Source organism: Streptomyces venetus (genome assembly GCF_039540295.1).
GTDB classification, from domain to species: domain Bacteria; phylum Actinomycetota; class Actinomycetes; order Streptomycetales; family Streptomycetaceae; genus Streptomyces; species Streptomyces venetus.
This window is the reverse complement of record NZ_BAABET010000003.1, coordinates 341,145-396,213: the sequence shown is the minus strand read 5'-3', so window position 1 is coordinate 396,213 and position 55,069 is coordinate 341,145. Positions and strand designations below refer to the sequence as shown.

General features: G+C 72.3%; 55 protein-coding genes and 2 pseudogenes (2 of these 57 only partly in view). 35 read left to right on the top strand and 22 right to left on the bottom strand.

Translation table 11 applies throughout. The features are described from left to right. From ABEA82_RS11640 to ABEA82_RS11625, 4 genes are all read left to right on the top strand, one after another. Window positions 1-1,120, top strand: the 3' portion of a protein-coding gene (locus ABEA82_RS11640; protein WP_345661325.1) for an Ig-like domain-containing protein. Its footprint begins 800 nt before the window's first position; the window shows 1,120 of its 1,920 coding nt (coding positions 801-1,920); the start codon falls outside the window, past its left edge; the stop codon is at window positions 1,118-1,120. Between the two features lie 188 nt (window positions 1,121-1,308). Next, complete coding sequence (locus ABEA82_RS11635) at window positions 1,309-1,866, top strand: tellurite resistance TerB family protein (RefSeq protein WP_345661324.1); 558 nt, start codon at window positions 1,309-1,311, stop codon at window positions 1,864-1,866. A 60-nt stretch (window positions 1,867-1,926) separates the two neighbouring features. Then, window positions 1,927-2,292 carry a DUF952 domain-containing protein gene (locus ABEA82_RS11630; protein ID WP_345661323.1) on the top strand — a complete coding sequence of 122 codons (366 nt, stop codon included), beginning with the start codon at window positions 1,927-1,929 and terminating at the stop codon, window positions 2,290-2,292. Window positions 2,293-2,388: 96 nt separating this feature from the next. Then, complete coding sequence (locus ABEA82_RS11625) at window positions 2,389-3,030, top strand: DUF4328 domain-containing protein (protein WP_345661322.1); 642 nt, start codon at window positions 2,389-2,391, stop codon at window positions 3,028-3,030. A 57-nt stretch (window positions 3,031-3,087) separates the two neighbouring features. On the opposite strand, the gene ABEA82_RS11620 is transcribed toward ABEA82_RS11625, so the two are convergent. From ABEA82_RS11620 to ABEA82_RS11600, 5 genes are all read right to left on the bottom strand, one after another. After that, window positions 3,088-3,963 (bottom strand): putative RNA methyltransferase, encoded by an 876-nt coding sequence (locus ABEA82_RS11620; RefSeq protein WP_345661321.1) that lies wholly within the window; start codon window positions 3,961-3,963, stop codon window positions 3,088-3,090. 369 nt (window positions 3,964-4,332) lie between these two features. Next, window positions 4,333-4,812, bottom strand: a complete 480-nt coding sequence (locus tag ABEA82_RS11615; RefSeq protein ID WP_345661320.1) for a hypothetical protein — start codon at window positions 4,810-4,812, stop codon at window positions 4,333-4,335. Beyond that, entirely contained in the window at window positions 4,796-5,287 is a 492-nt protein-coding gene (locus ABEA82_RS11610; RefSeq protein WP_003991661.1) for an RNA polymerase sigma factor, read from the bottom strand. Before ABEA82_RS11610 ends, ABEA82_RS11615 begins: the two co-directional genes overlap by 17 nt. After that, a complete protein-coding gene (locus ABEA82_RS11605; protein WP_345661319.1) occupies window positions 5,284-5,913 on the bottom strand; it encodes a class F sortase in 630 nt (209 codons plus the stop codon). The genes ABEA82_RS11610 and ABEA82_RS11605 overlap by 4 nt, the downstream gene beginning before the upstream one ends. Then, a complete protein-coding gene (locus ABEA82_RS11600; RefSeq protein WP_345661318.1) occupies window positions 5,910-6,344 on the bottom strand; it encodes a superantigen-like protein SSL4 in 435 nt (144 codons plus the stop codon). The genes ABEA82_RS11605 and ABEA82_RS11600 overlap by 4 nt, the downstream gene beginning before the upstream one ends. A 165-nt stretch (window positions 6,345-6,509) precedes the next feature. Between ABEA82_RS11600 and ABEA82_RS11595 the strand changes: the two genes are divergently transcribed. Continuing rightward, window positions 6,510-7,715: an NAD(P)/FAD-dependent oxidoreductase gene (locus tag ABEA82_RS11595; protein ID WP_345661701.1), complete on the top strand. Its 1,206-nt coding sequence runs from the start codon at window positions 6,510-6,512 to the stop codon at window positions 7,713-7,715. Between the two features lie 203 nt (window positions 7,716-7,918). Here ABEA82_RS11595 and ABEA82_RS11590 read toward each other — a convergent pair whose 3' ends face one another. Continuing rightward, complete coding sequence (locus ABEA82_RS11590; protein WP_345661317.1) at window positions 7,919-9,571, bottom strand: alpha/beta hydrolase; 1,653 nt, start codon at window positions 9,569-9,571, stop codon at window positions 7,919-7,921. Window positions 9,572-9,792: 221 nt separating this feature from the next. Between ABEA82_RS11590 and pip the strand changes: the two genes are divergently transcribed. Continuing rightward, window positions 9,793-10,761, top strand: coding sequence for a prolyl aminopeptidase (gene pip / locus ABEA82_RS11585; RefSeq protein ID WP_345661316.1), 969 nt, complete (start codon window positions 9,793-9,795; stop codon window positions 10,759-10,761). Here the strand turns inward: pip and ABEA82_RS11580 are convergent. Together ABEA82_RS11580 and ABEA82_RS11575 are read right to left on the bottom strand one after the other, a co-directional pair. Continuing rightward, window positions 10,754-13,846, bottom strand: a complete 3,093-nt coding sequence (locus ABEA82_RS11580) for a tetratricopeptide repeat protein (protein ID WP_345661315.1) — start codon at window positions 13,844-13,846, stop codon at window positions 10,754-10,756. The genes pip and ABEA82_RS11580 overlap by 8 nt on opposite strands. A 123-nt stretch (window positions 13,847-13,969) precedes the next feature. Beyond that, window positions 13,970-14,092, bottom strand: a complete 123-nt coding sequence (locus ABEA82_RS11575; RefSeq protein ID WP_276327084.1) for a hypothetical protein — start codon at window positions 14,090-14,092, stop codon at window positions 13,970-13,972. A gap of 409 nt (window positions 14,093-14,501) precedes the next feature. On the opposite strand from ABEA82_RS11575, the gene ABEA82_RS11570 reads away from it, so the two are divergent. Next, window positions 14,502-15,440 carry an amidohydrolase family protein gene (locus tag ABEA82_RS11570; RefSeq protein WP_345661314.1) on the top strand — a complete coding sequence of 313 codons (939 nt, stop codon included), beginning with the start codon at window positions 14,502-14,504 and terminating at the stop codon, window positions 15,438-15,440. Window positions 15,441-15,467: 27 nt separating this feature from the next. Here the strand turns inward: ABEA82_RS11570 and ABEA82_RS11565 are convergent, their stop codons facing one another. Beyond that, on the bottom strand, window positions 15,468-15,863 hold the full coding sequence (locus tag ABEA82_RS11565) for a VOC family protein (protein ID WP_423652695.1): 396 nt from the start codon (window positions 15,861-15,863) through the stop codon (window positions 15,468-15,470). 58 nt (window positions 15,864-15,921) lie between these two features. Between ABEA82_RS11565 and ABEA82_RS11560 the strand changes: the two genes are divergently transcribed. Further along, complete coding sequence (locus ABEA82_RS11560; RefSeq protein ID WP_345661312.1) at window positions 15,922-16,305, top strand: hypothetical protein; 384 nt, start codon at window positions 15,922-15,924, stop codon at window positions 16,303-16,305. Between the two features lie 143 nt (window positions 16,306-16,448). On the opposite strand, the gene ABEA82_RS11555 is transcribed toward ABEA82_RS11560, so the two are convergent. Beyond that, entirely contained in the window at window positions 16,449-18,503 is a 2,055-nt protein-coding gene (locus ABEA82_RS11555) for an RICIN domain-containing protein (RefSeq protein ID WP_345661311.1), read from the bottom strand. A 288-nt stretch (window positions 18,504-18,791) separates the two neighbouring features. On the opposite strand from ABEA82_RS11555, the gene ABEA82_RS11550 reads away from it, so the two are divergent. Beyond that, window positions 18,792-19,781, top strand: a complete 990-nt coding sequence (locus tag ABEA82_RS11550) for a LacI family DNA-binding transcriptional regulator (protein ID WP_345661310.1) — start codon at window positions 18,792-18,794, stop codon at window positions 19,779-19,781. 96 nt (window positions 19,782-19,877) lie between these two features. On the opposite strand, the gene ABEA82_RS11545 is transcribed toward ABEA82_RS11550, so the two are convergent. Genes ABEA82_RS11545 through ABEA82_RS11535 form a run of 3 tightly spaced genes read right to left on the bottom strand, consistent with a single transcriptional unit; the run spans window position 19,878 to window position 21,079 of the window. Further along, a complete protein-coding gene (locus ABEA82_RS11545; RefSeq protein WP_345661309.1) occupies window positions 19,878-20,228 on the bottom strand; it encodes a helix-turn-helix domain-containing protein in 351 nt (116 codons plus the stop codon). Between the two features lie 9 nt (window positions 20,229-20,237). Beyond that, a complete protein-coding gene (locus tag ABEA82_RS11540) occupies window positions 20,238-20,447 on the bottom strand; it encodes a type II toxin-antitoxin system RelE/ParE family toxin (protein WP_345661308.1) in 210 nt (69 codons plus the stop codon). 11 nt (window positions 20,448-20,458) lie between these two features. Continuing rightward, on the bottom strand, window positions 20,459-21,079 hold the full coding sequence (locus tag ABEA82_RS11535) for a TetR/AcrR family transcriptional regulator (protein WP_345661306.1): 621 nt from the start codon (window positions 21,077-21,079) through the stop codon (window positions 20,459-20,461). A 157-nt stretch (window positions 21,080-21,236) separates the two neighbouring features. On the opposite strand from ABEA82_RS11535, the gene ABEA82_RS11530 reads away from it, so the two are divergent. From ABEA82_RS11530 to ABEA82_RS11520, 3 genes are all read left to right on the top strand, one after another. Then, window positions 21,237-22,007, top strand: a complete 771-nt coding sequence (locus ABEA82_RS11530; protein ID WP_345661305.1) for an SDR family NAD(P)-dependent oxidoreductase — start codon at window positions 21,237-21,239, stop codon at window positions 22,005-22,007. 61 nt (window positions 22,008-22,068) lie between these two features. Further along, window positions 22,069-23,877, top strand: coding sequence for a flavin-containing monooxygenase (locus tag ABEA82_RS11525; protein WP_345661303.1), 1,809 nt, complete (start codon window positions 22,069-22,071; stop codon window positions 23,875-23,877). Next, a complete protein-coding gene (locus ABEA82_RS11520; RefSeq protein ID WP_345661302.1) occupies window positions 23,874-25,481 on the top strand; it encodes an SMP-30/gluconolactonase/LRE family protein in 1,608 nt (535 codons plus the stop codon). Before ABEA82_RS11525 ends, ABEA82_RS11520 begins: the two co-directional genes overlap by 4 nt. 206 nt (window positions 25,482-25,687) lie before the next feature. On the opposite strand, the gene ABEA82_RS11515 is transcribed toward ABEA82_RS11520, so the two are convergent. Together ABEA82_RS11515 and ABEA82_RS11510 are read right to left on the bottom strand one after the other, a co-directional pair. Then, window positions 25,688-27,136 carry a DEAD/DEAH box helicase gene (locus tag ABEA82_RS11515; RefSeq protein WP_345661301.1) on the bottom strand — a complete coding sequence of 483 codons (1,449 nt, stop codon included), beginning with the start codon at window positions 27,134-27,136 and terminating at the stop codon, window positions 25,688-25,690. Between the two features lie 150 nt (window positions 27,137-27,286). Next, window positions 27,287-27,490 carry a cold-shock protein gene (locus ABEA82_RS11510; RefSeq protein ID WP_003991681.1) on the bottom strand — a complete coding sequence of 68 codons (204 nt, stop codon included), beginning with the start codon at window positions 27,488-27,490 and terminating at the stop codon, window positions 27,287-27,289. 287 nt (window positions 27,491-27,777) lie between these two features. On the opposite strand from ABEA82_RS11510, the pseudogene ABEA82_RS11505 reads away from it, so the two are divergent. Next, window positions 27,778-28,437 (top strand): annotated as a pseudogene (locus ABEA82_RS11505) (MMPL family transporter); the annotation flags it as partial. A 24-nt stretch (window positions 28,438-28,461) separates the two neighbouring features. Here the strand turns inward: ABEA82_RS11505 and ABEA82_RS11500 are convergent. The 5 genes from ABEA82_RS11500 to ABEA82_RS11480 all read right to left on the bottom strand — a co-directional run bounded on the left by ABEA82_RS11500 (window position 28,462) and on the right by ABEA82_RS11480 (window position 32,523). Next, window positions 28,462-29,649, bottom strand: a complete 1,188-nt coding sequence (locus ABEA82_RS11500; protein WP_345661300.1) for a serine hydrolase domain-containing protein — start codon at window positions 29,647-29,649, stop codon at window positions 28,462-28,464. Between the two features lie 95 nt (window positions 29,650-29,744). After that, on the bottom strand, window positions 29,745-30,458 hold the full coding sequence (locus ABEA82_RS11495; RefSeq protein ID WP_345661299.1) for a response regulator transcription factor: 714 nt from the start codon (window positions 30,456-30,458) through the stop codon (window positions 29,745-29,747). Beyond that, on the bottom strand, window positions 30,455-31,630 hold the full coding sequence (locus ABEA82_RS11490) for a sensor histidine kinase (protein ID WP_345661298.1): 1,176 nt from the start codon (window positions 31,628-31,630) through the stop codon (window positions 30,455-30,457). The genes ABEA82_RS11495 and ABEA82_RS11490 overlap by 4 nt, the downstream gene beginning before the upstream one ends. Window positions 31,631-31,686: 56 nt before the next feature. Next, entirely contained in the window at window positions 31,687-32,007 is a 321-nt protein-coding gene (locus ABEA82_RS11485; protein WP_345661297.1) for a GYD domain-containing protein, read from the bottom strand. Window positions 32,008-32,118: 111 nt separating this feature from the next. After that, window positions 32,119-32,523 carry a hypothetical protein gene (locus tag ABEA82_RS11480; RefSeq protein ID WP_345661296.1) on the bottom strand — a complete coding sequence of 135 codons (405 nt, stop codon included), beginning with the start codon at window positions 32,521-32,523 and terminating at the stop codon, window positions 32,119-32,121. Window positions 32,524-33,016: 493 nt separating this feature from the next. Between ABEA82_RS11480 and ABEA82_RS11475 the strand changes: the two genes are divergently transcribed. From ABEA82_RS11475 to ABEA82_RS11465, 3 genes are read left to right on the top strand one after another with little or no spacing between them, the layout of a single operon-like run. Then, the gene (locus ABEA82_RS11475; protein WP_345661295.1) at window positions 33,017-33,202 is read left to right on the top strand and encodes a hypothetical protein; all 186 of its coding nucleotides are present in this window, start codon (window positions 33,017-33,019) and stop codon (window positions 33,200-33,202) included. Continuing rightward, window positions 33,199-35,046, top strand: coding sequence for a thiamine pyrophosphate-binding protein (locus ABEA82_RS11470; protein WP_345661294.1), 1,848 nt, complete (start codon window positions 33,199-33,201; stop codon window positions 35,044-35,046). Before ABEA82_RS11475 ends, ABEA82_RS11470 begins: the two co-directional genes overlap by 4 nt. Continuing rightward, the gene (locus ABEA82_RS11465) at window positions 35,039-35,548 is read left to right on the top strand and encodes an inclusion body family protein (protein WP_345661293.1); all 510 of its coding nucleotides are present in this window, start codon (window positions 35,039-35,041) and stop codon (window positions 35,546-35,548) included. The genes ABEA82_RS11470 and ABEA82_RS11465 overlap by 8 nt, the downstream gene beginning before the upstream one ends. Window positions 35,549-35,553: 5 nt before the next feature. On the opposite strand, the gene ABEA82_RS11460 is transcribed toward ABEA82_RS11465, so the two are convergent. After that, window positions 35,554-36,159, bottom strand: coding sequence for a TetR/AcrR family transcriptional regulator (locus tag ABEA82_RS11460; RefSeq protein WP_345661292.1), 606 nt, complete (start codon window positions 36,157-36,159; stop codon window positions 35,554-35,556). A 140-nt stretch (window positions 36,160-36,299) separates the two neighbouring features. Here ABEA82_RS11460 and ABEA82_RS11455 point away from each other — a divergent pair, with 140 nt between their 5' ends. From ABEA82_RS11455 to ABEA82_RS11375, 17 genes are all read left to right on the top strand, one after another. Further along, entirely contained in the window at window positions 36,300-37,319 is a 1,020-nt protein-coding gene (locus ABEA82_RS11455) for an aldo/keto reductase (protein WP_345661291.1), read from the top strand. 38 nt (window positions 37,320-37,357) lie between these two features. Next, window positions 37,358-38,269, top strand: coding sequence for a LysR family transcriptional regulator (locus ABEA82_RS11450; protein ID WP_345661290.1), 912 nt, complete (start codon window positions 37,358-37,360; stop codon window positions 38,267-38,269). Window positions 38,270-38,434: 165 nt separating this feature from the next. Continuing rightward, window positions 38,435-39,610: a CaiB/BaiF CoA transferase family protein gene (locus ABEA82_RS11445; protein ID WP_345661289.1), complete on the top strand. Its 1,176-nt coding sequence runs from the start codon at window positions 38,435-38,437 to the stop codon at window positions 39,608-39,610. Window positions 39,611-39,643: 33 nt separating this feature from the next. Further along, window positions 39,644-40,423 carry a crotonase/enoyl-CoA hydratase family protein gene (locus ABEA82_RS11440; protein WP_345661288.1) on the top strand — a complete coding sequence of 260 codons (780 nt, stop codon included), beginning with the start codon at window positions 39,644-39,646 and terminating at the stop codon, window positions 40,421-40,423. A 7-nt stretch (window positions 40,424-40,430) separates the two neighbouring features. Continuing rightward, on the top strand, window positions 40,431-41,177 hold the full coding sequence (locus ABEA82_RS11435; protein WP_345661287.1) for an acetoacetate decarboxylase: 747 nt from the start codon (window positions 40,431-40,433) through the stop codon (window positions 41,175-41,177). Then, window positions 41,174-42,124, top strand: coding sequence for a 3-hydroxyacyl-CoA dehydrogenase NAD-binding domain-containing protein (locus ABEA82_RS11430; protein WP_345661286.1), 951 nt, complete (start codon window positions 41,174-41,176; stop codon window positions 42,122-42,124). Before ABEA82_RS11435 ends, ABEA82_RS11430 begins: the two co-directional genes overlap by 4 nt. A 1-nt stretch (window position 42,125) precedes the next feature. Then, a complete protein-coding gene (locus ABEA82_RS11425) occupies window positions 42,126-43,328 on the top strand; it encodes an acyl-CoA dehydrogenase family protein (RefSeq protein WP_345661285.1) in 1,203 nt (400 codons plus the stop codon). Between the two features lie 111 nt (window positions 43,329-43,439). Next, window positions 43,440-44,114 carry an HAD family hydrolase gene (locus ABEA82_RS11420; RefSeq protein WP_345661284.1) on the top strand — a complete coding sequence of 225 codons (675 nt, stop codon included), beginning with the start codon at window positions 43,440-43,442 and terminating at the stop codon, window positions 44,112-44,114. A gap of 246 nt (window positions 44,115-44,360) precedes the next feature. Continuing rightward, window positions 44,361-44,774 (top strand): hypothetical protein, encoded by a 414-nt coding sequence (locus tag ABEA82_RS11415; RefSeq protein ID WP_345661283.1) that lies wholly within the window; start codon window positions 44,361-44,363, stop codon window positions 44,772-44,774. Window positions 44,775-44,878: 104 nt separating this feature from the next. Then, a complete protein-coding gene (locus ABEA82_RS11410) occupies window positions 44,879-46,246 on the top strand; it encodes an MFS transporter (RefSeq protein WP_345661282.1) in 1,368 nt (455 codons plus the stop codon). 22 nt (window positions 46,247-46,268) lie between these two features. Continuing rightward, the gene (locus ABEA82_RS11405; protein ID WP_345661281.1) at window positions 46,269-46,928 is read left to right on the top strand and encodes a response regulator transcription factor; all 660 of its coding nucleotides are present in this window, start codon (window positions 46,269-46,271) and stop codon (window positions 46,926-46,928) included. Window positions 46,929-46,956: 28 nt separating this feature from the next. Beyond that, window positions 46,957-48,348 (top strand): sensor histidine kinase, encoded by a 1,392-nt coding sequence (locus ABEA82_RS11400; protein WP_345661280.1) that lies wholly within the window; start codon window positions 46,957-46,959, stop codon window positions 48,346-48,348. Beyond that, window positions 48,345-49,379 carry a TAXI family TRAP transporter solute-binding subunit gene (locus ABEA82_RS11395; protein WP_345661279.1) on the top strand — a complete coding sequence of 345 codons (1,035 nt, stop codon included), beginning with the start codon at window positions 48,345-48,347 and terminating at the stop codon, window positions 49,377-49,379. Before ABEA82_RS11400 ends, ABEA82_RS11395 begins: the two co-directional genes overlap by 4 nt. Before the next feature lie 37 nt (window positions 49,380-49,416). Further along, the gene (locus ABEA82_RS11390; RefSeq protein WP_345661278.1) at window positions 49,417-50,361 is read left to right on the top strand and encodes an RNA polymerase sigma-70 factor; all 945 of its coding nucleotides are present in this window, start codon (window positions 49,417-49,419) and stop codon (window positions 50,359-50,361) included. A gap of 107 nt (window positions 50,362-50,468) precedes the next feature. Beyond that, window positions 50,469-51,665, top strand: a complete 1,197-nt coding sequence (locus tag ABEA82_RS11385) for an NAD(P)/FAD-dependent oxidoreductase (RefSeq protein ID WP_345661277.1) — start codon at window positions 50,469-50,471, stop codon at window positions 51,663-51,665. Window positions 51,666-51,848: 183 nt separating this feature from the next. Continuing rightward, window positions 51,849-52,697 carry a class I SAM-dependent methyltransferase gene (locus ABEA82_RS11380; protein ID WP_345661276.1) on the top strand — a complete coding sequence of 283 codons (849 nt, stop codon included), beginning with the start codon at window positions 51,849-51,851 and terminating at the stop codon, window positions 52,695-52,697. Between the two features lie 49 nt (window positions 52,698-52,746). Then, window positions 52,747-53,034 carry a DUF4190 domain-containing protein gene (locus ABEA82_RS11375; protein ID WP_345661275.1) on the top strand — a complete coding sequence of 96 codons (288 nt, stop codon included), beginning with the start codon at window positions 52,747-52,749 and terminating at the stop codon, window positions 53,032-53,034. A 15-nt stretch (window positions 53,035-53,049) separates the two neighbouring features. Here ABEA82_RS11375 and ABEA82_RS11370 read toward each other — a convergent pair whose 3' ends face one another. Further along, window positions 53,050-53,880 (bottom strand): alpha/beta fold hydrolase, encoded by an 831-nt coding sequence (locus ABEA82_RS11370; protein ID WP_345661274.1) that lies wholly within the window; start codon window positions 53,878-53,880, stop codon window positions 53,050-53,052. Between ABEA82_RS11370 and ABEA82_RS11365 the strand changes: the two are divergent. Together ABEA82_RS11365 and ABEA82_RS11360 are read left to right on the top strand one after the other, a co-directional pair. Beyond that, window positions 53,846-54,539 (top strand): annotated as a pseudogene (locus ABEA82_RS11365) (AraC family transcriptional regulator); the annotation flags it as partial. The gene ABEA82_RS11370 and the pseudogene ABEA82_RS11365 overlap by 35 nt on opposite strands. 95 nt (window positions 54,540-54,634) lie before the next feature. Next, window positions 54,635-55,069 carry the start of a protein-arginine deiminase domain-containing protein gene (locus ABEA82_RS11360; protein WP_345661273.1) on the top strand. 1,500 nt of this gene lie beyond the right edge of the window, so only the first 435 of its 1,935 coding nucleotides appear in the window; the start codon lies at window positions 54,635-54,637; the stop codon falls past the right edge of the window.

Genomic DNA, 55,069 nt, shown 5'->3' with positions numbered 1-55,069 from the left:
GGACCGGGTGGACGACGCCCGGCTCGTCGTCGGCAAGGGCAACAAGGCGCCGGAGAAGACCGACCCGTTCTGGGCTCCCTCCGGCGACCCGGTCAACTCGGGTGTGGCCGAGGGCGGCGCCAACGCCCCCGGCGGCCCCGGCCGGATCGTCCTGCAGTGGCGGAACGCCCCCGCGGTCGACCGGCTGGCCCAGGTCTCCGGCACCGACGTGACGACCCAGCCGGGCGTGGACGTCAGGCCGCTGGCCGTGATGGCCCGGGACAAGGACGGCAAGCCCGTCGCGGACACCTCGGTGACCTTCACGATCGACGACCCGAACGGTCTGAAGCCGCTCTTCTACCTCAAGGGCGGCCCGGACGACGACGAGACCGTCGTGTCGACCGACGCCCAGGGCCGGGCGCAGTCCCCGTGGATCGGGCTGGGCAGCAAGAAGGAGGGCGAGTTCACCGTCCGGGCGAAGACCCAGGGCGCGTCGACCGCCTTCACCGTGCGGGTCAAGGAGTCCCCGTACGTCGTGAGCGTCGCCGGCGGCAACGAGCAGCAGGCCGAGCAGGGTGAGGACTTCGCCGACGCGCTGCTCGCCCAGGTGGTCAAGTCGGGCCAGTCGGCGCCGGCCGGCACGGAGGTCGAGTTCCGGGTCGAGGACGACAGCGAGGACGCTCCCCGCTTCCAGGGTGAGGACCAGGTCGTCCGCGTGACGACCGACGCCTCGGGCCGGGCCACCGCCCCGGGCCTGACCGCCGGTGAGGGCACGGGCACCTACACCGTCGCCGCGAAGGTCGGTGACGCCATGACCCAGTTCGCGGTCGAGGTCGTCCCCGGCGACGGCACGCCCGAGCCGAGCCCCGGCGACGAGTCCGGCTCGCCGTCCCCGAGCCCCACGACCGACCCGAGCCCCTCGGCGGAGCCGAGCCCGTCGGCCGGCACCACCTCCGGGACGACCGGCGGCACCTCGACCACGGGCGGCACGTCGACGAACCTCGACGGCGGCAGCCTCGCCTCCACCGGCGCGGGCGGCATCGGCCTCGTCGCGGCGGCGGCAGCGGCCCTGGCCGCCGTGGGCTTCGCGGCGTTCCGCTTCGGCCCCCGCCTGAGGACCCGGTCGCGCGACGGCGCCTGACCTGACATCAGCACGGCTGCCCGCACCCGGCCTCCGGGTGCGGGCAGCCGTCGTTCCCGGCACCGGAATCGAGGGCTGTCCGTTCGTCTCGCGTTTTGCGGAACCTTTGCCCGAGGGCCGGGCGTTGGAAGGGTGTGCGCGCGTGAGCGGGTGCGCTAGTGATGCTGACGAATACCGAGGTGACGTCAATGGCAGTGTGGGACAAGCTCAAGGACCAGGCCAAGGCTCTCCAGCAGTCGCAGGGCGGACGCGGCGCGACCGGCGGGCACGGCGGGCACAGCGGGGGGACGCGGTCGGGCGGTGGCAGCAAGGCCCAACTGGTCGGCCTGTTCAAGACACAGCTCGGTTCGCTGAAGAACGAGCTGAAGAGCGGGGCCTACCGGGACGCGAGCATGGCGATGTGCGCGCTGGTGGCGGCGGCCGACGGGAGCGTCGATCCGGCCGAGCGGCAGCAGGTCGAGTCGATGATCCTCAGCAACGACGTGCTGCAGAACTTCCCGCCGGAGCAGCTGCGCCAGCGTTTCAACAAGCACGTCGACCAGCTGACCATGAACTTCCAGCACGGCAAGGCCGAGGCGATGCAGGAGATCGCCAAGACCGCCAAGAAGCCCACCGAGGCCAGGGCCGTGATCCAGACCGGCATGGTCATCGCCGGTGCCGACGGCCACTTCTCCCAGGCGGAGGCGACGGTCCTGCGCGAGGCCTGCGCGGCGCTGGGGGTGTCGCCCGCCGAGTTCCAGCTCTGACCGGCGAACCGGCGCGGAGCCATAACGGCGGAGCTGTAACGGCGGAGCTATAACGGGGGCATGATCTATCACGTCGTACCGCGCACGGTCTGGAACGCCGCCCCCGAGCAGGCGTACGCGCCCGCCTCCCTCGCCGAGGAGGGCTTCGTGCACTGCTCCCCGGACGAGCCGACCACCCTCGCCGTCGTCAACGCCTTCTACCGGGACGCGCCCAGGCCCCTGCTGGTGCTCGCCCTCGACGAGGCGCGCCTGACCGCGAGGGTGGAGTGGGAGGCGGCGGCCCCCGCCCCGCCGCCCGGGGTCTCGGGAGACGTCCTGTTCCCGCACGTGTTCGGCCCGCTCGACCGGGACGCCGTCGACCACGTCCTGGAGGTGCGGTGGGACGAGGAGGGCCGGGCGACGGGACTGAGCGTCACGGCAGGGTGATCAGTACGACAAGATGACCGGGTGAGCGCTCAGCAACCCCCCATCACCCCCGTCAACCCCGGTCCCCCGGCCCCTCCCCCTGCCCCGGACGGTGCGTTGCGCCCGATCCGTGGCGCGGCCCGCTGCGCGATCGCGGCTCTCGCCCTCGCCACAGTCGCCTGGGCGGCGCGGGCGGTCTGGCACATCCGGCTCGCCATGGCGGGCAGTCCGGCCTCCGGACCGCCGGACCAGGGAGACGGCGTCCACCGCCTCCCGACCGCCCTGGAGGACTCCTACCATGTCGTCAGTTCCGCGGGCGACGCCGCCACGGTGATCTGCGCGGTCGCGTTCCTCCTCTGGCTGGACCGCGTCCGGGACAACGCCCGTGCCCTCTCGGGCACGAAGCCGCGATACGCCTACCCCTGGCTCTTCCTGGGCTGGATCGTGCCGGTCATGAACCTGTGGGTACCCCGGGGCATGGTCGCGGACGTCCACAGCTCGGTCTTTCCCGACCGGCGGCTGCCGGCCGTCGTGAACTGGTGGTGGGGCCTGTGGCTGGCCGGTCTGGTCGGCGGAGTGGGCCTCATCTACGCCGACCCCACGGACGAGGTCATCGCCCGCGCCTACACCGGCGTCGTCCCGCTGCTCGTCGCCGACCTGGCGATCGTGGCCGCGGCCGCGACCGCCGCCCTCATGACCCGCACGCTGACCACGGCACAGCAGCAGTACATGGACGAGGCCCCACGCCCCGCGGCCTGACCGGGCCGCCACCGACGGGACCCGCACCCGGGGCCGGGCGGCAGCGGCCGGTTCGCCCTAGCCCTGGTGGCCCGCCGGCCGGTACACCGACACGACGAACGAGGCGGTGACCCGCACAGGAGCCGGCAACTCGCCGACACGGCGGCGCAGTTCCGCCGGTTCGACGTGACGCGCGGCCGGGCTCATCGTCACCAGCCCGGCGACGTCCTCGGGCGTGAGGCTCATGGCGTACTCCAGCGGCTCGGTGCGGGCGGGCCGGAAGTGTGCCGCCAGGGTGCGGCGCAGGCGTTCCTCCTTCCTGGGGTCGACGGCCAGCAGGCCGAGGGGCGGCCGGAGTTCACGCAGATGCCGGGCGGTGGGCGTGACCACGAGCAGGGCGCCGTCCGGCCGGAGGACGCGGTGGAACTCCGGCCCGTTGCGGGGTGCGAAGACGTTCAGCACGAGGTCCGCGCAGCCGGTGCGGACGGGCCACGGCTGCCAGACGTCCCAGCCGACGGCCTCCCCGCGGGCGTGGGCGCGGGCCGCGGCGCGCAGGGCGGGGGCGGAACTGTCGAGCCCCAGGCCCATGGCCTCGGGCAGGGCGTCCAGGACCGCCGCGAGGTAGTGGCCGGTGCCGGACCCGGCGTCCAGCACGGTCGCGTCGGGCGGGGCCAGGTCCGCGGCGAGCCCCGCGAGGGTGCGGACGAGCGGTTCGTAGTGTCCGGCGCGGAGAAACGAGACGCGGCTGCGGACCATGTCGGCGGAGTCGGCGCTCGCGGCACGCCGCCGCCCGGTCAGCAGGCTGACGTAGCCGTGGCGGGCGATGTCGAAGGTGTGCCGGTCGGCGCACCGCAGGGCACCGTCGGCGCGTGCGAGGCCGGACGGGCACAGGGGACAGGTCAGGACGGTCAGAAGCCGGTCGGACGGCAGGCGTCGGTCAGGACGCGAAGGCATGGCTGCTCCTCGACGACGCGGCACGGCGCGACGAAGTGACGAAGCGCGAAGCGGCGGGCCGCGTGCGGGCGGTGGACGGTGAGTCGTCGGGGCCCGCCGGTGGCGGGCACACCGAGGACGGCGACGTGAGGTCGGACCCACGTCACCGTCCTCACCGCGGTGTCAGAGGAAGCAGTGCGCAATGCCGTTGAATGCCATACGGGAAGGCTACCTGCCGCCGCCGAACGTCACGACGGGCCGTCCGTCCGAGGCGAAAAACCAGCGCAGGGCACCCGCGTAGGAGGAGTCGTTCGACCCGCTGTCGCAGGAGGTGTTGCCGGGGCACTGGCAACGCGGGGCACTGGCAACGCGAGTCCCCGGCAACGCGGGTCACTCGCTGCTGGGCGTCGCCCTCTGGTCCGGGGACGGACGGGTCGCCGACGGAACCGGACGCACCAGCGTGGGGGCGGCCGACGGTCGGCGAGGTGAGGTCTGAGGGGCGTCGGACGCACGGCCGGTCGGGGCATCGGACGCACGGCCGGTCGGGGCGTCGGACGTGGGGCCCGAGGGGGAAGGGGACGAGGGCGGTGGGGTCGTGGTCCTGGAGGGCGGGGCCATCGGGATCGTGGGGGAGCCGGGGGGTTCCGGGGACGTGAGGCGCAGGGGGAGGGCGAGGAGGGCGGCCGTGGCGCAGAGCAGACCGGCTCCGGCCGCGGTGCGCAGGAGGCGGCGGCGGGTCGCCCTGCGGCGGATCGCCTCGTAGTGGCCGGAGGGTGCGCTCAGGTAGTCCGGGGAGGAGGGGCGCAGGATCACGGCGAGCGGGTCGTCGGGGCCGGACTCCGGGCCGTCGTCGTCAAGGCGTGTGGTCAAGGCTTCTCCTCAGGTGGACGCGGAGCAGTTCCCGGGCCGCGTGCAGGTCGGCCTTGACGGTTCCTTCCTTGCGCCCGGTCAGCGCGGACACCTCCCGGATCGGCATGTCAGCGTAGTAGTGCAGGAGGATCGGGACGCGGAGCCGTTCGGGGAGCGACTGGACGAGCAGGCGCACCGACGGGTCGGCCTGTTCGGGGTGCGGGCGGACGGCCGCTTCCGAGGTGACGCGGTGCATGGCCCGGCGCTCGCGCTCCAGTTTGCGCCAGTGGTCCCGCACGAGGTTGGCCGCGGTGACGTAGAGGAAGCCGCGGGGCTCCTCCACGGACGTCCAGCGTGCCCAGAGCCGGGTGAACGCCTCCGAGGCGACCTCGTGGGCCGTCTCGTCGTCGTCGACGAGCCGGCGGCACCAGCCGGCGAGGCGCGGGTAGAGGGCGGCGAACAGTTCGGACGCGGCCTTCTCGCGGGACCGTTTCAACGCTCTCCAGAGGTGGGGGACTCGGCGCCGCCCAGCGCGGCGAAGACGATCACGTTGTCCGTGTATCCGTCGCCGGTACGCGCTCCGCCGCACGTGATCAGCCGCAGCTCCGGGCGGTCCACGTCCCCGTAGACGTCGTCCGCCGGGAAGTGCGACTTGGGAACCGTCCGTACGGCCGTGACGGCGAACTCCGCCGCCGTGTCGTTCTCCAGGCGCGCCACGATCCGGTCGCCCTGCCGCAGCCGGTCGAGGTGACGGAAGACGCCGTCGCCGTACGCCCCGACCGTGACATGACCGAGGATCACCGACGGCCCGGTCTGCCCCGGGGTGGGCGAGTGCCGGTACCAGCCCGCCCGGTCGTCCGCCGTGGCCGGTGGCACCTCGACGGTGCCGTCCGGTGCCAGGCCCAGCCGCATGACCGGGGTGTCGACGCCGATGGCCGGGACCAGTAGCCGAACCGGAGCCGAACGGGCCAGGGGACGCGCCCCCTTGACCGGAACCGGCCGGGTCGGCGTCTTCGTGGGCGACTTCGGCGGTGGTGCGGTGCTGGCCTCGGGACCCGCGCACGCCGTCAGTACGGACGCCAGTGCCGCGGTCGTGAACGCGCGCCTGGAGAACGGGGTCATGCCCCGGTCGCCCGGCGGCGGCGTACGACGAGGAACGTCCCGCCGCCCACGGCGAGCACCGCGGCGGCGCCCGCGCCGACCGCCGTGCCGCCGGAACCGGACGCGGAGGACGCCGCCGTCACGCCGGTGTCGGGCGCGCCGCTCGGCCGGACGGAGACCTGGTCCCTGGCGCCCTCGGCCGGCACCCGGGTGGGTTCGGCGCTCGGGACCGGGCGGTCGGTGGCCGGGGGGCGGGTCGGCTCGGCGCTCGGGGCCGGGCGGTCGGTGGCCGGGGGGCGGGTCGGTGCGGCACTCTGGTCCGGCTGGGTGGTGGGCGCGGTCGCCGACGGGACCGGGCTCGGGGTCGTCGCCCCGCTCGCGAACGCGGGCCCGGTGCCCAGCAGTACGGCGGTGCCCGCGAGGGCCAGGGCGCTCAGGACGGTTCGGCGCATGGAATCGCTCTCCTTCGTCGGTCCCGCCCGGTGGTCGGCGGGGTGGGTGACGGTTCGTGCGGAGAGACGAGGCGGCCGGGCGGCGGGTTGTAAAGAGATGGCAAAGTCCGGTCGCCGTCCCGAAGCCGGAGCGACTCGGTGCCGCACGCTCTGTCCCGGGACCCGATGTGTGAACGGCGTAGAAAGGACGGCCCGTTGACCCCCTCGCCCGTCTTCTCCACCGTCCCCCGCACCGCCGACGTCGTGATCATCGGCGGGGGTGTGATGGGTACGAGCATCGCCTTCCACCTCGCCGAGGCCGGGGTGCGGAACATCGTCGTCGTGGAACGCGGCGAGCTGGGCCGGGGCAGCTCCGGCAAACCGATCGGCGGCGTACGGGCGCACTTCTCCGACCCGCTCAACATCGAACTGGGCCACCGCAGCCTGCGCGCCTTCCACGACTTCCCGGAACGCCCGGGCGCCGACATCCGCCTCGACACCGTCGGCTACCTCTTCCTGCTGACCACCGAGCAGCAGGCCACCGACTTCGAGGCCGCCGTCCGGCTGCAGAACTCCCTCGGCGTCCCCAGCCGTATGACCGGGCCGGACGAAGCACGCCGGCTGTGCCCGTACGTCAGCACCGAGGGGCTGGTGGCCGCCGCCCACTCGCCCGCCGACGGCCACGCCCGGCCCGCCCTGGTCGTCCAGGGCTACGCCCGTGCGGCGGCCCGGGCCGGGGCCGTCCTCGCCACACATACGGCTGTCACCGGCCTCGACACCACCGGTGACCGGATCACAGCCGTCCACACCGACCGCGGGCGGATCGACTGCGCCACGGTCGTCTGCGCCGCCGGTGCCTGGTCGGCACGGATCGGCGACCTGGCCGGAGTTCCGCTCCCCGTGCGGCCGGTCCGCCGCCAACTGGCCTTCACCGTCCCGCTCACGCCCCCCGCCCCGCGCATCCCCTTCACGATCGACTTCTCGTCCTCGGCGTACTTCCACAACAGCGACGACGGCCTCCTGTTCGGCCTGGCCGACCCCGCCGAGCCGGACGGCTTCGACACCACCTGGACCCCTCGGTGGCTGGAGCTCTTCCACGAGGTCGCACGCCACCGCGCCCCCGCCCTCGCCGGCATGGAGACGGCGGGCGGCTGGGCCGGGCTCTACGAGGTCACGCCCGACCACAACGCGCTCATCGGCCGCTCGGGCGAGATCGTCAACTTCCTCTACGCCACCGGGTTCTCCGGCCACGGCTTCCTCCAGGCCCCGGCGGTCGGCGAGATCGTCCGCGACCTGTACCTGGAGCGCACACCCTGCGTCGACGTCGGCCCGCTCAGCGCCGACCGCTTCCGGGAAGGGTCGGCGATCCGGCCCGAGTCGCACGTCGTCTGAGCGACGGAACCAGCAGCGAAGTCGTCAGCAGACGTGAGGCCTCACGGCCTCCGCAGCAGCCCCCGTCGCACAGACATTGAATTCATGCCCAAAAGCGTTGCTGACCCGGACAGTTGGTACGAGCCGGAGCCGCCCGGGTACGGGAACACCCCGGGTGCCGGGCCTGGTGCGGCCCGGCAGCCGGGGTGCCGTGGAGCGGTCGGTCAGCGCATGTCGCCGAGGCGTTCGAGCCGGTCGCTGACGCCGTGGCGGAGCTCGCCGAGTGTGATGCCGGGCGGTGCCGTCTTCGGTGTGGCGGACGGCGGCTGGGTCTCGTCGGCGCACGTCGTGCCGTGCGCCGGGACCTCCAGGTCGACGAGGTAGTCCGTGACGGCGTCCGTCGCGCAGACGCTGCGCCCGAACGCGGTGTGCCCCTCGGCCCTGAAGGTGAGCAGCCGGGCGTTGTCCAGCTGCCGGGACAGGGCAACCGCGTCCTGGTACGGGGTGTCCGGGTCACCGGTGGTGCCGAGGACCAGGATCGGTGCGGAACCCTTGGCGCGGAAGGAACCGTCGTAGCGGCTGACCTTCTCGGCGGGCCACTGGGCGCAGGCGGTGGCGTGCTGGTGGTCGTAGAGCGGCGGGCCGTAGGCGAGGGCCGGTCCGAGCAGCGGCGCGGCCTTCGCGAAGGAGGTCACCTTCCGCTTCATCAGGGCCGGGTCACGCGGGTAGTCCTTGTCGACGCACTCGACGACCACGTTCGGGTTGAGGAAGTCGTAGCTCGCCGCCGACGGCGGCCGGAGCAGGAACGAGGTGTTGTCGCGCTGCTGGGCCTTGTGCAGGGCCTCGCCGAGGGAGGGCCAGATGACCTTGCCCGCGTTGATGTTGAACAGGAGGCGGTAGACGAGGGTGTAGCCGTTCGCCTGGCCGCCGTTCGCGGTCGGTACGGGGCTGGCGTCCAGGTCGGCCTTGAGCTGCTGGAACGCGGCCCGGGGGTCGCCGTCGCCGAACCCGCACGTGGCCTGGTCCGCCGCGCACCAGTCGAGGAAGCGGCTCATCGCGCCGTCCAGGGCCAGGTACTGGGGCCGATCGTAGGCGTAGGGCTTGTTCGCGTAGTGCTCCGGGTCGTACGCGCCGTCGAGCACCAGGGCACGCACCCGGTCGGGGAAGAGGGCGGCGTAGACGGTGCCTATGTAGCTGCCGAACGACCGCCCGTAGTAGGTGAGCTGGTTCTCCCCGAGGGCCTGGCGCAGCAGGTCGATGTCGCGGGCCACGTACTCGGTGCCCACGTACGGCAGCAGCCCACCCGCGTTGTCCTGGCAGGCCTGGTCGAACGCGGCGGCCTGGCGCACGGCGGGCTCGTAGGCGTCCGGGCCGGGGACGCCCTTCGCGGCGGTGATCGCCTGGGTGTACGTCTGGTCGTTCCAGCACTCGACCTGCGAACTGCGCCCGACACCGCGGACGTCGTACCCGAAGACGTCGAAGGAGTCGCGCACGGAGGCCGGCAGGCCGGCGTAGTTGCCGCGCACGAAGTCCACACCGGAGTTGCCGGGCCCGCCGGGCTGGAGGAAGAGGGTGCCCTTCTTCTTCGCCTGGTCCGGGGCCTTCTTGCGGATCACGGCGAGGGTGAGGGTCCTGCCCTGCGGATCGCGGTAGTCCAGGGGCACTTGGGCGTCGGCGCACTCGAAGCCGCCCTGGCAGTCGGACCAGGAGAGGGACGGCACGGCCGGCTGCCCCGTCTCCGGGTCCTGCTGGGCGGCCATCGCCTGGACTCCGGTGCCGGCGACGGCGAAGGAGACGGCGGCGGCGAGGGCGATCCTCAGCCGTGGGAAACGTCTGCGGGTGCCGGTCCGGCCTGGTCTGTGCTCGCGTGTGGTCACTGTGTGGGTTCCCCTCGGGCGCGTGCGCTGCGGCGTACTGCCGATGCGGTCGAGTTGGTTGAAGTCTCCAGCTCGCTTGGGAGGGAAGAGGGGAGGGAGCAACCTCGTGGTTGCATTTCGACGCGATCTCTCCATGACCCGGCGGTAGTTGCCGTGGTGTTCACAGGGGAGGCAGGCTCGAGCCAGGTGCTGTCACCGATCTGCTGGAGGGTGCGTCGGACATGGCCGGACTCCATCCCCCCGTCGAGCCGTACGAGCACGGCATGCTCGACGTCGGCGACGGCAACCACGTGTACTGGGAGACCTGCGGGAATCCCGAGGGCAAGCCCGCCCTCGTGCTGCACGGTGGGCCGGGGTCCGGCGCGGGCCCGTTCTGGCGCCGGCTCTTCGACCCGTCCGCGTACCGCATCGTGCTGTTCGACCAGCGCGGGTGCGGCCGGAGCACACCGGACGCCGCCGACCCGCGGACCTCGCTCGCGGCCAACACCACCGCCCATCTCATCGCCGACATCGAGACGCTGCGGCAGCACCTCGGCATCGGCAAGTGGCTGGTTCTCGGCGGCTCCTGGGGCGTGACCCTCGCGCTCGCCTACGCGGAACAGCATCCCGGGCGCGTGTCGGAGCTGGTGCTCTTCAGCGTCACCAACACCACGCGCCGCGAGGTGGAGTGGGTCACCCGGGACATGGGGCGGATCTTCCCGGAGGAGTGGGCCCGGTTCCGCGACACGGTCCCCGAGCCGGAGCGCGACGGCAGCCTGGTCGACGCGTACGCGCGGATGCTCGACGACCAGGACCCGGCCGTGCGGGAGCGGGCCGCGCGCGAATGGTGCCGGTGGGAGGACGTGCACGTGTCCACCCACCCCGGGCACAGGCCCGACCCCCGTTACGAGGACCCGCGCTTCCGGCTGCGCTTCGCCCGCCTCGTCACGCACTACTGGCGGCACGCCGGCTTCCTGGAGGACGGGGCGCTGCTGCGGGACGCCGGGAAGCTCACCGGCATCCCCGGCGTGATGATCCATGGACGGCTGGACATCAGCGGGCCGCCGGACGTGGCCTGGCGGCTGGCACAGGTGTGGCCGGACGCGGAGCTCGTGCTGATCGGTGCGGAGGGGCACGGGCTGTCCGGGGACGCCACGACGGACGCGGTGCTGAGGGCGACGGACCGCTTCCGGCCCCGTCCTGTCATGTGACGCGCTCGGCGAGGCGGGGCATCGGCCTCTCCGGCGACTCGATGTGCCAGGGCCCCGACAGGTCGCCGTCGGCGGTGAGGCCGTAGCGGGGGAGGGTCTCCCAGTCAGGGTCCGTGCGGGCGCGCAGCCGCGCCAGGTGGGGGAGCGCGCCGTCGTATCCCGCGTCGATCGCGGCCCGGTGGAGGCGGTCGGCGTCGGCCGACAGGCCCGTTTCGGCGTACATGCAGGCGAGTTCGCACAGTGCCTCCACATGCCCGGCGCAGGCGGCCGCGCGGGCGTGGTCCTCCGCCGCGTCATGATCACCGGCCTGGTGCTTCAGACGGACCAGCTCCCGCAGGGCCTGGGTCTGTCCCTGGTCGGCCGCGTGCTGGTAGAGCCGCTCCGCGTCCGCCTTCCTGCCGTCCGACTCCCAGAGCCAGGCCAGTTGCAGCAGCACCTTGCCGCCCCCGGCCGTGGCGAGGAACTCGGCACCCTCGCTGTCACCGGTCTTCTCCCGGCGCAGGACGAACTCGTTGAGCACCCGGCCGTCACCGGCCCCGGCCGCCTGGAGGACGAGGGCTTCGGCCCCGTGCTTGTCCCCGGCCTTCTCCCGTAACCGGGCGAGCAGCACGAGCGCACCCGAGTTGCCCGCACGGTAGGCGGTCTGCGCCAGACGCTCGGCGCCCTGGCGGTCGCTGGAGTTCTCGCGCAGCCACGACAGTTCGAGCAGGGCGAAGGTGCTGCCGCCGTCGGCGGCGCTGCACGCCATCCGCTCCGCCTCCTCGCCGGCCCCCTCCTCCTCCTTCAGCAGGGCGAGATGGGCCAGCGCGTCCGTACTGCCCCGCTCGGCCGCCCTGCGGTAGAGCCGCAGCGCGGCCTGCCGGTCGCCGGCCTTCTCCCGCAGCCGGGCCAGCTCGGTCAGGGCGAACATGCTGCCCCGGTCCACGGCCGAGCGCAGAAACCGCTCGGCCTCCTCGTTCTCCCCCCACCTGCGCATCAGCCGGGCGAGCTCGGTCAGGGCGAAGATGCTGCCCGAGCCGGCGGCGAGGTCGAGCGCCCGTGCCGCGCCCTCGCGGTCCCCGGCCTGCCGTCGCATCCCGGCCAGCCTGATGGCGGGACGCACCTTCCCACGCCCGGCCGCCGCCAGCACCAGATGCTCCGCCGCCTCCCCGTCCCCGGCCTTCTCCCGCATGCCCGCCAGTTCGGACAGCGCGTACGTGCTGCCCGTCTGGTTCAGGGCCAGGAACGCGAGCGATTCCGCCCCCTCTCGATCCCCCACCTCTTCCCGGGACCGGGCCAGCCCCGCGAACGTCCTGATCTTCCCCCTGGCCGCGGCGTTCCTCGTCAGCCGCTGCGCCCCCTCCTCGTCGCCGGCCTCCTGCCGCAGCCGGGCCAGCCGGGTCAGTGCCGTGCTGTCGCCCTGGTTGGCGGCCTCGTGGGCCAGTTCCTCCGCCCGGCCCGGTTCGCCCGTGGTCTCGCGCAGCCGTACGAGTTCCCAGCGCGCCAGACGGTCGTCGTGCCACGCGGCCTCGTAGAGCTCCTTGGCCGTCGTCGTGTCTCCCACGCCCTCGGCCAGCCCGGCCAGTTCGGGCCGCACCTCGGTGTTCCCGGCCCGCAGGGCCCGCTCGTAGAGCGCCGCCGCGACCTTGCGGCGTCCCCTCCGCTGGGCGGCACGGGCCAGCGCGACGGTGTCGTCGGTGCCGAGGCTGTGCCGGACCGCAGCGTCCCAGAAGGAGGCCGGAGGACACACGAGCCGGCGCTCCACCCGCCCGTGCTGTTCGAGGTAGTCCGCCAGCCGGTACGCCCCGCCCGCCTCGTCGCCGAGCGGAACCGGCGTCAGCGGTCCCGGTACGCCGTGGCACGGCATCGCGCAGTACGCCAGGGCCTTGTCCAGCCAGCCGCTGCCCCGCAGGACGAGCTCCCGGTCCTTCAGATAGCCCTCGGCCGCTTCGGCGAGGAGCGCGTGCGGCAGTACGGGACCGTGGCCGAGCCTGCGGCAGTCCATCGCCGCGTGGACCAGGGCCTGTTCCGCGGGCGGCGCGCACTGGTAGCGCCGCATGAGCTCCGGGACACCGGCGAGGAACTGCGTGATCTCCCCGTCGGCCGCCCCCGCCAGGGCGCTGGCCAGCCGCGGATCGTCGTGTGCCTTCCGGCGGGCCTGCCGCAGGTCGCTCTCCGAGAACGCCTTCGGCACCGCGATGCACCGGCCGAGATCGGTGAGGAGCTTGCGCTGCTGCTCGAACCGGTCGTCCGCGCCGGTGGCCGAGGGCGAGGTCAGCAGTTCCCAGAACCTCGGCCAGACGGTGGCGAGCACCAGGATCGGACCCCGGCGCCGGTCGGTCAGGGCCGAGCGCAGGCCCGCGGCGATGCCCTCGGCGGTCCTCGCGTCCGGGGACAGGAGGTAGTGCTGCGCCTCGTTCAGCCAGATCACCGTCTGCGGGCCGACCTCCGCCAGGTGCACGAGCGCGGCGTCCGGACGGCTCGGATCGAACGGGTGCCACACGCGCCACCCGGGCGGCAGCCGCCGCAGCGCCTCCCAGCAGGCGCGGGTCTTCCCGGTCGAGGACTCACCGACCACCGTGACGAGCAGACTCTCACCGTCGATCGCCCGGTCCACGAGGGCGCCCAGCTCCGTGTCGTGATCCCTGAGGACGTAGGTGGGAAGACTGGGCAGCGGCCGCTCCCCCGGCACGCTGATCGCCCGGTGCACCTCCAGGGCGAACGGGTCGACGTCGGCCAGGGGGACCCCCAGGGGCTCGGCGAAGTGAGCGGCGAGCCACATCCGCCGTACCCGCTTCTCCACCTCGCCCGGATTCCGGTCCGTCTCGCGAGCGAGCAGGAGGGCCACCGAGACGACGTCCGCCTGGCTCGTGGGGAGTTCCCTCGACCCGATGATCCGGTGAATGGTCGCCTTCGAAGGGCTGCCCGGGAAGGAGTCGTCGTTCCCGATCAGGGCCGCCATCCGGTGTGCCGGCGGCGCCCCGGCCTCCACATAGAGCAGGTAGACGTAGTCCTTCAAGTCCCGCAGTGGGGCCGGCGTCACGCCCAGGGGCTGCGGAATCCGCCGCTGGCTCCCTTGCCGCGAACCACTCGTGTGACTGGTCATCGAAGCATCCTTGCCTATGGGAACCGCCGCCCGCCCGGACAGTCCCGGATTCGGCGACGGTGTGAAGCATGCGCCGAATCGCCCTGGGGCGGTCCGCGCGGAACGGCACGGCGGGGCGGGCCCTCAGGACAGCAGCACCTTGAAGGTCTCACTGGTGGCCGCCCCGGCGACGGCGGAGACGAGGCTGCCCAGCAGGATCCCCATCAGGGTCAGTCGCTCACGGCGGTTCAGCGGGCGTCGGGGCACGGCGGATCTCCCGTCTCGGTGCGAACGGCCGGCGGGCGGCCGGCCACGATCTACTTTCGCGGACATGGAAGGGAGGTGGACGAGTTGAGACGAGACGGCGACGGGGGGCGACGGAGGGGAGGAGCTTGCCCGGGTGGGACGTAGCCCGGAGGGGGTTCGGCTCGGCACCGGTCTCCAGGAACATGTTCGCGAGCTGACCGCCGACGCCTCGGGTACGCGGGACCCAGGAGGTCTCTCCCTCTGGCGGCGTACGGTGGCAGCGTGGCAAGCGATGCGTGGCGTCGTCACGGACGTGCGTGCCGGAACCGTGACGCCTCCTGCGCACCGGCGGGTCCGGGTGACGGATCCCTCACACCCCCCTCGCGCCGGGGTGTGGACTCGCCCCCGCACCCGGGCGATCGTGGGCGGCATGGACGATCACCGCGAGGCACCTGCCGACCCTGCCGGTTCCCCAGAGTCCACCCACGCTACGAGCGCGGAGGCCGACGAGATCCGCCGCTTCTGGGGCCGGCTCGGTCTGCCCGGGCTGGTCGACGTGCACACGCACTTCATGCCCGAGCGGGTGCTGCACAAGGTGTGGGGCTACTTCGACGCGCTCGGGACGCTGACCGGGGGTCTCGAGTGGCCGATCACCTACCGGCAGGAGGAGGCCGAACGGGCGGGCATCCTGCGGGAGTTCGGGGTGCGGGCCTTCACCGCGATGCTGTACCCGCACAAGCCGGGCATGGCCCGCTGGCTGAACGGCTGGGCGGTCGACTTCGCCGCGCGTACCCCCGACTGTCTGCACACGGCCACCCTCTACCCCGAGCCGGGCGTCGAGGCCTACGTTCAGGAGGCCGTCGAAGCGGGTGCGCGGGTCTTCAAGGCGCATGTGCAGGTGGGGGCGTACGACCCGGCCGACGAACTGCTCCAGCCGGCGTGGGGGCTGCTGGCCGAGGCCGGGATCCCGGTGGTGATCCACTGCGGCTCCGGGCCGGCGCCCGGCAAGCACACCGGCCCCGAGCCGATCGCCCGAGTGCTGTCCCGGCACCCCCGGCTGCGGCTGGTCTTCGCCCACATGGGGATGCCCGAGTACGAGGAGTTCCTCGACCTCGCCGAGCGGTACACGCAGGTGCGGCTGGACACGACGATGGCGTTCACCGACTTCTCCGAGAAGCTCGCCCCGTTCCCGCCTGCGGCCCTGCCCCGGCTGGCCGACCTCGGCGACCGCGTCCTGCTCGGCTCGGACTTCCCCAACATCCCCTATCCGTACCTGCATCAGCTGCACGCGCTGGAGCGGCTGGGCCTCGGCGAGGCGTGGCTGCGGGCGGTGTGCCACGACAACGCAGCGGAGTTGTTCGGGCTTTGAGGGTTCTGCGGCCTGTGAGGGCGGGGGTCACGAGGACAGCGCGGCCCGCTCCGACTCGGCCAGCAGCACGCAGAACTCGTTGCCCTCCGGGTCGGCGAGCACGACCCAGCCCCGGCCGTCGGGCTTGCGACGGTCGTCGACCAGGGACGCCCCCAGCCCCAGCAGCCGCTCGACCTCCGCCTCCCGCGAGGTGTCCGGGCGCAGACAGAGGTGAAGCCTGTTCTTCACCGACTTCGGCTCCGGAACCTCGTTGAAGTACAGGGCCGGGCCGCCGGGCAGCATGACCTCGGTCTCCTTGTCGCCGGGCTGGTCCTCGGGATGCAGTGGCTGCCCGGTCACTTCGCTCCAGAACAACGCCAGTCGATAGGCGTTCGCACAGTCGATCGCAATGTTCTCCACCTTTGACGTCACGCGGGCGATCATCGACGAGAGGCGCTTCGACCGCCACCGGAATACGGTGCATACCGAGGGGGCGAGAGACATGAGCAGTGGATCGGTCGGCCAGTGGTACGTGCTGGTGGAGGCCAACGAATCTCACGGTGGTGACAACACGTGGGATCTCACGGACAAGGTGCACGTCGAGGGAGGAAGGGAGGAGGCCCTCGCTCGGGCTCAGGAGATGAGCCTGTCCCTCGTGCCGGGAAGGACCGACACCGAGAAGTACGGGCGCACCGTGTTCCGGACCTCGGAGACCACTTGGCTGGTGGAGGTGACCTACTCGTTCTGGTACGACGGCTGGGACCATCCCTCCACGGGTTCGAGCCACTTCCGGATCTCCGTCGCGGAGCTGGTGGCCGTGCGGGAGACACCTCCCGCCGAGCCACCCCGGAAGGGCTGGGTGAACCGGATGATCAACCGCGGTTAGTCCGCCCGTCGGGGAACACCGGCACCAGCGCCGGAACAGGGCAGTGCCCGCCCGGGGCTCGCAGCGCGACGCCCCCGCCTGCCGTCACCGTGAGGCGGCGGCAGGCGGGGGCGTCGTAGAGGCGCGTGCGCGGTGGCGAAGGGCTAGCCGCCCGTCACCTCCGTCACCTTCCAGCGCTGGTTGGCCCCGGAGTTCGGCTGCCATACGCCCACACTCGCGCCGTCGTTCGTGGACTGGCCCGAGACGTCCGGGAGCCGGCCGGTGGCGGCGTTGACGAGGGTCCAGGTGCCGTCGCCGGTCGAGGACATGATCCATTCGGTGGCGGCGTCGCGGCGGCCCTCGTCCGGCTCGGCGACCAGCGCGCCGTCACGGATGGCCAGACGCTTGTCGGTGGCGGTCTCCGTGAGGACGTACCGCTTGCGGTTGTCCTGGCCGCGGACCTGCTCGACCCGCCACTGCTGACCGGCCGGGTCGGTCGCGTTCGCGCTCCTGATGACCAGGCCCGTCCCGTTGCCGGCGATGGTGAGATCCTTGCCGCTCTGGGCGCCGGTCAGCCGGTACGTGTGGCCCTTGCGCAGCTCGGCCGCGTCCTCGGCGACCCCCGAGACGCCCTTGACGAGGAAGGACGTCACCGACTGGGCGGGCACGGTGAGCGTGGCCTGCTTGCCGCTGACCGGCACGGCCTTCCGCTTCTCCAGCTTGCCGTCGGCGCTGGTCACCACCGGGGTGACGGTGGCACGCGAGGAGACGCGGCCGAACTTCGACAGGTCGAGGGTGACCTCACGGGCCTCGGTGGTGCTGTTGACGTGCACGACGGTCGCCGCGTCGCCCTTGCGGGAGATCGCCGCGGTGCTGGACGTGTCGTCCGTCTTGATCAGCCGGTCGCCGGGCTTGATGTAGTGGGTGAAGTTGCGGGCCGTGTCGAACTTGGTGTTCGTGTAGACCGGGCAGGACTTCAGGGTGTCCTTGGAGGTGCAGCTGAACGGGAGCTGGATCTCGCCCCAGTTGCCGCCCTTCGCGGACTCGCCGCCCGGCTTCATGTTGTCGTAGTCCTCGACCGGCTGCCAGAACACCCAGGCCTTGGGCTCCAGTTCACGCAGGTCGTCGACCATGCGCTGGGCGAGGCCCAGCCCCGGCCGCATGTCCGTGAAGCTCTGGCCGTCGCCCCAGTCGCCCTCGACCTCGCTCATCCACAGCGGCTTGTCGGCGGCCTTGGCCAGGTCGCGGACGGTGGTGCGCTGACCGGTGCCGTAGGTGTGGACGTTCATCTGGCCGACCAGGTCGCGGACCTCCTGCGGGTAGGAGTTCCAGTTCGTCGCGAACGTGCCGGGGTTCGTCTCGTCCATCGCGGATATCTCCGCGTCCGACCGGGACTTCTTCAGGACCGGGGCCAGCGCGCGGATCACCTTCTGCTGGAGCTCGGGGCCGATGTGGGCGCCCTCCTGGCGGCCGCCGGTCGGCTCTCCGTCGGGGCCGAGCTTGGTGCCCCAGTAGTCGGTGTTCGGCTCGTTGAACGGGTCCAGCGTGTCGACCTTGATGCCGTGCGCCTTCTCCAGCCGCTCGGTCGCGCCCACCAGGTACTTGGCGAAGTCGTCGACGGAGTCGGTCTTCAGCTGGTCCTTGCCGGCGTCGAAGTTGCCGGAGACGTAGCCGCTCTCGGTCATGAACCAGGGCGGCGAGTTGCTGAAGGTCTCCCAGTGGGTGATGTCCTTCTTGATGCGGTCGACCCACCAGCGCTGGGTGTTGTCGGCGTTCTTGTTCCAGTCGGCCGGGTCGTCCGCGTCCCACCAGTCGACGTCCTCGCGGGTCGTCCCCGCCGGGGCCTTCCACCAGCCCTCGACCGCGCCGCCGGCCCGCAGGTAGTCCTTGACGTCGGGTGCGTTGCCGCCGCCGATGTTGTAGCGGGCGATGTTCAGGTTGAGACCGTCGTCGCCGAACAGGAGCTTGTAGAGCTTCTCGCGGATCGCGGGCGGGTAGTCGCCGGTGGCGTTGGCGAACCAGACCAGGCTCGTGCCCCAGCCCTCGAACTTCTCCCCCGAGTAGGAGGGGTCCGGCCGGACGGTGACCCCGGCGGCCGCGGCCCGGGCCGGCTCGGCGTGCGCGGCGGGCAGGGTCGTCGTGGCCAGGAGGGTTCCGGTCGCCACGGCGGTGACGCCGATGGCCCCGAGGAGCCTTCTCTTACGGGTGCGGTGTGCCATCTCGAGTACTCCAGCTCTTCTGCGTGCCGCGCGTCCCGGCGGGCGCAGAGATCGGGGCTACGTGGTGCGACCGGTACGGATTTGATGCCTTCTCATACGGTTTGGGCTAGGCAATGTTTACGTAAACATCCACTGGCGGGATGTCTACACTGTCCGAATCTCGGGGGTCAAGGAGTCGTTCCGGACCGAAATGCAGAGGGGCAGGTGGGCGCAGTGGACGGCGAGAGCGAACCGATGGGCACGAGCCGTACGAGAAGGCGGGGGGACCGGCCCCGGCAGGGCGCCTCCATGGCCGACGTCGCCCGCCTCGCCGGTGTCTCCTCCCAGACGGTCTCCCGCGTCTCCAACGGCTTCGCCGGCGTCACGGAGGAGACCCGCCGCCAGGTCCTGGACGCCATGCGCGAACTGGGCTACCGCCCCAACAGCGCGGCCCGGGCCCTCAGACGCGGCGAGTTCCGCACGCTCGGCGTGATCACCTTCTCGCTCTCCACCATGGGCAACATCCGCACCCTGGAGGCCATCGCCACCTCCGCCGCCCAGCACGGCTACGCCGTGACGCTGCTGCCCGTCGCCGTCCCCACCCAGGACGAGGTGAACGGCGCCTTCTCCCGCCTCGGCGAACTCGCCGTGGACGCCGTCATCGTCATCATGGAGATCCATCTGCTGGACGCGGCGACGGTCTCACTCCCGCCCGGCGTACAGGTCGTGGTGGCCGACTCGGACGCCGGCGACCGCTACACCGTCGTCGACACCGACCAGGCGGGCGGCGCCCGGGACGCCGTACGGCACCTGCTGGACCTCGGCCACGAGACGGTATGGCACCTGGCCGGCCCGGAGGGCTCCTTCGCCGCCCAGCGCCGCGCCAACGCCTGGCGGGACACGCTGACCGAGGCGGGCCGGGTCCCGCCGCCCCTGGTCCGGGGCGACTGGTCGGCCGAGTCCGGCTACCGGGCCGGTCTGCGGCTGGCCGACGAGCCGGACTGCACGGCGGTGTTCACGGCCAACGACCAGATGGCCCTGGGCCTGCTCCGGGCCCTGCACGAACGCGGCCTGCGCGTCCCCGGCGACATCAGCGTCGTCGGCTTCGACGACATCCCCGAGTCGGCGTCCTTCCTGCCACCCCTCACGACCATCCACCAGGACTTCGCCGAGGTGGGACGGCTGTGCGTGGAAGGGGTCCTGAGCAAGATGCGGCAGGACGGGGTGGAACACGGCACGACGCTGGTGCCTACGCGGGTGGTGGTGCGGGAGAGCACGGCGTCACCGCCGGGGCGGTGAGGAAAATGGGCGGGCGCGGCGACTGGGCCGGAACCACCGCGGGCGGCCAGCCCTCCGGACGGTGCGCTCCGGCACACCTCTCCAAGCCTCCCGGTGCTACGCCGCCGCGCTGCCCTTGTCGCCACTTGCCGGCATCCGCAGTGTGTGGTCACCGAAGTCGGCGACGAGGTCCAGTCTGCCGCCGAGTGCCTCGACGTAGCGCGCGATGACATCAAGCGCGGCGACCTCGCCGTGCTCGATCTGGGACACCCGAGCGACGCTCACTCCCATGCGGGTGGCCACGTCCCTCTGTGCCAGCCCGTACTGCTTGCGCGTCTCGGCGAGTTGATGCCCACGGGCTTCCGCGAGCAGACGGCGCGAGCCGGCTTCCACCTCGGCGGGGTCCACACCGGCCGAGTACAGCTCCTGCTCCAGGGTCTCCCAGTCCTGTGGGGCCTTCTTGGGCATGCCTACTCCTCACTCCTCTGTGGCGCCGGTGTAGTCGCGATAGAGCTGTTCGGCAAGAAGAATGTTGTCGCGGTACCAGCGATTCCAGTTTCCTGCCTTGTCGCCGCCGATGAGCGGCAGAGCGGAACGCGTCGGATCAAAGGCGAAAATGATCCGGAGCTCGGACCCCGGGGTGCCCCTGAAGCCGTAGGCGCCGCCCCGCCGGAGCGGGACGGGCACAGGAACCCTCGTCAGGACTTCGTCACGGCGCTCACCAGCCGCAACGCCCGCGTGACCGTCTCCGTGAAGGACGGCCCGGTCTCCCGGTCGGGGCGCAGGGCCCAGTCCTCCACGCCGATGCGCATCGCGGTGTTCAGTACGCCCGCCTCCACGCGGACCGCGAGATCATCCGCGGGCCGGCCCGTGCGGTCGGCGATCATCGCGGCGAACGCCGCCTCCGCGTCGTAGTGCGCCTCCAGCCACACCGCGCGCAGCCCCGGCTCGTCACGGCAGAGCCGCAGCAGGTCGCCGAGGGTGCTCAGGCGCGGTGTGGCGTCGGCGTCGTGCTGGATGCCGAGGATCGCCTCGGCGAGGGAGTCGTGGTCGGCCGCGCGCTCCCGCAGGCGTTCCGCCAGCAGCTCCAGACCCGTGGTGAGCAGGGGGCGTACGCACTCCTCCTTGGAGCGGAAGTACCGCCACAGCGTGCGCGTCGACACCCCGGACGCGGAGGCGATGTCCTCCGCGGTGACCGCCGCCACGCCCTTGGCGGCGAAGAGCCGGACCGCCTCCTCGGCGATCTCCATCCGCGTCTCGGCGCGTCGCCGCTCCGTCAGCGGTGGCCGCCCCGTGGCTCCACCTGCTCGTCCGGCCATGCGCCCTCCTCGGCTTGCCGTGCTCACCCTATTTTACGTCACGGTATGTCTGAGTGGCGCGAAACGACCTCTTGGCACGTCGCGTCTTTATGTCGCACTGAGACAAAAACCAGTACTGTGCCTGACGCCGGGTCAACGCGACGAGCGGAGAAACGCCATGAGTGGCACGGGTCTGTCGGGCAAGAGCGTCATCGTCACCGGAGCCGCCTCCGGCATCGGCCGCGCCACCGCGCTGCGGTTCGCCGCGGAGGGGGCGCGGGTCGTGGTCGCCGACCTGAACGCGGAGGGGGCCAAGAGCGTCGTGGACGCCATCGAGTCCGCGGGCGGCACGGCCGTCGCCGTCACGGGCGATCTGAGCGACAGCGCGGTCGTCGACGCGGTCGTGGCCGCCGCGGTCGGCACCTTCGGCGGCATCGACGTCCTGGTCAACAACGCGGGTGTCATGGACAGCATGTCCGCCGCCGCGGACGTCACCGACGCCGAGTGGGAGCGGGTCCTGCGGATCAACCTCACGGCACCGTTCCTGCTGACGCGGGCCGCCCTGCCGCACATGATCGGGGCCGGCGGCGGCGCCATCGTCACCACCGCCTCCGAGGCGTCGCTGCGCGGCAGCGCGGCCGGGACGGCCTACACCGTCTCCAAGCACGGTGTCCTCGGGCTCACCCGCTCCCTCGCGGTGATGTACCGGGACCAGGGCATCCGCGCCAACGCCATAGCCCCGGGCGGCACCGCCACCGACATCACCGCCGACGTCCACATCGACGGGGAGGCGCACGGACCGGCCGTCGTCGGGCGGCACTTCGTCAACATGGGCCGCATCTGCGAACCGGAGGAGCAGGCCGCCGCCATCGTCTACCTCGCCTCCGACGCGGCGAGCGGTGTCAACGGCGTGATCCTGCCCGTGGACAACGCCTGGGCCGCGGTCTGACCGACGTAGTCCCACCGACCTCCGCGAGAGCCACGAGAGCCACGAGAGGAAGAGGACACCCATGTCCACCCCCCACACCCCCCTGCCGCCCCTGGGCTTCGACCCGGACGCCCTGCGCGAGCGGTACCGGGCCGAGCGCGACCGGCGGATCCGGCCGGACGGCAACCGTCAGTACCGGCGCACCACCGGCGAGTTCGGCCACTTCGACGAGGACCCGCACGCCGGTCCCGGACCCACCACCCGGGAGCCCCTGCACGACCACGTCGACGTGGTCGTCGTCGGCGGCGGGTTCGGCGGGCTGCTGGCCGGTGCCCGGCTGCGCCAGGCGGGCCTGGAGGGCGTCCGGATCATCGAGAAGGGCGGCGACTTCGGCGGCACCTGGTACTGGAACCGCTACCCGGGCATCCACTGCGACATCGAGTCGTACGTCTACATGCCGCTGCTGGAGGAGCTCGGCTACGTCCCGAAGTGGAAGTACGCGCCGGGCGAGGAGATCAGGGAGCACGCCCAGGCGATCGCACGGCACTTCGGCCTCTACGACGACGCCTGCTTCGGCACGCAGGTGACCGAACTCCGCTTCGACGAGGGCGAGTCCGTGTGGGTCGTCACGACGGACCGCGGCGACCGTATGACCGCCCGCCACGTCGTCGTGGCCACCGGGCTGCTCAGCCAGCCCAAACTGCCCGGCATCGAAGGCATCGAGACCTTCAAGGGCCACATGTTCCACACCAGCCGCTGGGACTACGACTACACCGGCGGCGACGCGAACGGCGGCCTCACGGGGCTCGCCGACAAGCGCGTCGCCCTCATCGGCACCGGCGCCACCGCCATCCAGGTCGTACCGCACCTGGGCCGGGACGCCCAGCACCTGTACGTGTTCCAGCGCACCCCGTCCTCCGTGGACGTACGCGGACAGCGCCCCACCGACCCCGAGTGGGCCGGTTCGCTGCGGCCCGGCTGGGCGCGGGCCCGGCGGGACAACTTCCTCGCGGTCGTCACGGGCGGCGCGGCCGACGAGGACCTGGTGGCCGACGGCTGGACCAGCAGCGCCCGCCTCCAGCAGAAACTGATCCCCACCAACAGCTACGACTCCCTCACGCCCGAGGAGCGCGAACGCCTGGAGGAGATCGCCGACTTCCAGAAGATGAACGAGCTGCGGGCCCGGGTGGACGCCGTCGTCGACGACCCGGTGACCGCCGAGGCCCTCAAGCCCTGGTACCGCTACATGTGCAAGCGGCCCACCTTCAGCGACGCCTACCTGGAGACCTTCAACCGGCCCGATGTCACCCTCGTGGACACGGCCGACCACGGGGGAGTGGAGCGCATCACCGAGCACGCCGTCGTGGTCGGGGGCAAGGAGTACGAGGTCGACTGCGTCGTCTTCGGCACCGGCTTCGAGGTCGGCGTCTCGGGGCTGCTGTCCGGGCGGCTCCCGGCCTACGGCAGGGGCGGCACCGCCCTGCTGGACGCCTGGAAGCAGACCGGCCCGAGAACCCTGCACGGCTTCTACAGCCGGGGCTTCCCCAACCTGTTCATGCTCGGCTCGGTGCAGAGCGCCAGCTCCGTGAACTACGTCCACGTGCTGGACGAACAGGCGAGCCACGTCGCCGAGGTGATCGCCGAGGCACGCCGGCGCGGGGTCCGGTGCGTGGAACCGACCGCCGAGGCGGAGGCCGCCTGGGGGGCCACGATCCGGGAGAAGTCGGTGGACCTGTACCGGTTCCAGTCCGAGTGCACCCCCGGCTACTACAACGGCGAGGGCATGCCGAGACCGCGCAGCGAGTCCTACGGCGACGGCCCGATCGCGTTCTACGAGCTGATCCGGCGCTGGCGTGCGGAGGGCGGCATGGCCGAGGTGCTGGGCTCATGACGGGGCGTGCGAGCAGGCACGAACCGAGTGGGGTGCGCGGCGCCCACTGGCAGGCCCGCCGCCTCAACTCCCCCAACCCGCTGTGGGGTTCGAACGGGGTGGCGTTCGGCCCCGACGGGCGGCTGTACGTGGCGCAGTTCCTCGCCGGGCAGATCAGCGCCGTGGACCCGGCCACCGGGGACGTCGAGGTGGTCGTGGCGCAGGACGGCCCGGTCCAGTCGCCCGACGACCTGGCCTTCGGGGCGGACGGGTCGATGTACATCGCCGACCTGGTCCCCGGCCGGGTGTGGCGGCGCGGCCCCGAGGGCGCGTACAGCCTGGTCTCCGACGAGGTGAAGGTGCCCAACGGGATCACCTGCGTCGGCGACCGGCTCTTCGTCAACGAGATGAGGATGAACGGCCGGCTGCTGGAGCTCTTCCCGGAGGGCGGCGACCCGGTCGTGCTCACCGACGGGCTGGCCTTCGGCAACGCGATGCAGCTGGGCCCCGACGGCTGCCTCTACTACCCGCACATGATCAGCAGGCAGGTCTGGCGCATACCCCCCGACGGCGGGGTGCCCGAGGTCGTCGCCGAGGACGTGCACGACCCGGTCGCGGTCCGCTTCGACCTCGGCGGCGTCCTGCATGTGCTGTCACGCGGCCCGGAGGGCATCGTCACCCGCGTCGACCTGCACGGCGACGGCTCCCGCTCGCTCGTCACCAGCGGGGTCGTCGGCCTGGACAACGCCGCGTTCGACGCGGAGAACCGCATGTTCGTCTCCAGCTTCGCCAGCGGCGGCATCACGGAACTGCACCCCGACGGCCGTTCCCGCCCCGTCGTCCCGCGCGGCCTGGACGGCCCCTACGGCGTGACGGTCGACCTGGGCGGCACGGTGTACGCGGCGGACCACTACCGGGTGGCCCGCCCCGAGGAGCCGGACGGCGGCGGGTCGGGCGACGTGACCACGGAGATCCTCCAGCCCTTCGTCCACGGCATCACGGCCGACGGCGACGTCCTGCACACCACCTCACAGTTCGGCACCGTGCAGACCTACGACCCCGCCACCGGCACCACCCGGACCCGGGCGACGGGCCTGGACCAGCCCCTCGGCATCGCGGCCCGCACGGACGGCACCCTCCTCGTCGCCGAGACGGGCGCGGGCCGTGTCGTCGCCATCGACGGGACGGACACGGTCACGGTCGTGGCGGAGGGCCTGGAACACCCCGTCGACGTGGCGCTGGACGCCGACGGGCGCTGCTACGTCACCGACGACCACCGGGGAGCGGTACTCCGCCTCGACGAGGGCGAGGCGGTGCCGCTGGCGGAGGGCCTCGGCTCCCCGCAGGGCGTGACGGTCCACGGCGACGACCTGTTCACCGTGGACACCGCGCACCGCCGGCTGTGGTCGGTCTCCCTGACGACGGGCCGGACCCGCGTCGAGGCCGAGGACCTGGCCGTCGGCCTCCCCCCGGGCACCACCCCCGGCCCGGCTCCCGCGCTCTTCACCCACGGGCTGCCCGGCGTGGCCGCCCGGTTCGCCGGACTCACCGCCACCCCGGACGGCTCCCTGCTCCTGTCGTCGAACGGCGAGGGCACGGTGGTGCGGCTGTCGCCGAACGGGTAGGGGGCGTCCGCAGATTCTGCGCGATGTACGGCCGCCGGTTCGGCGACCGCGGCACCGCGCCGGGGCTGATCCCGCCTGCCCCGTGACGCCCGGCACGCTTCCCCGAGCTCTCCGGGCAGGGAGGCACCCCCACTCGCGTCGGCCGCCGCCGGGCCCCCGGACGGACGCCGCGACCGTGCGGACACCGCCCAGGACCTGAGAACGGCTCAGCGGCGGCGGCCCCGGGGCGGCCTGCCGCGCCGGCCGCCCCGGGCGGCACCCGTGCGGGCGGGGCGGGACTCGGCGGGCGGCGGGGCGATGACGACGGGCACGCCCGAGGGCGCCTGCGCACCGGTGATGCGGCTCAGCTCGGGCTCGCCCGAACGGACCCGGGTGACCTGCGGCGTGATGCCGGCGTCGGCCATCAGCCGGGTCATCTCGCGGCGCTGGTGGGGCAGGACCAGCGTCACGACCGTGCCGGACTCGCCGGCGCGGGCGGTACGGCCGCCCCGGTGCAGATAGTCCTTGTGGTCGCCCGGCGGGTCCACGTTGACGACGAGGTCGAGGTTGTCGACGTGGATGCCGCGGGCGGCGACGTTGGTCGCCACCAGGACCGTGACCTCGCCGTCCTTGAACCGGGCCAGGGTGCGGGTGCGCTGCGACTGGGACTTCCCGCCGTGCAGGGCCGAGGCGCGCACCCCGACCGCCAGCAGCTTCTTGGCCAGCCGGTCGGCGGCGTGCTTGGTGTCGAGGAACATGATCACGCGTCCGTCGCGGGCGGCGATCTGTGTCGTGGTGGCGTGCTTGTCGTCGTCCTCCACGTGCAGCAGGTGGTGCTCCATCGTGGTGACCGCGCCCGCGGACGGGTCGACCGAGTGCACGACGGGATCGTGGAGGTAGGCGCGGACCAGACGGTCGACGTTGCGGTCCAGGGTGGCCGAGAACAGCATCCGCTGGCCGCCGGGGGCGACCTGGTCGAGCAGCGCGGTCACCTGCGGCATGAAGCCCATGTCGGTCATCTGGTCGGCCTCGTCGAGCACCGTGATGGCGACCCGGTCCAGACGGCAGTCGCCGCGGTCTATGAGGTCCTTGAGCCGGCCGGGCGTCGCGACGACGACCTCCGCGCCGGAGTGCAGCGCGTTCGCCTGGCGGCCGATCGACATGCCGCCGACCACCGTGGTGAGCCGCAGGCGCAGCGCGCGGGCGAACGGGGTGAGGGCGTCGGTGACCTGCTGGGCCAGTTCCCGCGTGGGGACGAGGACGAGCGCCAGGGGCTGCCGGGACTCGGCCCGCTGCCCCGCGGTACGGGCCAGCAGGGCGAGACCGAAGGCGAGCGTCTTGCCCGACCCGGTGCGCCCGCGGCCCAGCACGTCCCGCCCGGCCAGCGAGTTCGGCAGCGTGGCCGCCTGGATCGGGAACGGCGTGGTCACGCCCTCGGCGCTCAGCGCGGTCAGCAGCCGTTCGGGCAGGCCGAGGTCGGCGAACGCCTCGACGGCGGGGAGCGCCGGGGTGATGGTGGCCGGCGGTGCGAACTCCTGCCCGGCGGCGGGGCGCCGCCCGCCGCGACCGCCGCCCGCCGGACGGGAGGCGGTGCCTCCGCCGCCGGCCTTGCGGGACCGGAAACCGTTGTTACGGGAGTGGGACGAGCCGTTGTTCCTGCGAGCCGTGCGGTCCATGGGGAACCTTCCTCGATGCGGCACGTGTCGGGGAATGCGCGGCGGCGCCGCAGAGCCGCAGGATTCGCAAGAGTGAGCCGGAAAAGAATGAAACGAGCCGAGGCCCGCACCGCTAGGGTGCGGGCCCCGGTCAGGGCATGCGCGTCCGCGTCAGGCGGGAACGATGTTCTCGGCCTGCGGGCCCTTCTGGCCCTGCGTGACGTCGAAGGTCACCTTCTGGCCTTCCTGGAGCTCACGGAAGCCGGAGGTGGCGATGTTCGAGTAGTGGGCGAACACGTCCGGACCGCCACCCTCCTGCTCGATGAAGCCGAAGCCCTTTTCCGAGTTGAACCACTTCACGGTGCCGGTAGCCATATGAATCTCCCTTGAGGGCAGTACTCAGGGCCCGCACCTTGCGGACCCGTAGTCGCCGCATTGATCACCCTACGGAGAGATCCGAGAAACCTCGGAAACAAAAAAGAGTGCTCGTCGACAAAGGTCGAAGAGCACTCGAAGTCTCTGGGAACCAAAACTGCAACAGCAGCGAAGGTAGCACAGGTCGGGTCGGAAGGCTCGGGAATCTCGTACCCGAGGTGGACCTGGCGGCGGCTCGTACTGCGATCTCAGTAGTCCGGATTGTCGGCAGCCGCACGACGACGGGAGGGGCCCGGGTCGTGTTCATCGCGCCGGGCGGCGAGAAGGTGACGGCGGCCGGGAACAAGCAGGCCATCGAGAAGGCCGTGGCGGGTCTCGGCGACGGCACGCAGGTCGCGAGCGCCGTCGACCCGTTCCAGGCGAAGACCATCAGCAAGGACGGGTCCACCGCGTTCGCGACCGTCACCTACAAGGTCGGTTCCAAGGATCTCACCGACGCCGGCCGCACCCACCTGGAGCGGGCCGTCGACCAGGCCCGGGACGCCGGTCTGACCGTCGAGACGGGCGGCTCCTCGCTGGGCGACGACGCCGGGCCCGGTGGCATGGCCGAGGTGATCGGCGTCGCGATCGCCGCCGTGGTGCTCCTCGTCACCTTCGGGTCCCTGGCCGCGGCCGGGCTGCCCCTGCTGACCGCCGTCATCGGCGTCGGTGTGAGCATGGCCACGATCCTCGCGCTGTCCTCCGCCCTCGGCCTGTCCACGACCACCGGCACCCTGGCGATGATGCTGGGCCTCGCCGTCGGCATCGACTACGCGCTGTTCGTCGTCTCCCGCTACCGGGAGGAGCGCGCCAAGGGGCGGGTGCCGCAGGAGGCGGCCGCACTCGCCGTCGGCACGGCCGGGTCGGCGGTCGTGTTCGCCTACCAGACGGGTCTGGTGCGGGCGGCTCCGCCGGGGACGTGAGGGCGACGGTCACGGCCGGCCGAACGCCGCCACCATGAGGCTCTCCGCGACCTTGTTCATGTCCTGGCCCTTGGCGTCCGTGGCGTTGACGCTGTAGACGAGGGTGCGGGAGCCGTCGCGGGTGGCGGCGACGGCCGCGTTGTATCCCCAGCGTCCGCCCGTCTTGCCCCACACCTCGCGGCCGCCCAGCACCTTCATCGACAGGCCGACGGAGTACGCGGCCGGCTTCCCCGTTCTGAAGTCGGCCACCTCCGGCAGCGTGAACATCTCCTCCAGCAGCGGCCCGCGCACCACCCGCCCCGCGAACAGCGCCTGGGTGAACCGCTCCAGGTCCGCCGTCGTCGAGACGATGTCACCGGCCGCCCAGCCGTCCGTCGCCCCCCACACGGACACGTCACGCAGCCCGGTCGTGCCGTCGTCCAGCCGCATCCGCTGGTAGCCGTGGTTGTGCGGCCCGACGATGCGCGGGTTGGTCCCCGGGAAGCAAGTGCCGGACAGCTCCAGCGGCTTCAGCACCCGCCGGGCGACCTGACGCGCGTAGGAGTCACCGGTGACGCGCTCGATGAGCAGTCCGGCGATCGTGTACCCGATGTTCAGGTAGTGCTGGCGCTCGCCCGGCGCGAACTCGCGCTCCTTCGACGTGGCCGAGCGGACCATGTCCTCGGGGTCGTAGAGACGGAAGCGGTTCGCGTACGCCTCCTCGACGGTGGTCCCGGGGAAGTCGGGGGCCGGGATGCCGTGCGTGTGGTTGAGCAACTGCCGGACGGTGACGCCCGCGTACGACGCCGGGATCAGCTCCGGCAGGTACGAGCGGGCGCTGCGGTCGAGGTCCAGCTCACCCTCGGCGGCCAGTTGCAGGGCGACCGCCGCGGTGAAGACCTTGGTCACGGAACCGGCGCGGAACCGGGCGTCCGGGTCGGCCGGGCGGTTGCTCCGCAGGTCGTGCACGCCGGAACTGCCGCGCCAGACGCCCTCGCGACCGCCGACGCGTACGAGGGCGGCGGTGGCGTCGTCGCTGGGCAGCCCGGCGATGGCCGCTTCGAGGGCGGGGCGGGGGTCGTCCGGGGCCGGTTCGGACGCCGCGGTGGCCGAGCGGGAGGCCGGGGCGTGCGCGCCGGCCGGCAGGACCGACGGGCCGGCGACGATCCCCACGACGAGCAGGGCGGCCAGCAGACTGCCACGGGCCGTGTTCTTCATGGTCAACTCCGTTGGTGCGAGCCGTTGTTGTGGACGGCTCCATCCTCCGGACCTGGGACGTCGCGCGGATCGCCCCGACAGGCGGTTCCGGGCGCTCAGTTCCTCGCCGACGTGGGGGAGGAACCGGCCCGGGGCGCTCCCCCGGGCGGGGGATCCCCGGCAGCGACCAGGCCGGTCTCGTACGCGCAGACCACGGCCTGGATCCGGTCCCGCAGTCCCAGCTTGGCCAGCACGTTGCCGACGTGCGTCTTCACCGTGTGGTCGCTGACCACCAGCTCGGCGGCGATCTCGGCGTTCGACAGGCCCCGCGCGAGCAGCAGCAGCGTCTCGCGCTCCCGCCCGGTCAGCACGTCCAGCCGGGGATCGGGCCGACGCGGCCGGGCGGCGGCGGGCCGGGTGTACTGCTCCACCAGCCGCCGGGCCACGGACGGCGCGAGCAGTGCGTCGCCCTGGGCGACGACCCGTACGGCGTGCACGAGGTCGTCCCGGCGTACGTCCTTGAGCAGGAAGCCGCTCGCGCCCGCGTGCAGCGCGTCGTACACGTACTCGTCGGAGTCGAAGGTCGTGAGCATCACGCACCGGCAGCCGCCGCTGCCACTGATCTCCCGGCAGGCCTCGATGCCGTCCCTGCGCGGCATCCGGACGTCGAGCAGCGCCACGTCGGCCGCGTGCCGCCGCACCGCCTCGACGGCCGCGTCCCCGTCGCCCACCTCCGCGACGACCTCGATGTCCGGCTGGACGTCCAGGATCAGGGCGAAGCCGCTGCGCACCAGCTCCTGGTCGTCGGCCACGACCACCCGGATCGTCACCGCGCCGCCTCCACCGGGGCCGGCACCGGCAGCCGGACCAGCACCTCGAATCCCTGCCCGTCGGCTCCCCGCCCGGTCATCGCGCTCCCCCCGTGTGCCGCGGCCCGCTCCCGGATCCCGGCCAGCCCGTGGCCGCTCCCGCCGGAACCGGGCTGCGGTCCCCGTCCGTCGTCCGTCACCCGGACACTCAAGTCGTCGTCCCCGTAGGTCAGGCGCACGGCCACGGTACGGGCGCCCGCGTGCCGGACGGTATTGGTCAGGGCTTCCTGGACGACCCGGAAGACGGTCGCCGCGACCGCCCCAGGCAACGGCCGGACGGCCCCGGCCGTCCCGTACCGCACGTCGAGTCCACCGGCCCGCACCCGTTCGAGCAGGTCGGGCAGGTCCGCGAGCCCCGGCTGCGGTGCACGCGGGGCGGCGCCCGCGTCCTCGTCGCCGCCGTCCCGCAGCACCCCGAGCATCTGCCGCAACTGCGCCATGGCGTCCCGCCCGGCCGCCGAGATGGCGTCGAAGGCGGCCTCGGCCCGCTCCGGCGCGGCCCGCACCGCCACCGGCCCGGCCTCCGCCTGGACGATCATCAGGCTCACCGCGTGGGACAGGATGTCGTGCATCTCCCGGGCGATCCTGGCCCGTTCCCGCGCGGCGGCCTGCTCGGCCTCGACCCGGTTCGCGCGCTGCCGGGCGTCGGTGAGCCGCCCGAAGCCGTAGGCGGCCGCGAACACGAAGAGGGAGAAGGTCAGTTCACGGGCGGACCGGGTGTTGAGCCACACCCCCACGGGCACGGCGACCAGCAGCACGGCCCCGGTGGCCAGCCGCTTGCGGGCCGAGGACAGCGCGGCGATCGTGTAGACGACCACCAGCCCGGTGTAGGGCAACGGCTGCCCGGGCCCGTCCAGGGTGAACCGGTACAGCGCGCTGGTGGCCAGCACTCCGGACAGCGCGGCGACGGGGGCGCGCCGCCGCCAGACCAGGGGCACCACGGTGAGGGTGCTCAGCCCGTAGGCACCCCAGGTCGCGGGCGGTGCCTCGGCCGCCCGCGGCACGAGGAACGGCATGGTCATCGCGGCCTGCACGAGAAGCGCGAGTCCGATGTCGACGACCAGGGGATTGGCCGCGCCCAGCGCCCGGCCGCGCTCCCACCACACTCTCAAGTCCCCGCGTGTTCCCCCCACGCGACCACACGGTAACGGGCGGGCCGGGCCGACGCGGCCGGATCACCGTCCCCGCTTCACGCCCCCGCGGCCCGGAAGCTGACCTCCCGGCGGACGGCCTCGTCGATCTCGTCGAGGGTGACCAGCGGCGTCGCCCGGGTCTGCACGGTCCCGCTGGCCTTGACGGTGAGGCTGACCGCGGCCATGGAAACGGCGTCGGGGAAGTCGACGATCATCACGAGATCGTCCGCCCCGAAGGTGAAGTACATCGCCTCGACCCGGCCCCCGAGCCCGGAGACGACCTGCTCGACGGCCTCCCGCCGCCCACTCGCCCCTTCCTTGAGCAGACCCTTGGTGCCTTCGCTGGTGTAGCTGGCCTGGATGAGGAACTTCGGCATGGCTGTTTCCGCCCATCGTCGTCCGGTGTGCGGGATGCCTTCCCGGTGCGTCGGCGGTCGCCATGCACGCGGGGCTCGCATTCACCCGTTGGCAGCCGTCAGGTGGCGTACTCAGGGGACCGCGAACTCCAGCACGGCGTCCTTGCCGTGCTGTGCGACGACCTTCACCCTCAGGTCGGAGCCGAACTGGGCCACGCTGCCCCGGCCGCCGAGGGTCGTGACGGTGCCCGGTGTCCGGAAGGTGACGGAGTCGTCCACGGAGACGTGTACGTCCACGCCGTTCGCCGTGATGTCCGCCGTGGAGGTCACCAGCACCTCGCACGCACCGTCCGAGCATGTGCCGTAGTCCCTGCCGTCCGCCGCCCCGGGCAGCGGGCCGGCGGGGTCGGTCGGTCGATCCGGCGTCGCCTCGGCCACTGCCGTGCCGCTGTCCTCATGTGTCCCACCGCCCCCGCATCCTCCGACGGCCAGCACCAGTGCGCCGACCATGACCCCGACGCTCGTACTCCTGCGCATTCGACACCACTCTCCTTACTACGGCTCGTCCCACGGGTCCGTTTCAAACAACGACCCAACCGCTGTGGTCGCCCCGAGCGGCGTTCAATTTCACTGGATTCGCACAAGGTCTTTCCGCTCCCGGTTCGCATCCTGATCACCCCTCATTGCCGGAGGGGCGACTTTCCAATTGACTGATCCATTTCGGGGAAACGGGGTTTCATGCCTGGGGAGACGATGGGGGCGACGGCGGGAACCGGCCGATGGGCCGTGCGCCGGGTCCGTTCCGGTGGCGTGACCACGCCCTTCGCGGTTTTCAGGAGGTCCACATTCCGCGCACGGGTATTCGAACCGGATTGGCCTCCGCTTCCCCTCTGTCCCTGCTGAATCATCCGTTCCCTCAGGGGGCAGCCGGGTGTGTCGCATTTCCGTCGGCGTGGGCGATCGGTGATTTCAGGTCGTTGTCCCGAGAGGAAAGCGGGAAATCGTTCCGGCATATCTACGATCGCAGGCTATGACCGACTCACTTCGGGACGACTCCGCCACCCGTGCGCGCCGGCAGACCCTGCACACCCTGATCGACACGGGCCGCCTCGGCCACACCCCTCACCCGCGCAAGGACGAGTGGCGGGAGCAGCTGGACCGCGTCTTGCCACCGGTCACCACCCCGCGCACCGCCCGCGAGAGGGAGTGTTCATGACCGCGATCGGGCCCGGGTGCACGGTCGCCCGTTATCTCGCCCTGCGGCTCGCCGAGTTGGGCATCACCCACCTGTTCGGCGTCCCCGGCAACCACCTCGGGCCGTTCCTGACGACCCTGCGGGCCGAGGGCGACATCGAGTGGGTCGGCACCCCGACCGAGGGCGGCGCGGGCCAGGCCGCCGACGCCTTCGCGCGCATCCACGGTGTGGGGGCGGCGGCGGTCACGTACAGCGTCGGCGCGTTCAATCTGCTGAACGCCTGCGGTGGCGCCTTCGTCGAGCGGATCCCGCTCGTCGCGGTCAACGCCTCGCCGCCGTACGAGCAGTGGCAGAACTACCGTGCCCTCGGGCTGCTCACCTCGCACATGAGCCCCCGCCCGGAGAGCAACCTGGACGTCTACCGGCAGGTCACCGTGGACGCGCAGGTCATCTCCAACCCGGGACTCGCGCCCGGTCAGATCGACGCCGCGCTCACCGCGTGCCTCACCGAGCGCCGGCCGGTCTACCTGGAGGTCATGGAGGACCTGTGGGACGAGCCGTGTCCCGAGCCCGGGGCGCCGATCGTCCCCGGCGAGCGGCCGTTCAGCGAGCGCGGCCGGCGCATGCTGGACCAGGCCGTGCAGGCGGTCCTCACCCTGATCGAGGAGCATCCCGGCCCGGACGGCAGGCCCCGCCCGATCGTGTGGGCCGGCGAGGAGATCGACCGGTTCCGTCTCGGCGAGCGGCTCACCGACCTGGTGGAGGCCACGGGTGCGCCGTTCTGCACCACCGTCGGCGCCAAGGCCGTCGTGGACGAGGACCTGCCGGAGTTCCACGGCGTGTACAACGGCGGGGCCAGCCACCCGGACGTGCGCAGCATCTTCAAGGACTGGGCCACCTGCCGGATCGGGCTCGGCGCCTGGTCCACGTCGAAGAACCTCGGCGGCGAGCAGTGCGTGGGCACCGACTGGGTGATGGCGGCGAACGGCGGGGTCAGCGTCGGCACGTCCTACTTCCCCGACGTCCAGCTCGAACTGCTGCTGCCGGCCCTCCAGGACGCGCTGGTGAAGGCGTACGGCACGGGGGGCCTGGCCGCCGACTACTACGCCGAGTCCTACGCCCACCACGGCTCACCGGGCGACCGCCCCGCGGCCCTGGAACAGCACCGCGCCACCCTGCGCACCGGCGCCTCGCGGTCCCGCCGCACGGCCGGACACCACCTCACCTACGACGGCGTCTTCGACCGGATCAACCACTTCCTGAACCATGACACCGGGGAGGACTGGACGGTCGTCTCGGACGCCGCGTTCTCCCTCATCGGCTCGATGAACCTGGCCCTGCCCGCGGGCGGGTTCCTCTCCCAGGTCAGCTGGCTCTCCATCGGCTGGTCGGTCGGCGCGGCCACCGGCGCCGCGCTCGCCCCCGAACGCGAGTACGCCCGCCCGATGGTGTTCGTGGGCGACGGCGCCTTCCAGGAGACCTGCCAGGAGCTCTCCACCCACACCAGGCTGGGCATCCGCTCGGTGGTGTTCGTCATGGACAACGGCCACTTCTACGGCGTCGAGCAGATGCTGGTGCACCCGGAGTACTACGCGGACGGGCAGGACGCCGCCGAACCGGACTACTACAACGTCCTCCACCCCTGGCACTACGACCGCCTCGCGGACGTCTTCGCCGGCCGGCACACCCCGGCCAACGGAGTCACTGTCACCGACACCCACGACCTCGACGACCTCCTGGACCGCCTCACCGACCCGGCCGACCCGGTCAACGCCGGACCTCTCCTGGTCCGTGTCCGTCTGCACCGCCACGACTACCCGCGCGCGATGGCCTACAAGGTTCCGAAGGAGCAGGCACATGGCTGATCTCAACGTCCTGATCGCGTTCGACGCGGCGACGATCGTCGAACAGAACCCCAACGCCTCACGCAACCCCGACGCCCCGACCCAGGTCGACCACAGCCTGATCTACATGACCACCCGGCACGACCACATCGTCGGCACGTCGGGAGCCGAGCTGAACCTCCGGGCCGAACCCGGGGACAGCATCAGGTGGCGCGAGACGACCCTGTCGCTCGGCAGCGACTACAAGGCCCTGCTCTACCGGTACGTCAGCAACGACAGCGGGCACCAGTTGATCCGGACCCCCGAGATCGAGGTGATCGACGGCATCTACCCCCTGCCGAAGGAGGGCAGCGAGGGCAGGCCGGAGTTCGACACCCAGCGCTACCAGGACCACTACTGGCGCACGACCGTCAAGAAGCGCGGCCAGGTCGTCTACCACTTCTCCTTCCAGATCCTGGACCGCCACCGCCAGTTGAAGGGCTACTTCCAGTGGGATCCCTTCATCACCATCGAGGACTCCTGACGGCGTCAGGGCCGGCGTAGTCCGGCGACGAGGAGGCCGACCAGCCGGCGCGGGTCGTAGCGGGGATCGCTGTCCGCCCCGATGCACAGATTGCCGACGCCGCGCATCAGCTCGTAGGCGTCGATGTCGGGGCGGATCTCCCCGGCGACGGCAGCGGCTTCCAGCAGCTGCGCGCAGACGGGGACGAGCCGGTCGATGAAGTAGGCGTGCAGCGTGTCGAAGCCGGCGTCGTCGGAGTGCAGGGCGGCGGCGAGGCCGTGCTTGGTCGCGAGGAAGTCGACGAACTGGTCGATCCAGCGGCCGAGCGCGGTGTGCGGGGACGCGCTGTCCGCCAGCAGGGCCGGGCCGGCCTCGGCGCAGGCGTCGACCTGGTGCCGGTAGACGGCCACGATGAGATCCGCCCGGGTCGGGAAGTGGCGGTAGATCGTGCCCACCCCGACTCCGGCCCTGGCCGCGATGTCGCGCACCGGCGCGTCGACGCCGGAGACGACGAAGGCCGCGGCGGCCGCGTCGAGCAGGGCCGCCTTGTTGCGCCGGGCGTCCTTCCGCCGGGAAGGGGCCGCGGGCCCGTCCGGGGCGGGCCGTCCGGCGCCCTCGTCACTGTCGTTCATCACGCTGCTCCGTCCGCCCTCGTGCCCGCCCGGCGCGCCGGGGGTGCTCTCTCCTGCTTGTCAAAACGGAACCGTGTTCCGTATCGTCGTTCCGGAACGACGTTCCGTTTACTCATCATGCCAGAGCAGGAGACACAGTCATGCAGTACCGCATCTTGGGCCGCACCGGTGTGCAGGTCAGCTCCCTCGCGCTCGGCGCGATGAACTTCGGCGCGATCGGGCGCACCGGTCAGGACGAGGCCACCGCCCTCGTCGACGCCGCTCTCGACGCCGGGATCAACCTCATCGACACCGCCGACATGTACGGCGCCGGCGAGTCGGAGGAGATGGTCGGCAAGGCCATCGCCGGCCGCCGTGACGACATCGTGCTGGCCACGAAGGCGGGCATGCCGATGGGCGACGAGCGCAACCACCGTGGCAGCTCGCGCCGCTGGCTGGTCACCGAGCTGGAGAACAGCCTGCGCAGGCTCGGTGTGGACCACGTCGACCTCTACCAGATCCACCGCTGGGACCCGGACACCAGCGACGAGGAGACGCTGTCGGCCCTGACCGATCTGCAACGCGCGGGAAAGATCCGCTACTTCGGCTCCTCGACCTTCCCCGCGTACCGCGTCGTACAGGCCCAGTGGGCCGCCCGTGAGCACCGGCTGAGCCGCTACGTCACCGAACAGCCCAGCTACTCGATCCTCCAGCGCGGGATCGAGTCCCATGTCCTGCCCGTCGCCGAGGAGTACGGGCTCGGCGTCCTGGTGTGGAGCCCGCTGGCCTCGGGCTGGCTCTCGGGCGCGGTCCGCGAGGGCCGGGAGGTGGCGACCAACCGCTCGGCGTTCATGCCGGAGCGCTTCGACACCGCCATTCCCGCCAACCGGGCCCGGCTCGACGCCGTCGAGCGGCTCGCCGAGGTCGCCGACCAGGCCGGTCTGACCCTGATTCAGCTCGCCCTCGGCTTCGTCACCGCGCATCCGGCCGTGACCAGCGCGCTCGTCGGGCCGCGCACGCTCGACCATCTGCGGGACCAACTCGCCGCCGCCGACACCGTGCTGACCCCCGACGTGCTCGACGCGATCGACGCGATCGTGGCCCCCGGCACCGACCTGGCCCCACAGGAGAAGTACGACACCCCGCCCGCCCTGCTCGACCCGGCCCTGCGCCGCCGCTGACCGGCAGCGCAGGCACCCCTGCGGTTAGGGTGAACGGCGTGGAGCTCCTGCACCTGCGCTACTTCGTCGCCGTCGCCCAAGAACTGAACTTCTCCACCGCGGCCCGCAAACTGCACATGGCGGCGTCCCCGTTGAGCCAGCGGATCAAGGATCTCGAGAAGGAGCTCGGACACCGGCTGTTCGACCGGGACACCCATCATGTGCGGCTCACCCCGGCCGGCAGCGCGCTGCTGCCGATCGCGCGCGGTGTCCTGGAGCAGGTCGACTCCATCCAGTGGCGGCTGGACGAGACCGCCCGGCCGCGGCGGACCACCCTGCTGCTCGGCGTGCCCAGCGGTGTCCACCCGGATCTGCGGACCCGGATGGACACCCTCGCCGAGCGGGTCGCCGACCGGTTCGAGATCAAACGCTGGCCGGGTGGCACCGAACGGCTGGTCGACGCGGTGTGCGGCGGCAGACTGGCGCTGACCCTGGCCCGGCTCCCGGCCGGCGGTGACCCGGCCCTGGAGCAGCTGCCGGTGATGTCGGAGCGGCTCGGCGCGGTCGTGCCCAGGGACCGGTTCGCGGGGCGGGAGTCGGTCGCCCTGGCGGAACTGACCGAGCTCGCCTACGCGGGGTCCCCCACGGCCGTGACCAACGCGTACTTCCGCGGCCTCGACCAGCAGCTCTCCGAGCTCGGCGTCAGGAAACGGATCGAACTGGGCAGTGCCACTTTCGAGGGAGTTTCCGAGATCGTGTCCAGTGGCTTGGCTTTTTCCATTTCCATGCTGGATCCGCGGAGTCCGGTGCAGAATTACCGTCTCGACAATGTGACCGTCCTGCCCTTCTCGGATTTCCACCCCCGGCTGGAGACCGGCCTGCTGTGGCGCAAGGACCGGGCGCATGGCGGTGACCTGGAGGAAGTCATCACCGCCGCCCGTGAGGTCTTCGCCGAACCGCTCCACGCATAAGCTCCACGAAAGCTCCACGAATCGCTTTACGAAGCGGTATGACCACTGCGGTCATACCGCTTTTCGTTATTCGGTCATTCCGTTTCGTTCCGTTTCCTATGCCCCCTTGCTAACTTAGTTTCCAGATACACATACATGGTGAAGCGAGGAACGGAAGGAAAAGTGATGACGGACCTCACGGACACCGTCGCCGGCCCCCTGGAGGGCGTGCGGGTGATCGACCTCTCGACCGTGGTGATGGGCCCCTACGCCGCCCAGATCCTCGGCGACCTGGGCGCCGACGTGATCAAGATCGAGTCGCCCTCCGACACCGTGCGCGTGGGCCACTACAAGACCACACCGGGCATGACCCCGCTCAACCTCAACGTCAACCGCAACAAGCGCAGCGTCGCCCTCAACCTCAAGGACGACACGGACCGCGAGCGGGCGCTGCGGCTGATCGACACCGCTGACGTGCTGATCACCAACATGCGGCCCGGCGCGCTGCACCGCCTCGGCCTGTCCTACACCGACATCGCCGCCCGCAGCCCCGGCCTCGTCTACGCACACGCCCAGGGCTTCCGCAGCGACTCGGACCGCGCGGGCAACGCCGCGTACGACGAGACCGTGCAGGCCGCTTCCGGCCTGGTCGACATCGCCGACCGCGCGCTGGGCGAGCCCGTCTACCTGCCGACCATCATCGGCGACAAGGTCTCCTCGCTGACCATCGCCTACAGCGTGCTGGCCGCCCTGCTGCACCGGAACCGGACCGGCGAGGGCCAGCTCGTCGAGATCCCGATGACGGACACGCTGATCGCGTTCAACCTGGTCGAGCACCTGGCCGGACACACCCACGTGCCCGAGACCGCCCCCACCGGGTTCCCGCTGTCGATGCTCAAGGGACACAAGGCGGTGCGCACCAAGGACGGCCTGGCCTGCGTCATCCCGTACAACCCCCAGAACTACCGGGACTTCTTCACCGCCGCCGGTCGCCCGGACCTGGCCGAGGACCCGCGCGTGAACGGGGACGCCGTCGACAGCGCCGACCACGAGGACCTGGCCGCCCTGGTCGACGTGTGCGCCCCGGAACTGACCACCGAGGAGTGGGCGGAGGTCTGCGCGAAGCACAGCATCCCGATGGCGCCGGTACTGGAACTGGACCGCGCCCACGACGACCCCTACGTCCGTGACGGCCATCTGCTCGACACGGTCGAGCACCCCACCGAGGGCTCGGTCCGCACCATCGGCATCCCGCTGCGCTTCTCCGCCACGCCCGGCTCGATCCGCCGTCTGGCGCCGGTCGCGGGCCAGGACACCGAGGACGTCCTCGCCGAACTCGACGCGATCGCCGCCTCCCGCTGAGCAGCGCCGCACCGTCACAGGAGAACCACCACCATGAGCAGCACCCCCGCGACTCCCTTCGTACGCACCGAACGGATCGGCTCCGCCCTGCTGATCACCCTCGACCGCCCCGAGGCCCGCAACGCCGTGAACGCCGAGGTCGCCACCGCCCTGGCCGCCGCACTCGACGAGTTGGAGGCCGGCCCCGAGCTGCGGGCCGGCGTCCTGACCGGCGAGGGCGGCACGTTCAGCGCCGGCATGGACCTCAAGGCCGCGCTGCGCGGCGAGTCGCCCGAGGTCGAGGGCCGCGGCTTCGGCGGCCTGACCGAGGCCCGGCCGGACAAGCCGCTGATCGCCGCCGTGGAGGGCCCGGCCATGGGCGGCGGCTTCGAACTCGCCCTGGCCTGCGACCTGATCGTCGCGGCCGAGGACGCCCGGTTCGGCCTGCCCGAGGTCAAGCGCGGGCTGATCGCCGCGGGCGGCGGAGTGATCCGGCTGCCGAAGCGCCTCCCCCATCACCTCGCCATGGAACTGCTGCTGACCGGCGAGCCCGTCGACGGCCGCCGCGCCGGTGCGCTGGGCCTGGCCAACCGGGTCACCGCCCCCGGCCAGGCCGTCGCCGAGGCGCTCCGGCTGGCCGAACGGCTCGCGGAGAACGCCCCGCTCGCGCTGGCGGCCGTCAAGCGCGTGGTGCGCGCTGCCGACGGCGCGTCCGACGCGGAGGCCTTCGCCTTCCAGCGCACGGAGATGAAGTCCCTGATGGCCTCCGCCGACGTACGCGAGGGCATGACCGCCTTCGCCGAGCGCCGCCCCGCGCGGTGGACGGGGAAGTGAGCGGACCATGAAGGCCGAGGACGTACGGCAGCGCGTCACCACCCCCCTCACCAGCCCGGCGTACGCGCCGACGGTCCCGCGGTTCACCGACCGGGAGTACCTCAACGTCGTCTACCGCACCGACCCCGACGCGCTGCGGACCGTCGTCCCCGAACCCCTGCGGATCACTGAACCGCTGGTCCGGTTCGAGGTGATGAAGATGGGCGACGTCAGCGGCTACGGCCCCTACACGGAGGCCGGGCAGGCGATCCCCGTCGACTTCGAGGGCGAGCACGGCGAGTACCTGCACGCCATGTACCTCGACAACTTCCCGGCGACCGCCTCCGGCCGCGAGGTCTCCGCCTACCCGAAGGTCCTCGGCTCCCCGGCGCTGTACGTCGACTCCGGCGCGCTCGTCGGCACCCTCGACCACGGCGGCCTGCGGGTCGCCACCGCGACCATGGGCTACAAGCACCACCCGCTGGACCGGGACGAGGCCGAGGCACAGATCACCGTGCCGACCTTCATGCTCAAGACGATCCCCGGCTACGACGGGCTGCCGCGCGTGCAGGAACTCGTCCGCACCCGCATCACCGACGTCACCGTCAAGGAGGCGTGGACCGGCCCGGCCCGCCTCCAGCTGTTCCAGCACGTGCTCGCCCCACTGGCCGACCTCCCGGTGCTGGAGGTCGTCTCCGCTAGCCACATCCTCACCGACCTGACGCTGTCCGGCGTCGAGCCGGTCCACGACTACCTGAAGGGAGCCGCGTCATGAACCGCGCCTTCCGTACCGCCGCGGTGATCGGCGCCGGGACCATCGGACTGTCCTGGACGACGCTGTTCGCCGCGCACGGACTGACCGTCCGGGTGAGCGACCCGCGACCGGACCTCGCCGAGGCCGTGGACGAGGCCCTGGCGACGTACGCCCCGCAGCTGGCCGCCCGCGGCCTGGACGTGACGGGCCTCGCCGACCGGGTGCACATCGCCGCCGGCGTCACCGAGGCGGTCCGGGACGCGGACGTCGTCCAGGAGAACGGCCCGGAGCGGCTGGAGTTCAAGCAGGACCTGTTCGCCACGCTGGTCCGGGAGGCGCCCGGCCACGCGCTGCTGCTCAGCTCCTCGTCGGCGATCCCGTCCAGCGCGTTCACCCGTGAGCTGCCGGACGAGGCCGCCGCCCGGGTCCTGATCGGCCACCCCTTCAACCCGCCGCACCTGCTCCCGCTCGTCGAGGTCGTACCCGGCGAACGCACCGGCGAGGACGCCGTGCTGGACGCGGTGGACTTCTACACCTCGGTCGGCCGCACCCCGGTCGTCGAGCGCAAGGAGATCCCCGGCTTCGTCGGCAACCGCCTCCAGAACGCCCTCAGCCGCGAGGCCGTGTACCTCGTCGAGCAGGGCGTGGTGACCCCCGAGGAGCTCGACACGGTCATGACGAACTCGCTGGGTCTGCGCTGGGCCACGGTCGGGCCGTTCCTCGGCTCGCACCTGGGCGGCGGACCCGGCGGCTACCGGCACATGGCCGAACACATCGGCGCCTCGATGCAGCAGCTGTGGGCGGGCCTCGGCACCCCGTCGCAGAACGAGGAAGAACAGCAACGGCTCATCGAAGCCGTGGAAAAGGCCTACGGCTCCTCCGCGTACCCGGAACTCGCCGGGGCGCGCGACCGCAGGCAACTCGCCGTCCTGGCCGCCCTGGACGGCGCGGACAAGGAGGAGAACTGAGATGACCACCACCTGCGCACCGCTCGACGACCAGCTCACCGCGGACTTCTACGGCTACGAGGCCCTGCTGCCGGACGAGGAGCGGGGGATCCTCCTCAAGGCCCGCGCCCTCATGCGCGACCAGGTCAAGCCGCTGGTCAACGACGCCTGGGCCAAGGGCGAGTTCCCGAAGGAGCTCATCGACCTGTTCCGCGAGAGCGGCCTTGCCGGACTGCCCTACGAGGGCTACGGCGAGCACGCTCCGGCCGTCAGCAACCTGCTCAGCGGCATGCTGGCGATGGAACTGACCCGCACCGACGCCTCGGTCGCCACCTTCTTCGGTGTCCACAACGGCCTCGCGATGTACTCGATCCACTCCGGCGGCGACCAGGAGCAGCGCGACCGCTGGCTGCCGGCGATGGCCGCGATGGACAAGATCGGCGCGTTCGCGATGACCGAGCCGCTCGGCGGCTCCGACGTCGCGGGCGGTATGCGCACCACCGCCCGGCGCGAGGGCGACGCCTGGGTCCTGAACGGCGCCAAGAAGTGGATCGGCAACGCGACCTTCGCCGACTACGTCGTGGTGTGGGCACGCGACGTCGACGACAACCACGTCAAGGGCTTCGTCGTGGAGAAGGGCACGCCCGGCTTCGACCCGGCCAAGATCGAGGGCAAGACCGCCTTCCGGATCGTGGAGAACGCCGAGATCACCCTCACCGACGTCCGGGTGCCGGAGGCGAACCGCCTGCGGAACATCAACTCCTTCCGCGACGTCGCCGAGATCCTGCGCGCCACCCGCGGCGGGGTCGCCTGGCAGGCGCTGGGCGTCATGGTCGGCGCCTACGAACTCGCCCTCGACTACGCCCGGGAGCGTGAGCAGTTCGGCCGCCCGATCGGAGGCTTCCAGCTCGTGCAGGACCTGCTCGTCAAGAGCCTGGGCAACATCACCGCCTCGTGGGGCATGCTGGTGCAGCTCGCCCGGCTGCAGGACGCCGGGATCTTCCGCGACGAACACTCCTCTCTGGCCAAGGCGTTCGTCACCGCCCGGATGCGGGAGGTCGTGGCCTGGAGCCGGGAGCTCTTCGGCGGCAACGGCATCCTGCTGGACCACGACATCGCCCGCTTCTTCGCCGACGCCGAGGCGATCTACTCCTTCGAGGGCACGCGCGAGATGAACACCCTGATCGTCGGCAAGTCGATCACGGGCCAGTCTGCCTTCGTGTGAACCTGACCCGCTTCAACTTCCGTGTTTCTGCCCGATATCGGGCAGAAACACGGAAGTTTCGCGTCTCCTCGTCTTAGAGTTGTCGTCCGTTGCAAGCAAGGGGTGACACATATGCGCTCGCTGCCCGCCGGTGCGGAGGCCGTGGTCTTCGACTGTGACGGTCTCCTGGTCAACACCGAGGACTGCTGGTCGGTCGCCGAGTCGGCGCTCTTCGCGGCACACGGCCTGCCGTTCGGCCCCGCCGAGAAGGCCCTGGTCCTCGGCCGGACCCTGGAGGCCGCCGGGGAGGCCATGGCCGGCCACTTCGGCCGGCCCGGAGCAGGCGCGGAGATCGCCGCCGACCTTCTCGCCCGGGTGCGCAAGGAACTGGAGCGGGGCGCCGAGGCCCTGCCCGGGGCGGTCGACCTCGTACGGGCCTGCCGGGCGGGCGTGCCCGCGGCCGTCGCCAGCAACAGCCCGCGCGAACTCCTCGACACCGCACTGGAGTCGGCGGGCCTCCTCGACCTCTTCCCCGTGTCGTTCGCGGCCGACGAGGTGCCCTCCGCCAAGCCGGCCCCGGACCTCTACCTCACGGCGTGCGCGGCGCTCGGCGTCGCTCCGGAGCGCTCCGTCTCCTTCGAGGACTCGGCCACGGGTATCGCCTCGGCGCGTGCCGCCGGGCTCTTCGTGGCGGTCGTGCCGTCCCTCCCGGGAGGCGACCTCGACCACGACTGGCTGGGCACGAGCCTCGCCGAACCCGGACTCCTGGACTGGGCCAGGGGACTGGGCCGGGTCGGCGCCCGCTGATCAGCTCGCCGACGGGCCCGCCAGGCCGTCCCGTTCGGCGGCGGATCGCAGCCTGTGGAGCGGGCCCGCAGCCTGTGGAGCGGACCCGCGATCGGCGAGGGCCCGTGCCTCGACGCGCCCCCGGCCACGCGGCCCGTGCGTCGCTGTCCGGTTTGGCCGCTACTCCGGAGGAAGGGTTCCTGGCACCCTGACGAGCACCCGCGCGGGACAATCTCCGTCCAGCAGGACCGGGAAGGAAGCGCCAGCATGATCGAGTGGAAGCCCCTGGGCACCGCGGCCAGGCCCGTCCCGAAGCCCGTGGCGACCCCGTTGGTGTGGGCCGGGGCCTTCGGGGGCGCACTCGTGCTGGTGGCGCTCCTCAACACCGTGGTGGGGCCCGGCCGCCCGGAAATGGCCCTGCCGGTGCTGTCCCTGCTGGCCGCCCTGCTGGGCCTGTGCGCACGCTTCACGGCCGCACCCGGCACGGCCTTGCTCTGCTGGCTGTTCCTCAACGGCTTCGTCATCCCGCCCGCCGGCACCCTCACCTGGGCCGGGCACCGCGACACCACCTGGCTCGCCTGCCTGCTCGCCGCCACCCTCGTCGGCACGGCCCTGGCCCGCCTCTTCCACGCCCGGGCCGCCTACCGCCGCCTCGCCCCCGGGAGCGACCGGGAGCCCTGAGGGTCCTGCCCTAAGGGACTGTTAGGACTTGGTTCACGCCGTTGAGCGGTGCCGTTCCCGCCATCGACTCTGTGTGCTCCCGGGCCGCAGACAAGGGAGTTCCGATGGCCACACCGACCACGACCGAGAGCGGGCAGCAGCCACGCAAGGGCGAACGCAGGGTCGTCAGCAACATCGTGCGCGGATCGATCGGCAACCTGATCGAGTGGTACGACTGGTACGCGTACACCGCCTTCAGCGTCTACTTCGCCTCCGTCTTCTTCCCCTCCGGCGACCAGACGGCCCAACTGCTGAACACCGCAGCGGTGTTCGCCGTCGGCTTCCTGATGCGGCCGATCGGCGGCTGGGTCCTCGGCCGCTACGCCGACCGCCGGGGCCGGCGCGCGGCGCTGACGCTGTCGGTGACGCTCATGGCGGCCGGTTCGCTGATCGTCGCCCTGACCCCGTCGTACGGGTCGATCGGGGTCGCCGCGCCGGTGCTCCTGGTGGCCGCGCGGCTGCTGCAAGGACTGTCGGTGGGAGGGGAGTACTCGACCTCGGCCACCTACATGTCCGAGGTGGCCTCCCCGGGCCGCCGCGGCTACTACTCCAGCTTCCAGTACGTCACCCTCATCGCCGGGCAGCTGACCGCGCTCGGGTTGCAGATCGTCCTGCAACAGCTGCTCAGTGCCGCGCAGATGGAGGCCTGGGGCTGGCGGGTCGCGTTCGTGGTCGGCGCCGCCGGGGCGGTGGTCGTGCTGTGGCTGCGGCGCGGCATGGACGAGTCCGAGAGCTTTGAACGGGCCGCCGGGGAAGCCGAGAACGGCGAGACGGGCGAGAAGGGGCAGAGCGGCCCCGCCCGCGGCAGCCTGCGGCTGCTGCTGTCCTACCCGCGGCAGTGCCTCACCGTCGTCGGGCTGACCATGGGCGGCACGCTGTTCTTCTACACGTACACGACGTACCTCCAGAAGTTCATGGTCAACACCAGCGGCATCGCCAAGCCGACCGCCGCCTGGATCAACTTCTTCGCGCTCCTCGTCTTCGTCGTGCTCCAGCCGGTCGTGGGCCTGCTCTCCGACCGGGTTGGGCGCCGCCCCCTGCTGATCGCGTTCGGGGTGCTGGGCACCGTGGTGGTGGTGCCCTCGCTCACCCTGCTGTCCCACACCAGCGACCCCGTGTACGCGTTCCTGCTCATGGTGGTGCCGCTGGCCGTCAGCTCCCTGTACACGTCGATCAGCGCGGTGGTGAAGGCCGAACTGTTCCCGACCTCGATCCGGGCGCTCGGCGTCGGCCTGCCCTACGCCCTGACCGTGGCGGTGTTCGGCGGGACCGCCGAGTACGTCGCCCTGTGGTTCAAGAACGCCGGGCACGAGAACTGGTACTTCTTCTACGTCACCGCCTGCGTCCTGGTCTCACTGCTCGTCTACATTCGGATGCGCGAGACATCGGACGCGTCGCCGCTGGACGAGGACGCCTCCCGGTCCCGCGGCTGACGGAGCGGGAAGGAGGCGGACCGTGCGGGTGCTGCTGGCCGAGGACGACGATGGGGTGGCGGGCGCGCTGACCGAGGCCCTCTACGACAACGGTCATCTGCCGGCCCGGGTGCGGCGCGGCGAGGACGTCCTCGCCCGCCACCGGCAGGCGGACCTGCTGCTGCTCGACCTCGGCCTGCCCGACCTGGACGGTCTGGAGGTGCTGCGCAAGCTGCGCGCGGTGAGCGCCCTGCCGGTGGTCGTCCTCACCGCGCGGGGCGACGAACGGTCGGTGGTGCGCGGCCTGCGGCTGGGTGCCGACGACTACCTGGTCAAGCCGGTCCGGCTGGCCGAGCTGCTGGCCCGGATAGAGGCCGTCACCCGTCGTGCCACGACCGGCGCCGCACCGGCGCCGCGCACCGTCCGCGCCGCCGACGTCGAGGTCGACCTGGACGCGCGCCGGGTGACGGTCGGCGGGGCGGAGGTGCGGCTGACCACCAAGGAGTTCGAGGTCCTCGCCGCGCTGGCGGCCCGGCCCGGCACGGCGGTCAGCCGCCAGCAGCTGATGGACGAGGTGTGGGGCGACGCCTTCCTCGCCGTGTCCCGCTCCCTCGACGTGCACCTCACCCAGGTGCGGGCCAAACTCGGCCGCCCCGAGGTGCTGACCACCATCCGCGGCTTCGGCTACCGCTTCGGCGACTGAGCCGGGCCGAACGGCACAGGCCCCCCGCATGCGCACCCGCGTCCTCACCGTCGTCCTGGCCTTCGCGGTCCTCGCGGTGGCCGGCTTCGCCGTCCCGCTGCTGGCCGTCACCGCCGCGCAGCGCACCCAGCAGCTCGTCGCGGCGCGCACCGCCGACCTCGACCGGTTCGCCTCCCTGGCCGAGCAGGCCGCCGAGAGCGACGACACCGGCGCCCTCACCGCCGAGGTCCTCCGCTACACCGAGCTGTACGGCGAAGCGGTCGTGGTCGTCGACGCCCGCCGTGCCCCGGTGGTGCAGACGGGCGGGCTGCGCGCCGCCGACCCGGCCGTCGCCCGGCTCGTCGACGCGGCGCTGCGCAACCAGCCCGTCTCGCCCGGGGGGACACTGCGGCCCTGGTCCCGGGCCGACCGGCTGCTCGCCCGCCCCGTGGGCACCGGCACCAGGGTGTCCGGCGCGGTGGTCCTGCGTTCCTCGGTGCGGGGCGCCGCGGACGACATCGCGCTGCGCTGGGCGCTCGTCCTGGCCGGGGCCGGCCTGTTCGCCGTGGCCTGCGTGCTGCTAGCCCGCAGGGCCACCCAGTGGGTCGTACGGCCGCTGCACCGCCTCGACCGCGCGGTCGGCACCCTCGCCGCCGGCCTGCCGCCCGAGCACGCTCGGGCCGGCGGCCCGCCGGAGCTGCGCCAGCTGGCCACCGGCTTCAACCGTATGGCCGACGGGGTCACCACCGCCCTCGAACAGCAGCGCCGCCTGGTGGCCGACACCTCGCACCAGCTGCGCAACCCGCTGGCTGCCCTGCGCCTGCGCATCGACTCGCTCCAGCCCCATGTGCGCACCTCCGCCGCCCGCACCTACACCGGGGTGACGGCCGAACTCGAACGCATGGAGCACCTGCTCGACGACCTGCTCACCCTCGCGAACGCCGAGCACCGGGCCGGCGAACTGGCCGTGACGGACACGCGGGAGGCCTCCTGCGACGCGGCGGCGGTAGCCGAGGCCCAGGCCGGGCTGTGGCGGCCGGTGGCCGAACAGGCCGGAGTCCACCTGGAGTTCGTCCCCGGCCCGGCCGTGCGTACGGCCTGCACGGAGGGCGAACTGGCCCAGGTGGCCGACATCCTCCTCGACAACGCGATCAAGTACGCCGGGAGGGGCGCCCACGTCGAGACACGCTGCTTCACCGACGGCCCGGACGCGGTGTTCGAGGTCCGTGACGACGGGCCGGGCCTCGCCACCGGCGAACTGCCCCGGGCGGGCACCCGCTTCTGGCGCGCGGACCGCCACCGTGACGTCCGGGGCAGCGGCCTCGGCCTGGCCATCGCCGAGCGACTGGTGGCCGGCCGCGGCGGCCACGTCGAATTCGCGACGATCGCCCCGCACGGCCTGCGCGTCCGGGCCGTCTTCCCGCAGGGTCCCGCGACATGACCGGCCCCGCCCGCCGCCTCGCCCTGGGGACCGCGCTCGGTGCGGCGACCGCCCGCCGCACCGTCCTGCGGGCCGCGCTTGGCGCGGCGGGTACCGGCCTGCTCGCGGGTGCCACGGCGGCCGACGCACGGCACCCGGACCGCGGCCCGGAGGGCGACCTGCGCGTGGCGACCGGCGAGTCGGACGGCTTCTACACGGCCTTCGGCCGGCTGCTCGCCGCCGAGGTCACGGCCGCCTACCCGCGGCTGTCCTGCGAGGTGATCAACAGCGAGGGCAGTGTGGCCAACATACGGCTGCTCCAGGCGCGCCGGGCCGATGTGGCGCTGGCCCTGTCGGACATCGCCTGGGCGGCGTACGGCGGCACCGCGCCGTTCGGCCACCGTGTCCCGCTGCGCGCCGTCGGCAGGGTCTACGAGAACTACGTCCAGCTGGCCGTGCGCTCCGGGTCGGGCATCCACAGCGTGGCCGGGCTGAGGGGCCGTACCGTCTCGCTGGGCGCCCCCGCCTCCGGCGGCGCCGTGCTCGGGGACCGGCTGCTGCGTGCCGCGGGCCTGACCCCCGGCACCGACGTGCGGGTCCGGCACCTGCTGATGCCGCAGGCGGGGCGTGCGATGCGGGCCGGTGCCATCGACGCCTTGCTGGTCGCGGGAGGCGTGCCGCTCCCCGTGCTGTCCGGGCTGGACACCGACCCCGGCATACGTCTGCTGCCGCTGTCCGGCCTGCTGCCCCGGCTGCGCGCCGGACAGGGTTGGGCGGGTTCGGGTCTGGAGGCCGTGACGGTGCCGGCCGGGGCGTACCGGCAGAGCCCCGAGGTGCCCACCATCGGCGTCGCCAACCTCCTGCTCTGCCGCCCCGGCCTCGCCGCCCCCGTCGCCGCCGCCCTCACCCGCGTCCTGGTCCGCCGGGCCACAAGCCTCGTCCCCGCCCCGGCCCTCGGCACCCAGTTCCTCGACGCCCGCAGCCTGATCTCCACGGGCGCCGTGCCCCTGCACCCGGGGGCCGTCGCCGCCTATCGCGAGCTGCACGGCTAGCGAGACCGTCCGACGGACGGAAGCTAGGATCCCTGCCATGGCCCTGACCATGAGCGACGTGGACCGGTTCGAGGCCTCCAGGCCGCGTCTGGAGGCCATCGCCTACCGCCTCCTCGGTTCGGCGAGCGAGGCAGAGGACGCCGTGCAGGAGACGTACCTGCGCTGGCAGGCCGCCGACATCGGGCGGATCGAGGTGCCCGAGGCCTGGCTGACGAAGGTCCTCACCAACCTGTGCCTCAACCAGCTCACCTCGGCCCGTGCCCGGCGCGAGACCTACGTGGGCCAGTGGCTGCCCGAGCCGCTGCTCGCCGGGGACCCGATGCTCGGCCCCGCCGACACCGCCGAGCAGCGCGAGTCCGTGTCACTGGCGGTGCTCGTCCTGCTGGAGCGGCTGTCCCCCAACGAGCGGGCGGTGTACGTGCTGCGGGAGGCATTCGACTACCCGCACCGGGAGATCGCCGGGATCCTCGACATCTCCGAGGCGGCCAGCCAGCAGATCTTCCACCGGGCCAAGAAGCACGTCGCGGACGGCAAGGTGCGCACCGAGATCGACGAGGCCGCCGCCCGGCGGGTCATCGACGAGTTCCTCGCGGCCGCCACCAGCGGCCGGACGGAGCCGCTCGTGCGGATGCTCACCGAGGACGCCGTCTCCATCGGTGACGGCGGCGGCAAGGTCCCGGCCCGCGCCAAGGCGTTCGAGGGCGCAGCTGCGGTCGCGCGGTTCATGCGGGGCCTGTTCAAGCCCAGCAAGGCCAAGCGGGCCCTGGCTGGCGGTTCGCCCGAGGTGTTCGCCGCGACCGCCAACGGCGACCCCGCCGTCGTGGCCGTCCTCGACGGCCGGGTCATCGGCGTGATGTGCCTGGAGGTCACCGCCGACGGCATCGCCGCGTTCCGCAACCAGGTCAACCCCGACAAGCTCGAACGGGCGACCAGGCGCTGGGCGGCCGAGGACCACGGAGAACCCCTGCTCAACGCCTTCTGACTCCGATGCCCACTCTGATGTGACCTGCTTCACACCGCCTTCCTGTCAGGAAACGGCGGGCCGCCCGGTTCAGGTGGCGAACCCGCTCGAGACAGGAGAGCCCAGCCATGGAGCACCGCATCATCGTCCTCGGAGCCGGATACACCGGAGCGATCGCCGCCGGACGCCTCGCCAGGCGGCTGCACCGCGAGGACGTCGCCATCACCCTCGTCAACGCGGAACCCGACTTCGTCGAGCGCGTGCGGATGCACCAGCTCGCCACCGGCCAGGACCTCAGGCCCCGGCCCTTCCGCGAGATGTTCGCGGGCACGGGCGTGGAACTGAAGCTCGGACGGGTCACCGGTGTCGACGTGGAGCGCCGGAGCGTCGCCGTCACCGGCGAGGACGGCGCCGAGGAACTGGAGTACGACACCCTCGTGTACGCCCTCGGCAGCGGCTGGAACGACCAGGGGGTCCCCGGCACCGCCGAGTACGCCCACGAGATCGCCGGCCGGCCCGGAGCGCTCCGGCTGCGCGAGCGGCTGGCCCGTCTGGACGCCGGGCAGACCGTCGTCGTGGTCGGCGGCGGCCTCACCGGGGTGGAGGCCGTGACCGAGATCGCCGAGTCCCGCCCGGACCTCGACGTGGCCCTCGCCACCCGCGGCGAGCTCGGCGACTGGCTCTCCGACAAGGGCCGCGCACACCTGCGCAAGGTCGTCGACGGGCTCGGCATCACCGTGCACGAGCACGCCGTCGTCACCGGTGTCGAGGCCGACCGCGTCACCACCGCCGACGGCACCTCCCTCCCGGCCGCCGTCACCGTGTGGACGACGGGCTTCGCCGTCCACCCGATCGCGCGCGCCACCGCCCTGGAGGTGACCGGCACCGGCCAGATCGTGGTCGACCGCACCATGCGCTCGGTCTCCCACCCGGACGTCTACGCCGTCGGCGACGCGGCCCTGGTGGCCGGCCCCGGCGACAAGCCGCTGCGGATGTCGTGCGCCTCGGGCGTCCCCACCGCATGGCAGGCCGCCGACGCCATCGCGGCGCGGCTGACCGGCGGGAAGATCCCGACGGTGCCGCTGCGCTACTTCAACCAGTGCGTCTCACTGGGCCGCAGGGACGGCCTGATCCAGTACGTCACCGCGGACGACCGGTCCGTACGGGCGGCCCTGACCGGGCGGTTCGCGGCCCTCTACAAGGAACTGGTCTGCAAGGGCGCGGCCTGGGGCGTCGCCCACCCGGTCCTGACGCCGACCCGGCGCCGCCGCGTCGTGCGGGAGAGCGCCCGGGCCGAGGCACCGGCTCCTCTCGCGAGGGTCTGACGAACACCGGACACTCCCCCTGGGGGCCAGGGCCCCCAGGGGGAGTGTCCCGCGCCCTCGGCGCGCTGCTCGGGTGGTCGCACGGGCCGAGAGCAGAGCGGCCACCGAGTCCCTCCCCCCCCCCCGCGTGAAACGCCGCTGTGGCGGCGGCTCGTTCGGCAGCACTGCGGGGATCGTGGTGGCATGAGCGAGCAGCGGTTCGATGTGTGGGCGGCCGGGGCCGCGTACGAGCGGTACATGGGGCGGTGGAGCCGTCTCGTGGCGGAGGAGTTCGCGGCGTGGCTCGACTGCGCGGCGGATCTGCGGTGGCTCGACGTGGGGTGCGGGACCGGTGTGCTGTCGGCAGTGGTGAGCGCCCGGTGCCGGCCCCGGACCGTGCCGGGCGTCGACCGGTCCGAGGGGTTCGTGCGCTCGGCCCGGATCGCGGCTCCCGGCCCGGCGCACTTCGTCGTGGCGGACGCGATGTCGCTTCCGCTGCGCGACGGGACCTGGGACGCCGCCGTCAGCGGTCTGACACTGAACTTCCTTCCCGAACCCACCGCGGCCGTCGCGGAGATGGCCCGGGTGGTCCGGCCGGGAGGTCTGGTCGCGACGTACGTGTGGGACTACGCCGAGGGAATGGGCTTCCTGCGCCGGTTCTGGGACGCCGCCGTCGAGGTCGCCCCGTCCGCACGCGCGCTGGACGAGGGCCGCCGCTTCCCCGTGTGCCGTCCGGAACGGTTGCGCGGCGTGTGGCTGGACGCCGGGCTGACCGACGTGTCCACCACACCGATCGAGGTACCCACGGTCTTCGCCGGCTTCGCCGACCTGTGGGAGCCCTTCCTGTCGGGGCAGGGCCCCGCCGCCGGCTACGTGGCGTCCCTCGCCCCGGCCGACCGCGACCGGCTGCGTGACACGCTCGGCGCGGCCCTACCGAGAAGACCGGACGGTTGCGTCGAACTCACCGCCCGGGCCTGGGCCGTGAGCGGCCGGAAACAAGGCGACATGGGAACGCCTCGAAGGGGCATTCGAAAACAAGCAAGCCAACAGTAAGGAGCGTGCGGCCCGTTCGGTCCGTGCTACCGACAACCGGGAGTATTCCATGACGAGTTACGGCAGTTCCCCTACTGCTTCCTCCGGATCACGCACCAACGGTCTGGCGATCGCGAGCCTCTGCTGCGGCATCATCGGACTGTTCCTCCTGAACATCGTCCTGGGGCCGCTGGCCATCATCTTCGGTGCCGTCGCCCGCCGTCAGGCAGCGGCCAAGAACGGCGCCGGGATGGCCAAGGCCGGCATCATCCTCGGCGTGGTCGACGTCGTCCTCTGGCTCGTACTCCTGATGGTCGCCGCCAGCAACGGCGGGTTCAGCTGGTACGTGGGCGGCTAGCGGCCACAAGCGCGGTCAGGACCGCAGGAACGCCAGGATGTCCGGGTTGAGGACCTCCGGGTGGGTCGACAGCATCCCGTGCGGGAGCCCTTCGTAGCTCTTGAGCGTGCCGTTCTTCAGGAGCTCGACGGTCAGTGGTGCCGAGTCCTCGTACGGAACGACCTGGTCGTCGGTTCCGTGGGCGACCAGGACCGGAACGTCGATCTGCCGGAGGTCCTCGGTGAAGTCGGTCTCCGAGAAGGCCTTGATGCATTCGTAGTGGGCGTTGGCCGCGCCGGCCATGCCCTGCCGCCACCAGTTGTCGATCAGCCCTTGTGACACCTTCGCGCCGGGGCGGTTGAAGCCGTAGAACGGTCCCGAGGGCACGTCGATGTAGAACTGCGCCCGGTTGGCGGCGAGAGCCTCGCGGAAGGCGTCGAAGGTCTCGATGGGCAGGCCGCCCGGGTTGGACTCCGACTTGACCATGACGGGCGGTACGGCACCCACCAGCACCGCCTTCGCGACTCGGCCGGGCGCGGCGCGGGCGACGTAGCGCGCGACCTCGCCGCCGCCGGTGGAGTGGCCGACGTGGAACGCGTCCCGCAGGTCGAGCGCCGTGGTGAGCGCGGTGACGTCGGCGGCGTAGGTGTCCATGTCGTGGCCGGTGGCGCTCTGGCTGGACCGTCCGTGCCCACGGCGGTCGTGGGCGATGACCCGGTAGCCCTGCGCCAGGAAGAACAACATCTGGTTGTCCCAGTCGTCGGCGCTCAGTGGCCATCCGTGGTGGAAGACGATCGGCCGGGCGTCGCGCGGACCCCAGTCCTTGTAGAAGATGCTGGTGCCGTCGACGGTGGTGACTGTACTCATCGCTGGTCCTCCGCTCGCCCGGGCGTCCCCGGCGACACAGAGGCGCGGGACACGCGGTACCGACGAGTTCACGCCTCGGGGCGCGACGTACCCGGACCACACTACGCCCGGGCCGTCTGCGGCACATCCTCAGCGGACCGGGACGGGCCGGTTCCGGCCGGAGCCGGACCAGGGGCTCGACGGTCTCCGGCATGCCGACACCGTGATCGTCCCCGGCCGCCGCCGGACTGCTGGACGGCAGGCGCGCGACCACGCACTGGGCGCACACCGGCGCCCTGGCCGCCCGCCACCCCCGGGTCGAGGTCGATCCCGACGTGCTCTACGTGGACAACGGCAGCGTGCTCACCTCGGCCGGCAAGGCCGCCGCGATGGACCTGTGCCTGCACCTCGTACGGCTCGACCACGGCTCGTCCGTCGCCAACGCCGTGGCCCGCCGCCTGGTCGTGCCGCCCCACCGGGACGGCGGGCAAGCCCAGTTCGTCGCCACCCCCGTGCCCACGCGGGACGACCACCCGCTCGCGGCGGTGCAGCCCTGGGCGACCGAACGCCTCGACCAGCCGCTCACCGTGGAGGACCTGGCACGCCGGGCGGGCGTGAGCTCGCGGCATCTGGGCGCCACTTACGCCATCGCGGTGGCCACGGGCATGGGCACAGCCACGTGCTGACTCCCGCCCCACAGTGAACGCACAGGCGTTGTTCCTCCTCTAGCACGGTGACACCCCCCAACTGAGAGGAACACGCCGTGCGTTCACGTGTGCGCATACGTTCACGCCTGTACCCGGCCGGGTCGCTGGTCCTGGCGCTGGCAGCGGCGGGATCCGTGCTGGCCGGGACGGCCGCCCCCGCCTCCGCCGCGGGCTCGCCCGCCCCTGCCGATCTCCGCGCGGATGTGAACCGTGACGGGCGGGTCGATCTCGGCGGTGACAGCGACACGAGCGGCGAGGACGGCTGGTCCGTCGGCCGCGGTACCCTCGTCCTGCCCAACATCGACGACGACACCAAGCGGTGTCCGGTCAGCGGGCCCGGCGGGAGACCCCTGACCGACGCCAAACTGGCCGCCTGCAACGACGCCACCGACAAGAAGGTCAACGGCGGCGCGGACGCCTCCGACCTCGCCCGGGTCCGTTCCGTCCCCATGCCCGGCCTCCCCGCGGACGCCAAGGGCAGCCTGAAGCTCACCACGGGCGGA

Coding starts and splice junctions, on each gene's coding strand:
- ABEA82_RS11635 (WP_345661324.1), top strand. CDS start 1,309: ATGGCAGTGTGGGACAAGCTCAAGGACCAGGCCAAGGCTCTCCAGCAG.
- ABEA82_RS11630 (WP_345661323.1), top strand. CDS start 1,927: ATGATCTATCACGTCGTACCGCGCACGGTCTGGAACGCCGCCCCCGAG.
- ABEA82_RS11620 (WP_345661321.1), bottom strand. CDS start 3,963: ATGCCTTCGCGTCCTGACCGACGCCTGCCGTCCGACCGGCTTCTGACC.
- ABEA82_RS11605 (WP_345661319.1), bottom strand. CDS start 5,913: ATGACCCCGTTCTCCAGGCGCGCGTTCACGACCGCGGCACTGGCGTCC.
- ABEA82_RS11600 (WP_345661318.1), bottom strand. CDS start 6,344: ATGCGCCGAACCGTCCTGAGCGCCCTGGCCCTCGCGGGCACCGCCGTA.
- ABEA82_RS11595 (WP_345661701.1), top strand. CDS start 6,510: ATGTGTGAACGGCGTAGAAAGGACGGCCCGTTGACCCCCTCGCCCGTC.
- pip (WP_345661316.1), top strand. CDS start 9,793: ATGGCCGGACTCCATCCCCCCGTCGAGCCGTACGAGCACGGCATGCTC.
- ABEA82_RS11580 (WP_345661315.1), bottom strand. CDS start 13,846: ATGACCAGTCACACGAGTGGTTCGCGGCAAGGGAGCCAGCGGCGGATT.
- ABEA82_RS11570 (WP_345661314.1), top strand. CDS start 14,502: ATGGACGATCACCGCGAGGCACCTGCCGACCCTGCCGGTTCCCCAGAG.
- ABEA82_RS11565 (WP_423652695.1), bottom strand. CDS start 15,863: ATGATCGCCCGCGTGACGTCAAAGGTGGAGAACATTGCGATCGACTGT.
- ABEA82_RS11560 (WP_345661312.1), top strand. CDS start 15,922: ATGAGCAGTGGATCGGTCGGCCAGTGGTACGTGCTGGTGGAGGCCAAC.
- ABEA82_RS11555 (WP_345661311.1), bottom strand. CDS start 18,503: ATGGCACACCGCACCCGTAAGAGAAGGCTCCTCGGGGCCATCGGCGTC.
- ABEA82_RS11550 (WP_345661310.1), top strand. CDS start 18,792: ATGGCCGACGTCGCCCGCCTCGCCGGTGTCTCCTCCCAGACGGTCTCC.
- ABEA82_RS11545 (WP_345661309.1), bottom strand. CDS start 20,228: ATGCCCAAGAAGGCCCCACAGGACTGGGAGACCCTGGAGCAGGAGCTG.
- ABEA82_RS11535 (WP_345661306.1), bottom strand. CDS start 21,079: ATGGCCGGACGAGCAGGTGGAGCCACGGGGCGGCCACCGCTGACGGAG.
- ABEA82_RS11530 (WP_345661305.1), top strand. CDS start 21,237: ATGAGTGGCACGGGTCTGTCGGGCAAGAGCGTCATCGTCACCGGAGCC.
- ABEA82_RS11525 (WP_345661303.1), top strand. CDS start 22,069: ATGTCCACCCCCCACACCCCCCTGCCGCCCCTGGGCTTCGACCCGGAC.
- ABEA82_RS11520 (WP_345661302.1), top strand. CDS start 23,874: ATGACGGGGCGTGCGAGCAGGCACGAACCGAGTGGGGTGCGCGGCGCC.
- ABEA82_RS11515 (WP_345661301.1), bottom strand. CDS start 27,136: ATGGACCGCACGGCTCGCAGGAACAACGGCTCGTCCCACTCCCGTAAC.
- ABEA82_RS11510 (WP_003991681.1), bottom strand. CDS start 27,490: ATGGCTACCGGCACCGTGAAGTGGTTCAACTCGGAAAAGGGCTTCGGC.
- ABEA82_RS11500 (WP_345661300.1), bottom strand. CDS start 29,649: ATGAAGAACACGGCCCGTGGCAGTCTGCTGGCCGCCCTGCTCGTCGTG.
- ABEA82_RS11485 (WP_345661297.1), bottom strand. CDS start 32,007: ATGCCGAAGTTCCTCATCCAGGCCAGCTACACCAGCGAAGGCACCAAG.
- ABEA82_RS11480 (WP_345661296.1), bottom strand. CDS start 32,523: ATGCGCAGGAGTACGAGCGTCGGGGTCATGGTCGGCGCACTGGTGCTG.
- ABEA82_RS11475 (WP_345661295.1), top strand. CDS start 33,017: ATGACCGACTCACTTCGGGACGACTCCGCCACCCGTGCGCGCCGGCAG.
- ABEA82_RS11470 (WP_345661294.1), top strand. CDS start 33,199: ATGACCGCGATCGGGCCCGGGTGCACGGTCGCCCGTTATCTCGCCCTG.
- ABEA82_RS11465 (WP_345661293.1), top strand. CDS start 35,039: ATGGCTGATCTCAACGTCCTGATCGCGTTCGACGCGGCGACGATCGTC.
- ABEA82_RS11460 (WP_345661292.1), bottom strand. CDS start 36,159: ATGAACGACAGTGACGAGGGCGCCGGACGGCCCGCCCCGGACGGGCCC.
- ABEA82_RS11455 (WP_345661291.1), top strand. CDS start 36,300: ATGCAGTACCGCATCTTGGGCCGCACCGGTGTGCAGGTCAGCTCCCTC.
- ABEA82_RS11445 (WP_345661289.1), top strand. CDS start 38,435: ATGACGGACCTCACGGACACCGTCGCCGGCCCCCTGGAGGGCGTGCGG.
- ABEA82_RS11440 (WP_345661288.1), top strand. CDS start 39,644: ATGAGCAGCACCCCCGCGACTCCCTTCGTACGCACCGAACGGATCGGC.
- ABEA82_RS11435 (WP_345661287.1), top strand. CDS start 40,431: ATGAAGGCCGAGGACGTACGGCAGCGCGTCACCACCCCCCTCACCAGC.
- ABEA82_RS11430 (WP_345661286.1), top strand. CDS start 41,174: ATGAACCGCGCCTTCCGTACCGCCGCGGTGATCGGCGCCGGGACCATC.
- ABEA82_RS11425 (WP_345661285.1), top strand. CDS start 42,126: ATGACCACCACCTGCGCACCGCTCGACGACCAGCTCACCGCGGACTTC.
- ABEA82_RS11420 (WP_345661284.1), top strand. CDS start 43,440: ATGCGCTCGCTGCCCGCCGGTGCGGAGGCCGTGGTCTTCGACTGTGAC.
- ABEA82_RS11415 (WP_345661283.1), top strand. CDS start 44,361: ATGATCGAGTGGAAGCCCCTGGGCACCGCGGCCAGGCCCGTCCCGAAG.
- ABEA82_RS11410 (WP_345661282.1), top strand. CDS start 44,879: ATGGCCACACCGACCACGACCGAGAGCGGGCAGCAGCCACGCAAGGGC.
- ABEA82_RS11400 (WP_345661280.1), top strand. CDS start 46,957: ATGCGCACCCGCGTCCTCACCGTCGTCCTGGCCTTCGCGGTCCTCGCG.
- ABEA82_RS11395 (WP_345661279.1), top strand. CDS start 48,345: ATGACCGGCCCCGCCCGCCGCCTCGCCCTGGGGACCGCGCTCGGTGCG.
- ABEA82_RS11390 (WP_345661278.1), top strand. CDS start 49,417: ATGGCCCTGACCATGAGCGACGTGGACCGGTTCGAGGCCTCCAGGCCG.
- ABEA82_RS11385 (WP_345661277.1), top strand. CDS start 50,469: ATGGAGCACCGCATCATCGTCCTCGGAGCCGGATACACCGGAGCGATC.
- ABEA82_RS11380 (WP_345661276.1), top strand. CDS start 51,849: ATGAGCGAGCAGCGGTTCGATGTGTGGGCGGCCGGGGCCGCGTACGAG.
- ABEA82_RS11375 (WP_345661275.1), top strand. CDS start 52,747: ATGACGAGTTACGGCAGTTCCCCTACTGCTTCCTCCGGATCACGCACC.
- ABEA82_RS11370 (WP_345661274.1), bottom strand. CDS start 53,880: ATGAGTACAGTCACCACCGTCGACGGCACCAGCATCTTCTACAAGGAC.